General features: G+C 59.8%; 54 protein-coding genes and 1 other annotated feature (2 of these 55 running past the window's edge). Of the genes, 11 read left to right on the top strand and 43 right to left on the bottom strand.

Translation table 11 applies throughout. The features are described 5' to 3' along the window. Positions 1-778 carry the 5' portion of a GPR endopeptidase gene (gene gpr / locus EAV92_RS03485; protein WP_123039780.1) on the bottom strand. It extends 218 nt beyond the left edge of the window, so only the first 778 of its 996 coding nucleotides appear in the window; the start codon lies at positions 776-778; its stop codon lies off the left edge, out of view. A 128-nt stretch (positions 779-906) separates the two neighbouring features. Between gpr and rpsT the strand changes: the two genes are divergently transcribed. After that, complete coding sequence (rpsT, locus tag EAV92_RS03480) at positions 907-1179, top strand: 30S ribosomal protein S20 (RefSeq protein WP_123039779.1); 273 nt, start codon at positions 907-909, stop codon at positions 1177-1179. 145 nt (positions 1180-1324) lie between these two features. On the opposite strand, the gene holA is transcribed toward rpsT, so the two are convergent. The 6 genes from holA to EAV92_RS03450 all read right to left on the bottom strand — a co-directional run bounded on the left by holA (position 1325) and on the right by EAV92_RS03450 (position 8048). Then, positions 1325-2356, bottom strand: coding sequence for a DNA polymerase III subunit delta (holA, locus tag EAV92_RS03475; protein WP_123039778.1), 1032 nt, complete (start codon positions 2354-2356; stop codon positions 1325-1327). A 208-nt stretch (positions 2357-2564) separates the two neighbouring features. Beyond that, positions 2565-3563, bottom strand: coding sequence for an anti-sigma factor family protein (locus EAV92_RS03470; RefSeq protein WP_123039777.1), 999 nt, complete (start codon positions 3561-3563; stop codon positions 2565-2567). Then, positions 3560-4108 (bottom strand): RNA polymerase sigma factor, encoded by a 549-nt coding sequence (locus EAV92_RS03465; protein ID WP_123039776.1) that lies wholly within the window; start codon positions 4106-4108, stop codon positions 3560-3562. The genes EAV92_RS03470 and EAV92_RS03465 overlap by 4 nt, the downstream gene beginning before the upstream one ends. Before the next feature lie 135 nt (positions 4109-4243). Further along, entirely contained in the window at positions 4244-6868 is a 2625-nt protein-coding gene (locus EAV92_RS03460) for a DNA internalization-related competence protein ComEC/Rec2 (RefSeq protein WP_123039775.1), read from the bottom strand. Between the two features lie 77 nt (positions 6869-6945). Further along, positions 6946-7467 (bottom strand): deoxycytidylate deaminase, encoded by a 522-nt coding sequence (locus EAV92_RS03455; protein ID WP_123039774.1) that lies wholly within the window; start codon positions 7465-7467, stop codon positions 6946-6948. Between the two features lie 68 nt (positions 7468-7535). Further along, entirely contained in the window at positions 7536-8048 is a 513-nt protein-coding gene (locus tag EAV92_RS03450; protein WP_123039773.1) for a ComEA family DNA-binding protein, read from the bottom strand. A gap of 103 nt (positions 8049-8151) precedes the next feature. On the opposite strand from EAV92_RS03450, the gene comER reads away from it, so the two are divergent. Next, on the top strand, positions 8152-8973 hold the full coding sequence (gene comER, locus EAV92_RS03445) for a late competence protein ComER (RefSeq protein ID WP_123039772.1): 822 nt from the start codon (positions 8152-8154) through the stop codon (positions 8971-8973). Positions 8974-9020: 47 nt separating this feature from the next. Here the strand turns inward: comER and leuS are convergent, their stop codons facing one another. Continuing rightward, positions 9021-11456, bottom strand: a complete 2436-nt coding sequence (leuS, locus tag EAV92_RS03440) for a leucine--tRNA ligase (protein ID WP_123039771.1) — start codon at positions 11454-11456, stop codon at positions 9021-9023. A gap of 66 nt (positions 11457-11522) precedes the next feature. After that, positions 11523-11758: a binding site (T-box leader), on the bottom strand. A gap of 173 nt (positions 11759-11931) precedes the next feature. Here leuS and EAV92_RS03435 point away from each other — a divergent pair. The 3 genes from EAV92_RS03435 to EAV92_RS03425 all read left to right on the top strand — a co-directional run bounded on the left by EAV92_RS03435 (position 11932) and on the right by EAV92_RS03425 (position 14303). Continuing rightward, positions 11932-12180 carry a hypothetical protein gene (locus EAV92_RS03435; RefSeq protein ID WP_123039770.1) on the top strand — a complete coding sequence of 83 codons (249 nt, stop codon included), beginning with the start codon at positions 11932-11934 and terminating at the stop codon, positions 12178-12180. A gap of 108 nt (positions 12181-12288) precedes the next feature. Continuing rightward, on the top strand, positions 12289-12990 hold the full coding sequence (locus EAV92_RS03430; protein WP_123039769.1) for a response regulator transcription factor: 702 nt from the start codon (positions 12289-12291) through the stop codon (positions 12988-12990). Then, complete coding sequence (locus EAV92_RS03425; protein WP_123039768.1) at positions 12987-14303, top strand: HAMP domain-containing sensor histidine kinase; 1317 nt, start codon at positions 12987-12989, stop codon at positions 14301-14303. Before EAV92_RS03430 ends, EAV92_RS03425 begins: the two co-directional genes overlap by 4 nt. 105 nt (positions 14304-14408) lie before the next feature. Here EAV92_RS03425 and EAV92_RS03420 read toward each other — a convergent pair whose 3' ends face one another. The 16 genes from EAV92_RS03420 to EAV92_RS03345 all read right to left on the bottom strand — a co-directional run bounded on the left by EAV92_RS03420 (position 14409) and on the right by EAV92_RS03345 (position 28494). After that, positions 14409-15200 carry a class I SAM-dependent DNA methyltransferase gene (locus EAV92_RS03420; RefSeq protein ID WP_123039767.1) on the bottom strand — a complete coding sequence of 264 codons (792 nt, stop codon included), beginning with the start codon at positions 15198-15200 and terminating at the stop codon, positions 14409-14411. A gap of 49 nt (positions 15201-15249) precedes the next feature. Further along, a complete protein-coding gene (locus EAV92_RS03415) occupies positions 15250-16194 on the bottom strand; it encodes a CvfB family protein (protein ID WP_123039766.1) in 945 nt (314 codons plus the stop codon). Continuing rightward, a complete protein-coding gene (rsfS, locus tag EAV92_RS03410; protein WP_123039765.1) occupies positions 16191-16535 on the bottom strand; it encodes a ribosome silencing factor in 345 nt (114 codons plus the stop codon). Before rsfS ends, EAV92_RS03415 begins: the two co-directional genes overlap by 4 nt. A 3-nt stretch (positions 16536-16538) precedes the next feature. Then, a complete protein-coding gene (yqeK, locus tag EAV92_RS03405; RefSeq protein WP_123039764.1) occupies positions 16539-17132 on the bottom strand; it encodes a bis(5'-nucleosyl)-tetraphosphatase (symmetrical) YqeK in 594 nt (197 codons plus the stop codon). After that, complete coding sequence (gene nadD, locus EAV92_RS03400) at positions 17122-17709, bottom strand: nicotinate-nucleotide adenylyltransferase (protein ID WP_123039763.1); 588 nt, start codon at positions 17707-17709, stop codon at positions 17122-17124. Before nadD ends, yqeK begins: the two co-directional genes overlap by 11 nt. 20 nt (positions 17710-17729) lie before the next feature. Beyond that, complete coding sequence (gene yhbY / locus EAV92_RS03395) at positions 17730-18029, bottom strand: ribosome assembly RNA-binding protein YhbY (RefSeq protein ID WP_123039762.1); 300 nt, start codon at positions 18027-18029, stop codon at positions 17730-17732. Between the two features lie 9 nt (positions 18030-18038). Then, positions 18039-18890, bottom strand: a complete 852-nt coding sequence (gene aroE, locus EAV92_RS03390) for a shikimate dehydrogenase (RefSeq protein WP_123039761.1) — start codon at positions 18888-18890, stop codon at positions 18039-18041. A 31-nt stretch (positions 18891-18921) separates the two neighbouring features. Beyond that, positions 18922-20043, bottom strand: coding sequence for a ribosome biogenesis GTPase YqeH (gene yqeH, locus EAV92_RS03385; protein WP_123039760.1), 1122 nt, complete (start codon positions 20041-20043; stop codon positions 18922-18924). Next, complete coding sequence (locus EAV92_RS03380) at positions 20040-20570, bottom strand: YqeG family HAD IIIA-type phosphatase (protein ID WP_123039759.1); 531 nt, start codon at positions 20568-20570, stop codon at positions 20040-20042. The genes yqeH and EAV92_RS03380 overlap by 4 nt, the downstream gene beginning before the upstream one ends. A gap of 125 nt (positions 20571-20695) precedes the next feature. After that, a complete protein-coding gene (locus EAV92_RS03375) occupies positions 20696-22942 on the bottom strand; it encodes a transglutaminaseTgpA domain-containing protein (protein ID WP_164472621.1) in 2247 nt (748 codons plus the stop codon). Further along, on the bottom strand, positions 22939-24180 hold the full coding sequence (locus tag EAV92_RS03370) for a DUF58 domain-containing protein (protein ID WP_123039757.1): 1242 nt from the start codon (positions 24178-24180) through the stop codon (positions 22939-22941). The genes EAV92_RS03375 and EAV92_RS03370 overlap by 4 nt, the downstream gene beginning before the upstream one ends. Positions 24181-24182: 2 nt before the next feature. Then, on the bottom strand, positions 24183-25136 hold the full coding sequence (locus EAV92_RS03365) for an AAA family ATPase (protein ID WP_123039756.1): 954 nt from the start codon (positions 25134-25136) through the stop codon (positions 24183-24185). 174 nt (positions 25137-25310) lie between these two features. Further along, positions 25311-25661: a stage V sporulation protein AE gene (gene spoVAE / locus EAV92_RS03360; RefSeq protein ID WP_123043548.1), complete on the bottom strand. Its 351-nt coding sequence runs from the start codon at positions 25659-25661 to the stop codon at positions 25311-25313. Next, complete coding sequence (gene spoVAD / locus EAV92_RS03355; protein WP_420888820.1) at positions 25661-26701, bottom strand: stage V sporulation protein AD; 1041 nt, start codon at positions 26699-26701, stop codon at positions 25661-25663. Before spoVAD ends, spoVAE begins: the two co-directional genes overlap by 1 nt. A gap of 4 nt (positions 26702-26705) precedes the next feature. Beyond that, positions 26706-27200 carry a stage V sporulation protein AC gene (spoVAC, locus tag EAV92_RS03350; protein ID WP_123039754.1) on the bottom strand — a complete coding sequence of 165 codons (495 nt, stop codon included), beginning with the start codon at positions 27198-27200 and terminating at the stop codon, positions 26706-26708. 61 nt (positions 27201-27261) lie between these two features. Continuing rightward, the gene (locus EAV92_RS03345) at positions 27262-28494 is read right to left on the bottom strand and encodes an MFS transporter (protein WP_123039753.1); all 1233 of its coding nucleotides are present in this window, start codon (positions 28492-28494) and stop codon (positions 27262-27264) included. A 202-nt stretch (positions 28495-28696) separates the two neighbouring features. On the opposite strand from EAV92_RS03345, the gene sigK reads away from it, so the two are divergent. Continuing rightward, positions 28697-29398 (top strand): RNA polymerase sporulation sigma factor SigK, encoded by a 702-nt coding sequence (sigK, locus tag EAV92_RS03340; RefSeq protein ID WP_123039752.1) that lies wholly within the window; start codon positions 28697-28699, stop codon positions 29396-29398. Between the two features lie 360 nt (positions 29399-29758). Here sigK and EAV92_RS03335 read toward each other — a convergent pair whose 3' ends face one another. Then, entirely contained in the window at positions 29759-30649 is an 891-nt protein-coding gene (locus EAV92_RS03335; RefSeq protein ID WP_123039751.1) for an AraC family transcriptional regulator, read from the bottom strand. A 132-nt stretch (positions 30650-30781) separates the two neighbouring features. On the opposite strand from EAV92_RS03335, the gene EAV92_RS03330 reads away from it, so the two are divergent. Beyond that, the gene (locus EAV92_RS03330) at positions 30782-31555 is read left to right on the top strand and encodes a phytanoyl-CoA dioxygenase family protein (protein WP_123039750.1); all 774 of its coding nucleotides are present in this window, start codon (positions 30782-30784) and stop codon (positions 31553-31555) included. A gap of 61 nt (positions 31556-31616) precedes the next feature. On the opposite strand, the gene EAV92_RS03325 is transcribed toward EAV92_RS03330, so the two are convergent. The 3 genes from EAV92_RS03325 to EAV92_RS03315 form a co-directional block, all read right to left on the bottom strand. Next, entirely contained in the window at positions 31617-31964 is a 348-nt protein-coding gene (locus EAV92_RS03325) for a hypothetical protein (RefSeq protein WP_123039749.1), read from the bottom strand. 98 nt (positions 31965-32062) lie between these two features. Beyond that, positions 32063-35155 carry an AAA family ATPase gene (locus EAV92_RS03320; protein ID WP_123039748.1) on the bottom strand — a complete coding sequence of 1031 codons (3093 nt, stop codon included), beginning with the start codon at positions 35153-35155 and terminating at the stop codon, positions 32063-32065. Next, entirely contained in the window at positions 35112-36314 is a 1203-nt protein-coding gene (locus tag EAV92_RS03315) for an exonuclease SbcCD subunit D (RefSeq protein WP_123039747.1), read from the bottom strand. Before EAV92_RS03315 ends, EAV92_RS03320 begins: the two co-directional genes overlap by 44 nt. A gap of 179 nt (positions 36315-36493) precedes the next feature. Between EAV92_RS03315 and EAV92_RS03310 the strand changes: the two genes are divergently transcribed. The 3 genes from EAV92_RS03310 to ilvD all read left to right on the top strand — a co-directional run bounded on the left by EAV92_RS03310 (position 36494) and on the right by ilvD (position 39556). Beyond that, entirely contained in the window at positions 36494-36985 is a 492-nt protein-coding gene (locus EAV92_RS03310) for a DUF2269 family protein (RefSeq protein ID WP_164472620.1), read from the top strand. 113 nt (positions 36986-37098) lie between these two features. Continuing rightward, entirely contained in the window at positions 37099-37776 is a 678-nt protein-coding gene (locus tag EAV92_RS03305; protein ID WP_123039745.1) for a 3'-5' exonuclease, read from the top strand. 91 nt (positions 37777-37867) lie between these two features. Further along, the gene (gene ilvD, locus EAV92_RS03300; RefSeq protein ID WP_206424281.1) at positions 37868-39556 is read left to right on the top strand and encodes a dihydroxy-acid dehydratase; all 1689 of its coding nucleotides are present in this window, start codon (positions 37868-37870) and stop codon (positions 39554-39556) included. Positions 39557-39614: 58 nt separating this feature from the next. Here ilvD and EAV92_RS03295 read toward each other — a convergent pair whose 3' ends face one another. Further along, entirely contained in the window at positions 39615-41111 is a 1497-nt protein-coding gene (locus EAV92_RS03295; RefSeq protein WP_241158424.1) for a polysaccharide deacetylase family protein, read from the bottom strand. A gap of 165 nt (positions 41112-41276) precedes the next feature. Between EAV92_RS03295 and EAV92_RS03290 the strand changes: the two genes are divergently transcribed. Beyond that, positions 41277-42437: an AI-2E family transporter gene (locus EAV92_RS03290; protein WP_123039743.1), complete on the top strand. Its 1161-nt coding sequence runs from the start codon at positions 41277-41279 to the stop codon at positions 42435-42437. On the opposite strand, the gene EAV92_RS03285 is transcribed toward EAV92_RS03290, so the two are convergent. The 14 genes from EAV92_RS03285 to EAV92_RS03220 all read right to left on the bottom strand — a co-directional run. Further along, positions 42355-44223 carry a peptidoglycan D,D-transpeptidase FtsI family protein gene (locus tag EAV92_RS03285; RefSeq protein ID WP_123039742.1) on the bottom strand — a complete coding sequence of 623 codons (1869 nt, stop codon included), beginning with the start codon at positions 44221-44223 and terminating at the stop codon, positions 42355-42357. The two genes, EAV92_RS03290 and EAV92_RS03285, sit on opposite strands and share 83 nt — an antisense overlap. Before the next feature lie 118 nt (positions 44224-44341). Further along, positions 44342-46453, bottom strand: coding sequence for a methyl-accepting chemotaxis protein (locus EAV92_RS03280; RefSeq protein WP_241158423.1), 2112 nt, complete (start codon positions 46451-46453; stop codon positions 44342-44344). Positions 46454-46660: 207 nt separating this feature from the next. Continuing rightward, complete coding sequence (locus EAV92_RS03275) at positions 46661-47872, bottom strand: peptidase U32 family protein (RefSeq protein WP_241158422.1); 1212 nt, start codon at positions 47870-47872, stop codon at positions 46661-46663. A gap of 73 nt (positions 47873-47945) precedes the next feature. Next, positions 47946-48884 (bottom strand): peptidase U32 family protein, encoded by a 939-nt coding sequence (locus tag EAV92_RS03270; RefSeq protein ID WP_123039741.1) that lies wholly within the window; start codon positions 48882-48884, stop codon positions 47946-47948. Between the two features lie 113 nt (positions 48885-48997). Beyond that, positions 48998-50047, bottom strand: coding sequence for an endolytic transglycosylase MltG (mltG, locus tag EAV92_RS03265; protein ID WP_206424314.1), 1050 nt, complete (start codon positions 50045-50047; stop codon positions 48998-49000). 326 nt (positions 50048-50373) lie between these two features. After that, positions 50374-50685, bottom strand: a complete 312-nt coding sequence (locus EAV92_RS03260) for a DUF1292 domain-containing protein (RefSeq protein WP_241158421.1) — start codon at positions 50683-50685, stop codon at positions 50374-50376. 24 nt (positions 50686-50709) lie between these two features. Continuing rightward, positions 50710-51030 (bottom strand): DUF1292 domain-containing protein, encoded by a 321-nt coding sequence (locus EAV92_RS03255; protein WP_123039740.1) that lies wholly within the window; start codon positions 51028-51030, stop codon positions 50710-50712. Between the two features lie 9 nt (positions 51031-51039). Further along, complete coding sequence (ruvX, locus tag EAV92_RS03250; RefSeq protein ID WP_123039739.1) at positions 51040-51453, bottom strand: Holliday junction resolvase RuvX; 414 nt, start codon at positions 51451-51453, stop codon at positions 51040-51042. Between the two features lie 3 nt (positions 51454-51456). Further along, the gene (locus tag EAV92_RS03245; protein WP_206424280.1) at positions 51457-51729 is read right to left on the bottom strand and encodes an IreB family regulatory phosphoprotein; all 273 of its coding nucleotides are present in this window, start codon (positions 51727-51729) and stop codon (positions 51457-51459) included. 138 nt (positions 51730-51867) lie between these two features. After that, a complete protein-coding gene (gene alaS / locus EAV92_RS03240; RefSeq protein WP_123043541.1) occupies positions 51868-54501 on the bottom strand; it encodes an alanine--tRNA ligase in 2634 nt (877 codons plus the stop codon). Between the two features lie 351 nt (positions 54502-54852). Further along, the gene (locus EAV92_RS03235; RefSeq protein ID WP_123039738.1) at positions 54853-55923 is read right to left on the bottom strand and encodes an AI-2E family transporter; all 1071 of its coding nucleotides are present in this window, start codon (positions 55921-55923) and stop codon (positions 54853-54855) included. Between the two features lie 139 nt (positions 55924-56062). Continuing rightward, entirely contained in the window at positions 56063-56269 is a 207-nt protein-coding gene (locus EAV92_RS03230) for a hypothetical protein (RefSeq protein WP_123039737.1), read from the bottom strand. Between the two features lie 6 nt (positions 56270-56275). After that, on the bottom strand, positions 56276-56815 hold the full coding sequence (locus EAV92_RS03225; RefSeq protein ID WP_123039736.1) for a PRC-barrel domain-containing protein: 540 nt from the start codon (positions 56813-56815) through the stop codon (positions 56276-56278). Positions 56816-56844: 29 nt separating this feature from the next. Then, on the bottom strand, positions 56845-57078 hold the 3' end of the coding sequence (locus EAV92_RS03220) for a cysteine desulfurase family protein (protein ID WP_123039735.1). 918 nt of this gene lie beyond the right edge of the window; only the last 234 of its 1152 coding nucleotides appear in the window; its start codon lies beyond the right edge, outside the window — the gene reads right to left on this strand; its stop codon occupies positions 56845-56847.

The following is a 57078-nucleotide window of genomic DNA, read 5'->3' as shown; positions in this document are numbered from 1 at the left end:
TGCTGGTTTGCCGCTTCATGTGCTCGAACACCATGTCCATCGTATTGCTCACGATCGTGGAGGCATAGACGACTGTGGGAACGCCGATGGCGATGACGGGCACGCCAAGTATCTCCCGCGTGAGCCCGCGCCTTTTGTTGCCGATGCCGGAGCCGGGGTGGATGCCGGTATCCGCGATTTGGATCGTCGTGTTCACGCGGTCGAGCGATTTGGCGGCCAGGGCGTCGACGGCGATGATGAGATCGGGTTTAGACTTCTCTACGATGCCCGAAATGATGTCGCTCGACTCGATCCCCGTCGTGCCCATCACTCCAGGCGCTATGGCGCTGACGGGACGGTATCCCGGAGAAACGTCTCCTGGCATCAACTCGAAATAGTGGCGGGTCACCATGACGTTTTCCACGACCAGAGGACCGAGCGCGTCCGGCGTCACGTTCCAGTTGCCGAGTCCCGCGATGAGCACGCTCCCGTTCGGTTGCACGCCGACTCGGGTCAGAAACGCCTCGAATTCACGGGCGAACGACGTCGCCACCCGGTCCTGCAATTCGGTATCGCCTTTGCGAAGCTCGGGAACCTCGATCGTCACGTAGTGCCCCGGCATTTTGCCGATCCTCCGCGCGCCTTCGTCCGTCTGGATGTGCATGCGCGTGACCAAGATCCCACCGTCGTTCGTCGACTCGTTCCATACGCCCGGGATTTGGCTGCCGAGCGCCGCCATTTCCTGAGCCTCCAGGGCCAGATCGGTCCGAACTTGATACTTGCTCAAATCGATGGTCATCGGGTACGGAAAGCCCCTTTCGGATGCGGATGGGAGAGGGGAATTCAGCTTGCGTTTTACCCCCTTGCATGATAGAATGTTACAAGTTGTGTGGAGAAATACTCTTGTTTTTTCAGGAGGTGAAAAGAATGCCGAACATTAAATCCGCCATCAAACGGACCAAAACGAGCGAAAAACGCCGCCTGCGCAACGCTTCGCAAAAATCCGCCCTTCGTACGGCCGTTAAGCAAGCAGACGCTGCTGTCGCCGGCACGGACGTAAATGTGGCGAAAGACGCGCTGGTACTGGCTCAGAAGAAATTGGATAAAGCGGTGACCAAAGGCCTCATTCACAAAAATGCAGCTGCCCGCAAAAAGTCCCGCCTTGCCAAGAAGCTGAACGCACTGTCCGCACAAGGCTAATCCGCCGCTAAGGCCGATTCGCCCTCGTGCTTGACGATAAGCTGAAAGCCCAAGAGCAAGACCCGAAAAAAGCCTTCAACCACTTCCGAGCGGTTGGAGGCTTTTTTGGCGTTTGATCGGGCTTAAAGCGGACAAAGATGGCGAATCAGCCGGCACCCGCGGATGCCGTGCGGAGCAGGAACAGCTCCAGGCCGAGCGATTTGTCTACCTGCCCCGTCTTCATCGCGAAATCCAGATCGGCCAGTTCGGACAACAGCTTGGCCAGCCGTTCCGAACTGAATTTCCGCGCTTGCTCGGACGTGATCTTGACCGCGTACGGGTGAAGGCCCAGCTGGCCGGCCATCTGCTGCGGCGAATAGCCTTGCCCGCCCAGTTCTTTGACGAAAAGCATGTTGCGGAACTGCCGCACGAGCAGCGCCATCAGCTTGATCGGCTCCTCCCGCTGCTTCAGCAAATCGTGATACAGCGCGATCACCTTATCGGTCCGCAGCGCGGCCAGCTCTTCCGTCAGCTTGAACACGTTCTGCTCGGAAGCAGCGGGGACCAGTTCGGCGACGGAAACGGCCGTCACGGTTCCGCCCTCGCCCGCATGGAGGCACAATTTATCCGTTTCCGCGGCCAGCACGTGCATGTCCGTGCCGGCTCTCCGCAGCAACTCCTCGACGGCTTCGGAGGCCATCTTCCGGCCTTGCTTCTCCGCCCTTCTGGCGACCCATTGCAGCAGATCTTCCGCGGACATCGGAGCGAAATTCACCGCTGCATCGGCCGCTTTCGCCGATTTTACGAGCTTCTTCCGTTCATCGAGCTTCTCGTGCGGCACAATAAACACGAGAACCGTCGTTTCGAGCGGCTGCGCCAAATAAGCGGCCAGCCTTTCCGGACGGTGTTCGATTTTCGCCGATTCTTTGCCCGATGCGAACAGGACGCTGTCCCGGACGAGCACGATTTTATGAGGCACCAAAAAAGGAAGCGTCTCCGCCTCGTCGATGACCGCGTCCAGCGGCGTCTCGGCCGTGTCGAAACGGACGATCGCCATGTCCCGGTGTTCGGGCTCGGTCAACCGCTCAGTCAGGCGCTCGGCGAACTCGTTCATTAAATAGGTCTCCGTGCCGTAACAGACGTAAAAAGGACGGGTTTTGCCTTCCCTCAGCTCGCGAAACGCTTGTCTTGATTCCATTTCAAAGCCTCCACATCCATCGCTCCTATGTACAAACGACAAAGAGATCACGCCTCTCGGACGCGATCCCTTTGCCCTCGGACATCTATATCAACGTTCGCCGGCCGGCCCATGGAACCGTGCGCGAACGACCGTGACGACGTCCTTCGGACGGCGTCGACACCATCGGTACAGCATACGCATCGCGCATGCAAAACGTGACAATGGGTCAACGCGCCGTTTCTTTCCAATCCGAAATTTGCAAATACATCGGTGTCGTTGTGCCGTCGGCGTCGGTTAAATCGTAGTAAAGGACCTTGCTGTCCTCGCTCCACACCAAGCCGCTTCGTTTGCCCTGGTCGGGTGCGGGTTCGTAAACCGGCGTGCCGTCCGCGGCGTTGAAAAGCTTCAGCGAGCCTTCCATCGTGACGACGGCTTTCAAACGGCCATCGGGGGAGACGGATTCTTCCTTCGCTGCCGGCGCGATTCCCATCGAGATGACGGGCGGCTCGGACGGCGTGTCGGTCGGATTCGCCGTTAACCCTTTATTCACGTTGCCGTTCGCGGGAGAAGAGCTAGCAGACGCAATTTGATCGGAAGTCGCCGATACCTCCGGAGCCGACTCCGGTCCGTCAGCCCCGGCCTTCCCGCCTTCCGTGGGCTCCGACTTACCGGCTCCCGTCGCCAGCTCTTTATTGAACAGACGCGGCTCCGCGGAAGCCGCAGGCGAAGCCTGAGCTGCCGGCGCCGATTGATCCGTTCCGCCAATAGCCAGCGCGTCCGACGTCACGTCTTTTGCCGCTTCGGAACCCGCGGCGGATTTCGGCGCGAACGCCGCATCTTGCTGGCTGCTGCCCATCTTTCCGGAGAACGGCCCGTTCACGAGCAACAGGCCGACGACGACGCCAACGGCGACGACGCCGGATATTCTGGCGATCCAGGCGCTGCGAACCCGAGGCGTCCGCCGTCCTCTCGGCGCAAGCGGCGCGGATTCCGCGGCTGCGGCGTCCCATTGGCCGAGCTGGGGCAATATGGCGTCCACCAGACTGTACGGAGGTACGACTCGGGGCAGCTGTTCCAAGCCTTTCGACAGCGAGACCAGCCGCTCCAGCATGGCTGCGCAATCCGGGCAATGTCCGACATGATCCAGCAGGAGAGACGTTTCCTGCTCGTTCAGGTCTTCATCGACATGACGCTGCATCAGTTCCATCACCTCTTCGCAGTTCATCCGCGGACACCCCCTTTCTGATAATCATGAAGCAGAACCTGCAATTGCTGCCGGGCCCGGAATAAATAGGATTTCACCGTATTGAGCGGAAGACCCAACGAATCGGCGATTTCATTATAGGAAAAGTCTTGAAGATACCGGAGAACGACGACGGACCGATGGTGGTCGGGCAGCTTGCCGATGGCCTCTCGGATTTCTTCGGCCGCGTATGCCGACAGCACTTCTCCTTCCACGTCATCCGCGGAATGGAAAACCAGCTCGTGCTCGTCAATCGACACGGACGGCCGTTTGCGGCGGAACTTGTCTATGCAAATGTTCGTCACGATCCGCTGCACCCAAGTTTTAAATTGGGCTTTCTCCTCGTAGGATCCGATTTTCGTGTAAATCCGAATCAGAGCCTCTTGCGCCGCGTCCAGCGCATCCTGCTCGTGGTTGAGCAAATAATAAGCCGTTCGGTAAACTTGGTGCTCGATCTCGCGGAGCAGCGAAACGAGTGCCTCCCGGTCGCCCGCTTGCGCGGCCTTAATCAGCGCCGGCTCCACCACAGAAGATCCTCTCCTCCCCTGCAACCTCTCAGACGTCGGCGTTTGCCGAAAGGTTGCACCGCACCGGAAAAACCTTTTCCGTTCGTCGCGGAACAATACTCTAAGTCTAGCAAAAACAAAGCTTGGCGCACAGCCCTATGTCCCTTGCCGTATGTTGGTTTCTGCCGACACCCTCTTCACCTGACGCCAAAGAACGCCGCCCGGCGTTACGCGGTAACGGATTTCGCCGTTCCTGTCCGTGCGAAACAAGGCGGAACCCGAAGCCGACAATCGGGCGATGACATCGGCGTTCGGGTGGCCGTACAGGTTTTTTCGGCCGACAGAGATGACGGTTTCCGCCGGCTTCCACCTGGCTACCCACTCCGGCGTCGTGGAAGTCTTGCTTCCATGGTGCCCGGCTTTCATGACGTCAACGGGAGCCAAGGGGTTGGGATTGCCGGATGATTCCCCTCGTAAAATCGCGGCTTCTCCCGGCGCTTCGACATCCCCCGTGAGCAGAAATCTTCTGCCGTACAAGTTCAGCATCAGCACGACGCTGTTTTCGTTTTGTTTGTCGAGAAGGGGCAAAGCGGCCGGAACGGCATCCCCTGCAGCCGAGGCAGAAGGCGAAGGAAACAGCACATTCAAAGAGGCGGACTCATCGAGCGTCCACTCCATGCCGGCGCGGGCCGCGTAAACCGGGATTCCCCGCCGCTCGGCCTCGCGGAACAGCCGTTCCGTGCCCGCGTTCTTTTTCCAAGTCCCGTTCCAAATGAGCGCCCGGACGGGCACTTCCCGCAAGACCGCTTCCGCCCCTCCGATATGGTCCGCGTCGAGATGCGTCAGCACGAGCGCGTCCAGCGTCCTCACCCCGCGCTGCTTCAGCAGCGGAACGAGCAGCTTACGGCCCACTTCGTACGGATCCCGCTTCTCCCTCCATTCGTCTCCGGGCTTGCGGAACACAACCGTGCCTCCCGCGTCGATGAGCAAATGCCGTCCGGCGCCGGTTCTGACCAAAATCCCGTCCCCCTGTCCCACGTCCAGAAACTCCACGTAGGCATTCCGGTCGAGAAACCACGGCTGGTACCCCCATATCAGCCATCCCGCCCATACGAGCAAGACGGCACCCCCAGCCGCCACGCGCCGCCAACGGGGTGGAGCGGAAATCTCCTCGTCTTCTATAAGAAGCGTCGGATCTTCCAGGGGAACCGTCGAATCTTCCTCAGCCCCGCTAAAAGTCTCAGGCTCTCGCCGGACAGCCTCCCGCACACGCATTCGCCAAACCGTCAACCCGATCAATATGTACGCGGCGGCAACCCATATGAGGGACGGCTGCGGCCATACCGTTTTCAGAGATTCGGCACGGTTCAGGTATTCGACGATTCCAAAGGTGATCCGGTTGCCGTAGGAAGCCAATGTCGCCGGCACGGCGCCAAGCGGCAGCCATGCCGCTCCCAGCACGACGGAAGCCATGCCCAGCGGCAGGACGGCGAAGCTGATGAACGGAACGAGAAGAAGATTGGCGGGCAGCGACAGTAGATGCATGCCGTGAAAATAATAGACGGTCAGCGGAAACGAAATCGCTTGGGCCGTGATGCCTACCGCCAAGGCGTCGCGAAGGAACCGGGGACGAACGCCGCCCAGCGCAGTCGATACGGAGGACGTCGCCAGGAGCAGCCCGGCGGTAACCGCGAAGGAAAGCTGGAAGCTCACGTCTTCCACGACGCGGGGGTTCCAAGCCGTCATGAGGATCGCCGCGGCCGCCAGCAAATGCAAGCCGTCCTTCAGACGGTTCCGCCTCGCCAAGGCGAGCGCGATCATCGCCATGAGGCAGGCGCGGACCGCGGATGGAGAAGCTCCCGTCACGAGCATGTAGAAGGGCATGGCGGCGAACGCGATGTCGATCGAACGCTCCCTCGTCAGCCGGCAAACGGCGCCCAGGCGAAGCAGAACGAACACGACCACCGCGACATGAAGTCCGGAAATGGCGAGCACGTGCGTCAGTCCCAGTCTCGAAAAGCTGTCGTACTGCGCCGGGTCGATCTCGTCCGTGATGCCGACGACCAACCCCTTCATGTATCCCGCATCTCGGCCGGGGTAAAGCTCACCCATGAGCCGGCCGATCCGGGCTCGAAGCTCGTCGATCTTCCGCAGCGGGACAGTCGTCCAAGAGACGGTTCCCTCCGCCGTTTGTACGGACTCCGCACCCTGAACCGACCATTGCCAATAAACCCCTTGGCGCTCCAAGTAACGGCGATAGTCGAACGAGCCGATATTGCCGGCGTCGCCCGGCTGCTCGGGCGCCCCAGTCACCCGCACCCGGTCGCCTCGTTTCCAGAGCCCTGCCGTTTCCTGCTCCGGCTTCGCCTTCAATTTGACTCTGACCATCACCGTTTCGTGAATCGCGATGCCAGTGGACTCTCCTTCCTCCAACCTTCGAGCTGCCAGCCGAAACGTCGCCGTATCTCCATCCACCTCGGGCGGCGAAGCGATAGCCCCCTCCAAAGAAGTTTGTTCGGGTACGCCATTCGCCGACCATCGACTCGTAAGCTCCGATTGGGCGGCATGATCCACCCAAGCGCGTTCGCCGAAAGCGAGCAGCATCGCCATGGCGCTCACGCACGCCAATCTGCCGGATAGACGCCCGGAGAACCAACTTCCGCCTAAGAGGAGAGCGGCGGAGCCGCACGCCGCCGTCACCTCAAGCCCTTGCCACAGGGAAGGAACGGAAGCGCCGAACAGCCAGAAGCAAGCGAAAACGACAAGCGGCCTCCGGTTCATGAGATCCCCTCCTCCTTCATACGAAAAAACCTCCCCCGCCGATCCGGCGGAGGAGGTGCTTCCTCTCTCATCTCTTCTTATATGGCATCCTGCACTTCGGTATCCGGCGGCGGCACGTAGCCGTCGATTTGGCGGAACCCGATACCCCGCTGCTTCATGAGCGCGGCCACTTTGTCGTAGTCTTTCGGGTACACGCGGTGAAAGACGATTTCCACGATGCCGCTGTTGGCCAGCATGTTGGCACAGGTCCAGCAAGGCTGGTCGGTCACGTACACGACGGAGCCTTCGCGGTCGATCCTGTCTGTAAACAGGAGCAGGTTCTGCTCCGCATGGATCGTCCGGATGCAGCGCTGCTTCACTTTGATGCCGCCGGGGGATTCCGTGCCGGCAGCCGGCTCGAACTCCTCCACGATCATGCAGCCGTCCTCCGAGCAGTCCGGCACGCCCATCGGAGCGCCGTTATAGGCGGTTCCAAGCAGCTTTTTCCCCTGGACGAGCACCGAGCCGACATGGCGCCGGGGGCATCGGGAGCGTGTTGAAGCCATGAAGGCGATATCCATGAAATAAGTGTCCCAATCTTTGCGCACGGATGCGGGCATGCCGTCTCAACCTCCGGTCTTGTCCTTTTATCAACATTGTCGCATATTTCCGTCGTTTGTAAAGCGCGTCAGCCTCCGCCCGCGGCGCCCGGGGATAGCGTGACAAGAGGACGGATCCGCTCCAGCAGCTTCGCTCCGATTCCTTTGACCTCAAGCAGCTCGTCGACCGACCGAAAACCTTTGCGATCGTCGCGGTACGCGACGATCGCCTTCGCTTTCGCCGGTCCGATGCCGGGAAGGGTGTCCAGCTCCGATTCCGTCGCGCGGTTCAAGTCGAGCGGCGCAGGATTGGCCGGCAGGGGAGAAGGCGCCCCCGACCCCGCCGCCGCGGGTGGAGGTGAAGCCTGCATAGAAGGGGAAACGGCCGGCTCCTCGGTCGGTTTTCTACTGACCTCAACCGGAGCCTCCCCTTCAGCCAGCGTCGCCTGCAAAGCGGTATTCGCCGGCTGCCATCCGGGAATCCCCGATTCCTTATGCGTTCCAAGGGAATACGCCAGCAATGCGATTCCGGAAACGGCCGCAAGCCCGCCGTACAAGCCTTTTCGGCTTTTCCCCGATCCATCCGCGAACCTCGGTGCCATGTCTTTCGCCTCCTTTTGCTCGTCCTGGCCAAAAGCCGTCATGCCGCGCGTTATTTTCACATATAGTGGGATGAAAAAGAGTTGGAAAAAGGAGGGACGGAGGATGAAAGTCGGCTTCATCGGCGCGGGCAGCATGGGAAGCTTGCTGGTCGGGGCTTTTCTGGAGGCCGGAGCGATGCGTCCCGAAAACGTCACCGTCGCGACCCGAACCCGCTCAAAGGCCGAAGCGTTGGCGCAGCGGTTTCCCGGCTTGCGTCCGGCATCCTCGAATGCCGAGGCCGCCATCGGCGCGGATCTGCTGTTCCTCTGCGTGAAACCGTCCGACTTCCGGTCCGTCCTGTCGGATATCGCCCCGGTTTTGCTTCCCGGCCAGATCGCGATCAGCATTACGAGCCCCGTGATGCTGGAGCAGTTGGAAGAACGGCTGCCTTGCAAAGTCGCGAAGATCGTCCCCAGCATCGTGAACGCTACCGGTTCCGGAGCTTCCCTGGTCATGTGGGGTACCCGGCTTACGCCGGAAGACCGGGCCATCGTGACGGAGCTGTTCTCGGCCATCAGCCGGCCGATCGAAATCCGGGAACGCGAGGTCCGCGCCGCGTCGGACCTGTCCAGCTGCGGACCGGCGTTTTTCGCCTATCTGCTGGGCGAGTTCGCCGAGGCGGCCGTCCGGCACGCGGGCATGTCTCCCGAAACCGCGTCTTGCATGGCGGCCGAGATGCTGCTCGGAACCGCCAGGCTGCTGACCGAACACGGCTTCACCACTCAACAGCTGCAGGAGCGCGTGTCCGTGCCCGGAGGCATAACCGCAGCGGCCCTGGAAACGCTCCGAAACGCCACGGCCGGAGCCTTTCCCGCCGTCTTCCAGGTCACGCACGAGAAGTTCCGGGAAGATGCGGAGAAAGTCCGCGAAGCGTTGGAAAATTAAAAGAGGGCGGCCCTCCGTTGACGCGGAGAGGCCGCCCTTCTGGTTGGTTAGTTCGCGACGATGTTGACGAGCTTTCCTTTCACCGCGATGACTTTGCGTACCGTCTTGCCTTCGATCAAGGCTTTCACTTTGTCGAGGGCTAGCGCCGTTTCCTGCATGCCCGCTTCGTCCAAATCGGACGCCACGTTGACGCGGTCGGCGATTTTGCCGTTCACCTGCACCGCGATCTCCACTTCCGCGTCGACGGTCAGCGCCGGGTCGTAAGCCGGCCACGGCACATACGACACCGAGCCTTGGTGGCCGAGCCGCTCCCACAGCTCTTCCGTGATATGCGGAGCGATCGGGGACAGCATTTGCACGAAGTGCTCCATCGCCTGCTTCGGCAGCGTCTCGGTCTTATACGCCTCGTTGACGAAAATCATCAGCTGGCTGATCGCCGTGTTGAAACGGAGCCCCTCGTAGTCTTCCGTCAGCTTCTTGATCGTTTTATGCCAGGTTCTGCGGAACGATTCGTCGCCCGGTACGTCCTGGATCTTCCCGCTCAGCTTGCCGCTGTCGTCCACGAACAGGCGCCAGACGCGCGCGAGGAACCGGTAGACGCCTTCGACGCCGTTCGTGTTCCAAGGCTTCGTCGCCTCCAGCGGGCCCATGAACATCTCGTACATCCGCAGCGTATCCGCGCCGAATTCGTTCACGATGTCGTCCGGATTGATGACGTTGCCGCGCGACTTGGACATTTTCTCATTGTTCGTGCCCAAAATCATGCCCTGGTTGACCAGCTTGTGGAACGGTTCCTTCGTCTGGACGACCCCGATGTCGTACAGCACCTTGTGCCAGAAACGGGCGTACAGCAAGTGAAGGACCGCATGCTCCGCCCCGCCGATGTAGAGGTCGACCGGCAGCCACTCGCGCTGCTTCTCGGGCGAACAAATTTCCTTGTGGTTATGCGGATCGATGAACCGCAGGTAGTACCAGCAGCTGCCGGCCCATTGCGGCATCGTGTTCGTTTCGCGGCGCGCCTTGCGGCCGGTTCGCGGATCGGTCACATACAGCCAGTCTTCGACGTTGGCGAGCGGCGACTCTCCGGTTCCGGAAGGCTCGATCGCGTCCACGTCCGGCAGCAGCAGCGGAAGCTCCTCTTCCGGCACCGTCTCCATCGTGCCGTCCTCGAAGTGAAGAACCGGAATCGGTTCCCCCCAGTAACGCTGGCGGCTGAACAGCCAGTCGCGCAAGCGGTAGGTCACCTTGCCCCGGCCGCTGCCGTCCTTCTCCAGCCATTCGATCATGGCCGCGATCGCGTCAGGCGTCGAAAGCCCGTTCAGGAAATCGGAGTTCACATGCTCTCCGTCTCCCGTGAACGCGGCTTCTTCGACATTGCCGCCCGCCACGACTTCCACGATCGGCAGCCCGAACTTCTTCGCGAACTCCCAGTCGCGCTCGTCGTGGCCCGGCACCGCCATGATGGCTCCCGTTCCGTAGCCGCTGAGCACGTAGTCTGCGATCCAGATCGGCACCTTGGCTCCGCTGACCGGGTTGACCGCGTAAGCGCCCGTGAACACGCCCGTTTTGTCTTTCGCGAGATCGGTCCGCTCCAGATCGCTTTTGCGGGCTGCCAGGTCCACGTAAGCTTCGACGGCCGCCTTCTGGTCCGCGGATACGATGGCGGCGACGAGCTCATGCTCCGGCGCCAGCACGCAGTACGTCGCGCCGAACAGCGTATCCGGCCTCGTCGTGAATACTGTCAGCGATGCGTCATGACCATCGATGGCGAAAGTAACTTCCGCCCCCGTCGACTTGCCGATCCAGTTGCGCTGCATGTCCTTGATGCTCTCGGACCAATCGAGCTCCTCGAGATCGTCCAGCAGGCGTTCGGCGTACTCGGTGATTTTCAGCATCCACTGACGCATCGGCTTCCGAATGACCGGATGGCCGCCGCGTTCGCTGAGGCCGTCGATGACTTCCTCGTTCGCGAGAACCGTGCCGAGAGCCGGACACCAGTTGACCGGCACCTCCGCCACGTAGGCGAGGCCCTTCTTGTACAACTGGATGAAAATCCATTGCGTCCATTTGTAGTAGTCCGGGTCCGTCGTGCTGAACTCGCGGTCCCAGTCATAGGAGAAGCCGAGCGACTTGATCTGGCGGCGGAAGTTGTTGATGTTCTCCACCGTGATGTCGCGCGGATGGCGGCCCGTCTGCAGGGCGTATTGCTCGGCCGGCAAGCCGAATGCGTCCCACCCCATCGGGTGCAGCACGTTGAAGCCCTTCATCCGCTTGTAGCGGCTGACGATGTCGGTCGCGGTGTAGCCTTCCGGGTGTCCGACGTGGAGTCCCGCTCCCGAAGGATACGGAAACATGTCGAGGGCGTAAAACTTCTTTTTGCCCGGATCTTCCGTCGTGCGGAACGTCTTGTTCTCGTCCCAATACTTCTGCCACTTGGGCTCGATCGTCTGCGGTTTGTAGCCTTGCTGGTTTTCTTGGCTCATGCCGGTCGAATCTCCTTTAGTTGAAGTCCGCATGGAAAACAAAAACTCCCGCCCCCAGCGAATGTCGCTAGGGACGGGAGATTAAAATCCCGCGGTACCACCCTAGTTGGCGTCTCCCTGCTTGGGAATCCGCCCCCTTGATCCCCGTAACGAGGGGAAACGCCGCAGTTCTCGGACGGCATCGAGTCCGGTTGGTGCGGAGGCTCCAAGGCGAGTTCGTCTGCACGGTCCGCCGGCTTCCACCAAACCCGGCTCTCTGAGGGACGCGTACAAGGACTACTACTCCTTATCAAAGCCAAACAGATATGCCCTGATTATAGCGATCCGATGCAAAAGATGTCAAGGTTCGCCCTTCCGGCCGGCGGATGTTCCGGCCGCCCGTTATTTCCCATACTTTTTACATAATTGTGAAGCACCTGTCCCAAATTTGCGAGTTACGATTTTCACGTACCCCATTCAGAGAGGAGCACTCCACATGAAGAAAATGTCCAAGAGCCTGATTGCCGCAACGACCGCGGTTCTGCTGATCACGGGTGCAAGCAGCGCCTTCGCCGCTGCCCCCGCGAAGACAACCGCGACCCATACTGCAGCCGTCAAGGTTACCACCAAGTCGGCGCCGACCGGCAAGGTCGTGAAGCATCCGGTGAAAAAAACGAAGAAAACGAAACACAAAATCGTGAAACACGTGAAAAAATCTGTTGCTAAGCCTTCCACCAAGAAGTAACCGCCAAAACGACATACCCGCCCGAAGCGAGAAGACAGCCGTCTCGCTTCGGGTCGTTTGTTTTGCTAGGATGGGAGTACAGCGACTCGCATCACCGGAGGAATGGACATGCCCCATATTACCGTGGTTGACGATGATTTGCCGATTTTGAATTTGATTTCGGAGTACATGCGCAAGGAAGGCTTTCAAGTGTCCTCGTTCGCCGACGGCAATGGACTGACGGAATTCATCCGGCAGCACCATCCGGACGCTTTGGTCCTCGACATTATGATGCCCGGCGCAAACGGGCTCGCCTTATTGACGGAGCTGCGTACTTTCACGGAAATGCCTATCGTCATGATTTCCGCCAAGGGAGCCGAAACCGACCGTATCATCGGACTGGAGCTGGGCTGCAACGATTTTTTGGCCAAGCCTTTTAACCCGCGCGAACTGGTCGGCCGGGTCAAATCCCTCCTCCGGCTCGTTGCGTCCAACCCAACATTCCAATACCCGGAAGAGCCGAGCCCTGCCCTCCGAAGGGGCAACGCAGCCGTGTTTCGGGACTACCGCCGCGTCGAAGTCGCCGGAAGCGAATTATCCTTGACGGCAAGGGAATACGATTTGTTTTCGTATTTGCTGTCGCACCCCGATCGGCCCTTCGGACGTGAGCAGCTCATCCGGCAGGTGTGGCAATACGACTTCGTAGGCGATGTACGCGCGGTGGACGATTTGGTCAGGCGTCTTCGCCGAAAATTGGCCGAAGCAGGCTCGACCGTAACCATCGAGACGGTGTGGAGCTTCGGATACAAAGCCAAGGTAAAAAACGGATGAAAACGATTCGGGGACGCTTATTCCTTTCATTGGCCCTTGTCATGTTTTTTTCCATCGCGGTAACGATTTTCTTATTCTACAGGTCTACAGCGGATCTCCTTCGCGACCAGGCCGTCACCCAGCTCGAACTGCAGATGGAAAAAGCTCTGGAAGTTTTGAACGGCGGACAAATCGCGGACCTGGACGACGCGGCGCTCGATCTGCGTTTCAAAGACCATCTGTTCGCCGCCGAATACGCCGTGCTGGACGCCAAAAATAAAGTCGTCGCCTCCAGCATCCCTTCCTGGATCGGTTCGGTACCCGCCGCCGGCCAGAGCGGAACGACCGGCAAGATCCGCACGGAAGGAGCCGAATGGCTCTATACGGTAGAGGATATCGACAGCCCCAAAACGAGGCTCATGCTCTTTACCCACATCGAGGATCTCAGAGGTTTCAATCGGCAATGGATCGGGGTCACCGCCATCGCTTTGGCTGCGGGTTCCCTGTTCATTTTCATGATCGGGATGCTGTTCGTTTGGAATACGACGCGTCCCCTGCTGAAACTACGGCGGATGGTCGGAGAGTTTCAGCCCTACGGAGATGCAAACGCCATTCCGCCCAGCGAATCGGATTCGGAAATCGGGCAGCTGATTCATACGTTTCGGGCCATGGCCGTCCGGATCCGGAACCATCATGATCAACAGTCCGAATTTTTGCACCGCGTATCCCACGAGCTTCGCACGCCGCTCATGTCCATCCAGGGATACGCGCTGGCGATCCAAGACCAGGTCATTCCGCAGGAGCAAGCCCTTTCCGTTATCCAAAACGAATCTAACCGACTCATCCAAATGGTGGAGAAACTGCTGGAGATGGCCCAGTTAGATCAAGTGAGCGAAGAGTGGCCGGCAACTCCGGTCAATTTGCGGGAGTTGACAGAACGAACGGTGGAAATCATCGCTCCTTACGCTGCCGAAAGAAACGTAACCGTATCTGTCGCAGGTCCGGAAATGCCGGAAATCGATTTGCCTCAAGAACAGGTTTTCCAAGTCATGATCAATCTGCTCCACAACGCCGTTCGCCATGCCCAAAGCCAAGCGAGGGTTACCGTGGAGGACAGGCATGGCGTATGGGCGATCCGTGTGGAGGATGACGGGGAAGGGGTTCCCGAGCCACTAAGAGAAGCCGTTTTTTCTCGATTCTTCAAAGGCCCGGGCGGGGGAACCGGCCTCGGTTTGACGATCTGCAGACAAATCGCGGATCGGATAGGCGGGGTGATCGAATATCGAGATTCGGACTGGGGCGGTGCTTGTTTCACGTTCAGATCGGCGTCCTGACCGGCTGTATTCGTTCGTCAAATTCCCGTACCGCGTTGTTCGCGAAAAGCGGCTCCCCCTGCACGCAGGAGGAACCGCTTTGTTGATTTTACGGATCTATGATCTTCATTTCGGCTTCCTCGCGACGTAAAACAGTCTTTCCGAATCCTCGCTCGGGGCGTCCCACTCGAAATCGGCGCTCCGATGAAGCAGCTCGAAGCCGGCGGCTTTCAGCCGCTCCGCGATCCACTCCGGGTCGTAAGCCCGCTGGGCATGCGACTCGGTAAACCTCCGGTAAAGGCCCGATGCGGCACCTCCCGCCGACTCGTCCCGCACGAAGAAGGTGAGGTCGTGGCGGATGATCCGGTCTTCCGCATCGTATTCCGAAGTCCACAAATACGCGACGTCTTTCTCGTCGTATACGAAGGGCTGTTCCTCGGCGTATTTCTCGAGCGTCCGCGGCGCATGCACGTCGAATACGAACAGTCCGCCCGGCGCGAGTCCGGCGTACGTTTGGCGAAGCGTACTCACGACGTCCTCCGGCTCGGTCAAATAGTTCAAACAGTCGCAGAAGCTGATGACGGCATCGACCGGCCTCGGCAAATCCCAGTCGCGCATGTCTTGCTGCAGCCAGCGAATGGATCCCGCGCCGCCGCCCGTGCCGATGGAGGAGGGCGGCTCGTCCCACTTGCTGCGCGCGATGGCCAGCATGTCGGACGACAGGTCGATGCCGAATACCTCGAAGCCGGATTTGGCCAGCGGAATCGAAATGTTACCCGTCCCGCAGCCGAGATCGACGACCGACTTCGGCATGCCGTACTTTTCGAAGCACCGCCTCGCGAATATGAGCCATTCCGCGTAAGGCATCTCTTCCATCAGCCGGTCATACACGGAAGCGAATTCCCGATAGGAACGCATGCTGTCTCCCCCTTTCCATCTGTCGTTCTCGGATGTTACCGGAGAAACGTCACACGTCCTCCCGATCCGGCTGCCCGGACGGGCTTTCGGCCGCTCCCTCGGGACGGTCCTTCAAATAGGTCCAACTCGCTTTCTGGATCACGAGTCCTTCTTTCATCAGTTTGCCGAGCGCGCGTTTAAAAGCCGACTTGCTTAAGTCGAAACGCTTCTGGATAATGTCCGCGGGCGTCTCGTCGGAATACGGCATGCCACCGCCCGGCCTTTCCTTCAGAAACGCCAAAATCCGGTCGGCGTCCTCCAGCCGGCCCGTTTCTTTCGGCTGCTTCATCGTGAGCGTCACCCGGCCGTCATCCCGCACCTGGGCCACTCTCGCCTTGAATTTCTGGCCGATCCGAAGCGTTCCCGCCATGGCGGATTCATGCACGTACCCGAGCGCTCCGTAACCGATAACGCCGCCTTCCACCAAGGCGAAAGCGCCGTCGCGGAAAACGTCGGTCACCCAGGCTTCCTTCCACTCGTTTTTCCAAACGCCGGGTGCCCGAATGGCCGCGTCCGCGAAATCGTCCACCTTGGCCAAGCGGGCGAGCATGCGGCCTTCCTTGTCGTGCTTCATGACGACGTGCAGCTCGTCTCCCGTTTGCGGCCACGCGTTTTTCCGTTCTTCCGGCAGTTCCTTGAGAGGAAGCAGCAGCTGGCGGCCGATGCCCATTTCGAGGAAGTAGCCGAAGCGGGGGTGAAAGTCGGCCACGGCGAGACGGGCCATTTCGCCCAGTTGAATGAGCGGTTTCCGCTGCGTGGCGGTCAGCCGCCCTTTGTCGTCATGGAACAGGAAGAGCTCCGTCTCGTCGCCCGGCTGGGGACGGCTGACGACCGCTTCTCCGTAAGGAAAAAGAATTTCCGCGCCGCCTTCGTCCCCTTCGCCGACGAACCAGCCGTAGGGAGGCGTCTCCCTGCGGACCTTCAAGCGCTCGGTCGTGCCGGCTTGGAGCGTCATACGGTTTCCACGGCCTTCGCGTCGGACCACAGACGCTCGAGATGATAGTACTCGCGTTCGTCCTTATGGAACACGTGCGCGACGACGTCTCCCATGTCGATCAATACCCAGCGGGCCGTATCCATGCCTTCCAAGCGGACCCGGAAGCCGCCTTCCTCCGCGCGTTTGCGGATTTCCGTCGCGATCGCCAGCACCTGCGTATCGGAATTGCCGTGGCAAATGACGAAATAGTCCGCGACGAGCGAAATGCCTTGCAAATCAAGCGCCACGAGATCGTGGGCTTTCTTATCCTCGGCTCCGGCTACGACCGTTTTGAGCAGTTGTTCCGATTTTCCTGCCATGTCTCAACCTCCATTGCGTTCGGTTCGACCGCGTTGTTTGATTTCTTCGATCAGTCCGTTACGGGCGATTACCGTCAAAGGAAAAATGCGTTTGCCTTTCTCCACCAGCAGGGTAACCGTGGAATCGAACCCTGCGACAAGCCCTTCTTCCAAACTATGCTCCGCCAGACGGCGGATCTTATTCACGCCGGGAAAATCGCGGCCCGGCTCGATGTAATCGGCCAAGCACACGATCTTGTCGAGAAGCGTCATCTTATCGCGACCGGACGTGTGGTACCGGATCGCGTCCAGCACTTCCTCGTCCCGAATGTCGTGTTCTTGCTGGACGGCCCAAGCACCGACATGCGCGTGCCACAGCTCTTTATCGAACGCAAGCAGCTCCTGGGGCAGGCCGTTGTCGCGGATCGCTTGCTCCTGCCGGTCGATCGGCCATGCTTTCGCGTAGTCGTGCAGCAGCGCGGCGAGCTCCGCCTTCGCGGCGTCCCCGCCATACTGTTTCGCCAGCTTTATCGCCGTTTCCACGACGCCGAGGGTATGCTTCCAGCGCTTTTCCGGCATTTGCCGGCTCGTGGCCTCGCGGAGGGCTTCAAGATTCATAGAGACCATTCCTTTGTATCCATTCGTAAACCGGCTCCGGCGTCATGAAACGGAAGGACCGGCCCTCCTTGCGGCGGCGGCGGATATCCGTGGACGACAGCCCCATCGGCGGCATCGAAGCCCGGAGCAGTTTCCTGCGGATATAGGGCGGAAGCTCCGTATCGTCGCACGGCTCCCCCGGCCTTTCGAGCCCGATGAACGTCACGCGCTCCGCGAGTTCTTCCGACTGCCGCCAATTGGGCAGGTCCTTCACCATATCCGAGCCGACGATCCAATAAAACGTCCGGTCCGGATGCCGCTCAAGCAGCGCGTTCACGGTATCGATCGTATACGAGACGCCTTCCCTCGCCAGCTCCAGGTCCTCGACCCGGAACGCCGGGCTGTCCGCCAAAGCCAATTCCAGCAAACGCCGCCTCGTTTCCGAATCGGCTCCCGGCTGGGGCTTGTGGGGCGGAACGAAGGTCGGAATGAACCAGACCTCCTCCAGTTTCGCGGCTTCGCGCGCCGCTTCGGCCGCCAGCAAATGCCCGAAATGAATCGGATCGAACGTACCCCCGAATAAACCGGTCCGCCTCATGGGATCCCGCCCTCCTCGCATTACTTGGGAAGCTCGATGGTGCGGTTTTTCTCCTCTTTCGCCTGTTTGTACAGCACGATCGTTTTGCCGATGACCTGCACCAGCTCGCAGCCGGCCGCTTCCGCGATCTCCGGCGCGATGTCCCGCGCTTCCTCCAGGGAGTTGTTCAATACCGATACTTTGATCAGCTCGCGCGTTTCGATCGCCTCTTCGATATGGCGGATCAAGTGCTCGTTCGTGCCGCCCTTGCCGATCTGAAAAATCGGATCGAGATGGTGGGCGAGCGAACGGAGATGCCGTTTTTGTTTTCCGGTCAGCATATGAAGTTCCTACTTTCCTGTGAATGAGGCCAATACTTCTTCCCGCATGGCCGCCGCGGGGGCCGGGACTCCGGTCCAATATTCGAAGGCGTAAGCGCCTTGGTAAACGAACATGCCGAGACCGCCGTGGATTCGGCAGCCCCTCTCCTGAGCTTGCTGCAAAAACGTCGTCGTCAGCGGATTGTAGATCAGGTCGCTCGCCACCGCGCCCGGGCGGACCCAGGACGGATCGATCGGCGTCTCCTCCACGTGCGGTGCCATGCCGACGGAAGTCGTATTGATGACGATGTCCGCCTCACTGCACGCTTCCTTCAGCTCTTCCCAGCGGACGGCTTGAACGGCCGGCGCCTGGCTTTCCGCCAGACTGTCCGCCAGTTCCCGGGCTTTGTCCCACGTCCGGTTCGCCACCTGCAGAGAAGCCGGACGCTCCCGGTTCAGCGCCCACAGGATGCCCCGGGACGCGCCTCCCGCGCCGAGCACGACGATCCGTTTGCCGGCCAGCTCCGGTTCCGCTTCCTCTTTGAGCGAGCGGACATAGCCGATTCCGTCGGTGTTGCGGCCGATCAGCCGGCCGTTCTCGTTCACGATCGTGTTAACCGCGCCGATTGCGCGCGCGCCTTCGTCGATCTCGTCCAAAAAGGCCATGACGGCCACTTTGTGGGGAATCGTGACGTTCAGCCCCCGAAACCCCATCGCGCGCATGCCGGCGATCGCTTCTCCCAGCCGCTCGGGGGCGACGCGAAACGCGGCGTACGCGCCGTTGACCCCCGTTTCCCGGAAGGCCCGGTTCTGCATGAGCGGGGACTTCGAATGGCCGATGGGGTCCCCGATCACGCCGTACATCATGGTATTGCTGTCCATGCCGTTTGCGTTCTCCTCTCCTGCCGAACGGCTAGATCATCGAATCCCGGAGCATCACTTTGATGCCCCTCGGCGCGAAAACGTCGATCAAGGCGCCCGATTCGGAGTTGGCCTTGATCCAGCCGAGTCCGGATACGAAAACGTCCTGCTTGGCGCCTCGTGCGATGCGCAGCCGGTGGCGCGTCCAAGCCGGCAAAGTCGCCAATCCCTCCGCGTTCGGAGGTGCGAGCATGACGCCCTTGTGGTTTTCGTACAATTCGTCTGCCCGCTCAAGCTTCGTCCGATGGATGGGAATGCCGGAGGACGCGTAAACCGTAAACGACTGATGCTCGCCTTCCACGAAGTCGAAACGAACCAGCGCTCCGAAGAATAGCGTCTGCTTCTCGTCCAGCTGGTACGTGAGCGGCTTCAGCGGCTTGTCCGGAAGCACGGCGCCGAGATCCTCGCGAGGGATGATCTCCGTCAGCCGGGATTCGTATACGATGCCGGGGGTGTCGACAATATGCTTGCCGTCGTCCAGCGGAATGTGCACGGCGTCCAGCGTCGTGCCCGGATAACGGGATACGGTGAGCTCCTGGTGCAGGTCGCTGTAATCCGAGATCAGGCGGTTGATCAGCGTGCTCTTGCCGACGTTCGTCGCGCCGACGACGTAGACGTCGCGGTCGCCCCGCAGCCGGCCGACCGCTTCGACCACCCGGTCGAAACCGGTGCCGCGCTTCGCGCTGCACAGCACGACGTCGACGACGCGCAGGCCGTTCTCCTTCGCCTGTTTCTGCACCCAGTTGCGCAGCCGGTTAAAGTTGGTCACGCGCGGCAGCAGGTCGATTTTGTTCACGACGAGCAGCACTTCGTTATGGCCGACGAATCGCTGCAGGCTGGAAATCATGCTGCCTTCGAAATCGAAGAGGTCGACGATATGGACGACCAAGCTATTGGTCGAGGCAATGCCGCCGAGCAGCTTCAGGAATTCGTCCTGGTCGACCGTGACCGACGAGGCTTCGTTGTAGTTTTTGATCCGGAAGCAGCGCTGGCAAACGGCCGGCTCCCGTTCCTTCGCGGATGAAGGGACGTAGCCCGGCCGATCCTTATGCTCGGTCTGAAGCGGGATTCCGCAGCCGGAACAGCGGAAAACCGCCGAGGAAGACGGGGTCATTTCGTTTTCCCCCCTTGGGTAGGCCACTTTCCGGCGCGCCGGAGCCGGGAAAGCGCGATTTTCTCGATGCGGCGGTTGATCCGCGTCATGAAGCCTTCTTCCCCCAGCGCGATCGGCGTCACCAGGATCGTGTGCAGCCCCATCCGCCGGCCGCCGAGCACGTCGGTCATCATTTGGTCGCCGACCACGACCGCTTGCTCCGGCGCGAGACCCAGCTTATCCAGCGCCTTGCGGAACGCCCTGTGAGCCGGCTTGCGCGCCATCGGCACGTAAGGAATGCCCAGCGGGTCCGCGAATTTGGACACGCGGGTCAGGTTATTGTTGGAAAGGATCACGACTTTCAAGCCGGCATCCTTCACGCCGTCCAGCCACGTCACCAGCTCGGGAGTCGCGAGCGGGGTTTTGGCGCTGACCAGCGTATTATCCAAATCGGTAATGATGCCCCGGACGTTCCGGGCTTTCAATTCGTTCAAATCGATATCGAAAACGGTTTTCACGATTTGATCGGGCAGCAATCGCTCGAACATCCACAAATCTCCTGTCGTCGCCTTGGATTCCTTGAATGATGAACAAAATATACCATACCCCAAAAGGGCTTGCAAAAAAAACGGGAAAGCCCGAGCGGGCTTTCCCGACTGATGGAGCGCTTGCGTTATAACGCTTTGCGCAATCTTTCGACCGCGGCCGCGAAATCCTTGGCGTCCGATTCCGCGCCCGTCTGGTTGCCGTAACGGGCCGTTTCGAACCGGACCAGTATGCCGTCGAAATCCGTTCGCAGCGACGAGAATTTCTCGCCCCAGCGGCGGAAGGACTCGCGCATCGTCTCGTGCTCTTCCCGCTTCAGCCCGCGCCGTTTCAAGAAGCGGAGCAGCCGCTCCATCTCGCGGATGATGCGCTGGTCGGGAGAAGCTCCGGCATAGCGGATCCGGTTCCACAGCTTCCTTGCGCCCTTACGCTTCCGGAAGAGGATGACGGCGGCGGCCAGTATGACGACGGCACCGGCAACGGGAACGGCCCAGCCGAACGATGTCGCCTTCGTTGCCGCGCCATCGGTTTCGTCGGCCGCTGCGGGATCCGTGACCGGCTCCGCTGCGGCGTTGGACGGCACCGGCAGCGGCACGCTGAATCCGGACGTCGGCTCGAACGGAATCCAGCCGTACCCTTCGAAGTATACCTCCGCCCAGGAGTGGGCGTCCGCGTTGCGGACCGTGTAGGTGCCCGGGCCGTCCGGGTCGACCAGCACGCCGCCGAATCTCATGGTGTCCACCTTCGTGGGGTCGACCCCGGAGGCGTAGCCTTTGACCCAGCGGGTCGGAATGCCAAGCGAGCGGGCCATGACGACGAACGCCGTGGAATAGTAATCGCAGTAACCTTCTTTGATTTCGAACAGGAAGGCGTCGGTGATGTCCGCGCTCTTCTGTTTGCTCACGTCCGGCTTATTGTTGTACGGATACGTATTCTTCAAATAGTCTTCCAGCAATGCGGCTTTATCGAATTCGTTCGTCCCGGACGCGGTCACCTCCCGCGCCAAAGCCTTCACCCGATCCGGCAAGCTGTCCGGCAGCTGCAAATACGGGGCGAGGTCGATCGACGCCGTATCCGGGGACGGTGCGGCAGCCGCGCGCAAGGCGGTCTTATCCAGCATCGTCACCTCGGATTCGAGCGTGTAGGTTTGCACGCGCGCGGGCCGGCGGAAGCGAAGCTCCTCTTCTTCCGCGTTGGCGAGAATCGTGCCGTTGGCGTCGCTTTCGAGCACGGCGACGCGGCTCGCCTGGCCGGCCGAGAACAGGACGGGCAGCCGGTCCTTCCGCAGCATCGTGACCGTCTGGGTGATTTTCTCGGTTTGCGCGCCGTCGGCCTTGCCGGGAATCGAAAAGTGGGTCAATCCGCCCTCGGCCAACGGCGCGGTTTGGATCCCGCGTCTGTCTCCCCACCCTTTGCCGGTGTAGACGGCTTTCGTTTCCCCGCGCCAATAGCTTCTGCGGTTCGTTTGCACCGTCATCACGGGGGAGTAGTCGAAATCGAAGCCGCCGCCGATGTTGCGGTCGTCCCGGCCGTATCCCGAAGAAGCGGAGCCGCTGCTGACGTTTACGCTGGAGCTGCTGCTGCCGAGAATGCCGCCTTCCCCGGCCAGGGAAGGCACTTCGCGGCCCTGGGCTTCCGACCAGATCGTATAAGGATCCTCCAGCAGCGCGGGAGCCCTTGGCATGTAAATACCGGAGAGCAGCAGCAGGGCGATGACGATGACCGCCGGCAGCGCAAGCTCGATCGGCCTTTCGGCCAGCGCCGCCCAGCTGTCGGGATGGCGTGCGCGCAGCTCGCGGAGATGCAGGACGACGAGCCAGCCGAGTCCCGCGGCGACGATCCAGGCGATGTTGTGCCACAACTCGAAAGGGAAGAACGAGTCGAACGCGGCCATGACGCCGACGGACGTCATGAGGATGACGAGCATGAGCCTCCTGCTCCGGCCGATCCAGGACAGGACATGGACGGCCAGCACCGCGCCGATCGCCAGTTCGACGAATGGATGCAGGGAAGCGACGTGAGACTCGTAAAACAAGTTCCATTCCGTTTGGGACTTCCAATGCTCCGGCCAGCCGGTCCACTCGAAGAGCGGAGAATACGAAGCGGCCAGGACGACGGCGGCGACCGCTTCCAGCGCCAGCCTGATTCCGTAACGGCGCGCGAACGCAAGCTCGCAAACCGCGGTCACCGCCAAAATCCCGTACAGAACCGAATACGTTTCGTCCCACCAGTAATCCTGGAAGCACTGGATCAGCTGCAGCAGGATAATGACGGCGAACAGGCGATGGAACCGGTCGAGGAACAGGGAACCCCAAAACTCGATGCCCCATCGGGACTTGGATTTGGTCTGTAATCCGGCGTAACTCCCGTTCATGCCGATGCCACCCCCAGCGCCGCGGGCAAGTCTTCCAAGCGGGAAACCGAGCTGCAGTCCCATTGCTTGGCTTTGCTAAGCTGCTCCCATTGCCGGTATTTCCGTTTCTGCTCTTCGCTCGAAACCGCTTCCGAAACATGGAGCAGCGACGGAATCATTCTCTTGGCCTCCAGCGCGGTGAAAGCCGCGGAAACCTGTTCGTCGGCCGTCGGGCTGATGACGACGACCTGCACGCCGGGCTCGAACCGTTCCGCCGTTTGGGCGATCCAATGGCTGAGCGGCAAGTTCCCGTCCGCCTCGACGTCGACCAGATGGCGAAGCACTTCGTCGCGGGTCACCGGCTCGCGGCCGGCTCCGAACCAGGCCGGTTTGCGGCCCGTCGAAACGAAACCGACCGGCATGCCCCGCTGTACCACCAATTCCAGCAAGGAAGCCGCGACCGAGACCGCCAGCTCGAACTGCTCCGAGGAACGGTACGACGTAGCGGCGCGATCCAGCAGGAAAACGATCCGGGGCAACGCTTCGCGCTCGAATTCCTTGGACTTCCACTGTCCGGTGCGGGCCGTCGCGTTCCAGTGGATCCTGGACAGGCGGTCGCCTTGGGCATATTCCCGCACCCCGTCGAACTGGGTCGTTTCCTTCGCCCATTTGGAAGTGAACGTATGCTGGAACACGCCTCTCTGCGAGCGTCTCAGCATGACCCAGTCTTTCAGCGCGATCATCCGGGGATACACTTGCAGGTCCAGCGGTTCGGTGAACTTGCCTTGATGCTCGAACAAGCCGAAAATGTCCCGCGTCGAGCATTCCGTCGTCATGAAACGGTACCGGCCGCGACGCAGCGGCGCCGTCTCATAGACGACCTCCCCCCGTCTCCGGTAATCCGGCACGAAGGACAATTCGTAAATTTGGGAATCGTCGGCCAGCGGGCGTACGAGCTGGTCGCGCACGATGACGTAAGGGACCGGCCAGAAGCCGGGGATTTGCATTTTTAACCGAATTTGCACCCGCATGCCGGCCGTGAGATAACCGGACTCCGCGGCGCTGCCCACGATCGACCTCGTGCCTTGCACGCCGCCGATGCCGCTCCAGCGTCCGAGCAGCAAATAAACGATGAGCGCGTTCAGCATCACGAAAAGCATGAGCGACGTTTTGCCGCCCTGAAACAGCACGTAAAAAGCCGAGCATGCGTACAGCAGCGCTCCGGGCAGCCACACGCGCGATACGGACAGGCGGTTCATGATCAGCGCTCCAAGCCGACCGGAACCGGCAGACGCCCGAGAATGTCCTGCAGCACGCCGAGCGTCGAATTCCCCTGCATCCGGGCTTCGGAGCGAAGATGCAAGCGATGGCCGAGAACGAGCGGCGCCATCGCCTTCACGTCGTCCGGCAGGACGAACGCGCGGTGTTGCAGGAACGCATAAGCTTTCGCCGCGGAGGCAAGCGCGACCGCGGCACGCGGGCTGGCACCGAGCAGGACGGAAGGGTGGGTTCTCGTCCCGCGAACGAGGGCGATCAAATAATCGGCGACGACGTTTTCCAGATGGATTTCCTCCGCCATCTTCTGCATGCGGGCCACGTCATCGACCGTCGCGCACTGATTCAGCGATTCGGCCGCCCGGCCCGCGGAAGACTCCAGTACGAGCCTTTTCTCGGAGGCTTCGTCGGGATAGCCGAGCTTGATTTTCATCAGGAAGCGGTCGAGCTGCGCCTCCGGCAGGCTGTAGGTTCCCTCGAAATCGATCGGGTTCTGCGTCGCGAACAGGATGAAAGGATGCGGCAGCGGATAGGTCTGGCCGTCGACGGAAATCCTCCGTTCCTCCATCGCTTCCAGCAGCGCGGATTGGGTTTTGGTCGTCGCCCGGTTGATTTCGTCCGTCAGCAGCATGTTGGCCATGATGGGTCCGGGGCGGAACACGAATTCTTCTTGTTTCGGGTGATAGATGGAAACGCCGGTAATATCGGTAGGAAGCAAGTCAGGGTTGCATTGGATCCGATGGAACAGTCCGCCGACGGACATGGCCAGGGCTTTCACCATCTGGGTTTTGCCGGTTCCCGGCACGTCCTCGATCAGCACGTGGCCTCCGGCCAGCAAAGCGGTCAGCATCCAGGCGATCTCGTCTTTTTTGCCGTAAATGCAAGATTCCATATTCAATCGAATTTGATCCAATAATTGCGCCGCTTCGCGATGATCCATGCCGCTTTCCTCCTATGGAATCACTATGGGAAAAAAAGTATTCTCTGTTATTATACCGAAATAAAGTTACTACCGTAAATTTTAGAATCCTACAAAAAACAATAGCAAAAAAGCCAAACCGGTTGTACCGGTTTGGCCGTTTCTTTAGCGGTTTTTTATAAATGCGCACGCGGCTCAGCCTTTGGGCCGGACCGCCAGCGCGGCAAGGAACGAGAAAATGATCGCGGCCGATATGCCCGCGCTCGTCACCTCGAATATGCCGGTGATCACGCCGATCCAACCGTCCCGCTGGAGCTCCGTGAGCGCCCCGTGCACGAGCGCGTTCCCGAAGCTGGTAATCGGAACCGTGGCGCCGGCGCCGGCGAATTTGATGAGGGGATCGTACCAGCCGAGGCCGTCCACGACCGCGCCGAGCACGACGAGCAGCGACATCGTGTGCGCAGGCGTCAGCTTCGCGACGTCGAAGAGAAGCTGCCCGATCACGCAAATGCCTCCCCCGATCAAAAACGCCCAAAGGTATTGCATCATGAGATCGTTCCTCCTTGTCCGGCGGCTTGCGCCCCCGCTTCGATGGCCACCGCGTGCGCGATGCATGGAATGGATTCGCCCTGCTGGTAAGAGAGCGGACTGAGCAGCGCGCCCGTCGCCACCACGAGAATCCGCTTGAGCTCTCCCCGGGCCATCCGCTTCAGCAAATGCCCGTAGGCGACTGTCGCCGAGCACGCGCAGCCGCTTCCTCCCGCCTGTACCTTCTGCTTCGCGACATCGTAAACCATGAGCCCGCAATCCTGAAACCGCGTTTCGTCCATCGGAACCCCGTTCCGGCGGAGCAGCTCGGACGCGATCGGATGCCCGACGCCCGCAAGATCTCCCGTGACGATCAGGTCGTAGTAGCCGGGCGTTCTGCCCGTATCCTGAAAATGGCCTTGTATCGTATCCACTGCGGCCGGGGCCATCGCCGCCCCCATGTTGAACGGATCCTTGATGCCGAGATCGACGATTTTGCCGATCGTCGCCGCCGTGACGACGGGTCCGCTTCCTTCCCGGGCAACGACGGCCGCCCCCGCTCCCGTTACCGTATATTGCGCGGTCGGCGGCTTCTGAGAGCCGTATTCGGTCGGATAGCGGAATTGTTTTTCCGCCGTGCAGTTATGGCTGCTCGTTCCCGCGAGCGCCCGATCGGCCGCTCCGGAGGCGACCAGCAGCGAAGCCAGCGCCAAAGATTCCATGGAGGTCGAGCAGGCGCCGAACACCCCCAGGTACGGGATACCCAGCGTCCGCGCAGCGAACGAGTTGCTGATGATTTGGTTCAGCAGGTCCCCGCCCAAAAAAAATTGAACGTCGTCTTTGCTCGTTTTCGCGTGCTGGATCGCGATGTCGGCTGCCTGCTCGAGAAGCGCCCTTTCGGATTTCTCCCAGCTGGGCTGCCCGATCTCGAGATCCGGGTGCACGAGATCGAAATCCTGGGCCAGCGGACCTTCGCCCTCGTCGGGTCCGACGACCGTCCCGGTTCCGATAATGACGGGCGGCTCCGGAAACAGCCAAGTTCTTGCGCCCTGGCGGATCATGTCAGCCTCCCGCCCCGGCGAGCCAGTGGATGATGCCGATGATGAAAGCGGCGACCGTGCCGAAGACGATGACGGAGCCGGCCAGCTTGAACATGTTGGCGCCGACGCCCAGCACCAGCCCTTCGCTGCGGTGCTCGATGGCCGCGGACGCCATCGAATTCGCGAAGCCGGTGACCGGCACGGCCGTTCCCGCTCCGGCCCACTGCGCAATTTTATCATAGACCCCCAGGCACGTCAGGATAACCGACAGCAGGATCAGGACGGCGACGGTCGGGCTTCCCGCCTCGCGGGACGTCATGTCGAAGGCCGCCATGAAAAACCGCTGGATCCCTTGGCCGATCAGGCAAATCAGGCCGCCTACCAGAAACGCCCGAACCGCGTTCGCAAAGACGGAACGGGAAGGTTCCCTCGCTTTGGCGAACGCTTGGTATTCCTTCGCGGACATGGACAGCGGCTTATACGATCCGGTGCCGCCCGGTGAGGACTTCACGGCCATGGTTAAACGCCCCCTCTGCAGCATTGGTTTACCCAATCATTATCTGCCGAGGAAACGCGGACTATGTACGGCGGGCGGCTTCCCTGCGTACCAGGATCGGTTCCATCGTCCGCAAATACAGAACGTAGCCGAGCACGAACGCGATACCGGCCAGCAGGAACGGCAGCCGGTAATCGGACGCCGCCAGAATCCATCCCGTCGCGTATGACGCGAGCGCATTGCCGGCGCTCCGGGCGATCGTCCGCCAACCGGCGAACAGGTTGCGGTCCTCCTCCCGGACGGCGGACATCGCCTCGCTGTCGAGCAAATTGCTGAGCATCGAGAACAGGCCGCCGCGCAGCAGAAGAAGGACGGAAAAGACCGGAGCCGGAACCGCGAGCGCGAGGAGGAAAGCGAAAAGCGCGTTGGCGGCGAACAACAGGACGAACGACTTCCGGATCCCCGCCTTTTCCAGCATGGAAGGAACGAGCAGGGAACCCGCGAACAGAAAGAACCCGGACAGCGTCAGCAAAATCGAGATCGCTTCGTCGTGCCAGCCGAACCGGTATTTCACGATGACGTTCAAATACGGATTAAGCAAGCCGAACAATACGCCCGACAGGAAAATGACGGCGCAGAGCACGAGGATGGGACCGTATTTGGCGCGGCGGCCGCTTGGCTGCTCCGGGATGACTTTCGCTGCGGCAGCCGGGGCTTTCCCGGAAGGAGGCAAAAGCAGGCCGCGCAGCCCTCCTCCCAACGCGTAGCAGGCAGCCGCCGCGAAAAAGGTATATTGATAAGCCGTCGTATAGCCGCCGAGCCAGGACGGCAGCACGCCCCCGAGAAGCGTCCCCACGCCTACGAAAAACGTAAACATGCCGAACAGAAGGGCATACGCCCTCCTCTCCTCTTTTTTATCCGGGCAATATTCGAAAATCAATTGGATTTCCGAGGTCACGATTCCGGTCAAGCCTACCGAATAGACGAACTGGCATGCCGCGACGGCGGCAGGCGAAGTGGCCAGACCGAAGCCGGCGATACCGGCGCCCGTCAGCAGCATGCCGATGACCAGCATCGCCTTGCGCCCGACGAAGCGGATCAACAGCCCCGCCGGAACGCTCAGAAGTCCGGTCACGATCGCCCCGAGCGAAGTGATTTGCCCGATTTGCTCTTCATTCATCCCCAATTCCAGCAAATGAAGATTCAAAATAAGCGCCAGAATGCCCGCCCCGATGCCGAAAAGGCTCTCCGTGGCGATAAACCGCCTGACGCCGGGAGACAGATCTCCCGCCCAATTCCTCCAGTACTCCCGCATGCCGTTCGAAAGCCCCTTTTTCGGATATCGATCCTCTTGAAAAGAACAATCATATCTTGCTTCCCGTTACTTGTCTACGGGTCGCAAAACGAAAAGGGGAACAGCCTTCGGGCAATTTCATGGCACGCATGGGCCGATATCCTCATAGAATGATAATGCTTCGCCTCGCAACATCGATCTGACTGCCGGAGGTGGCTTTCACGTGCCCGGTTTCATCGCTTCGGTTGCGCTGTTCCTGAAACAGCTGTCGCTGCTCGTGTCCTACGTGAAGAACAATGCGTTCCCCCAGCCCCTGACCGACGAGGAAGAGGCGCTGCACCTGCAACGAATGGGCGCAGGCGACCCTCACTCCCGCAATTTGTTGATCGAGCACAATCTCAGGCTTGTCGCCCATATCGTCAAGAAGTTCGACAATACCGGCGAAGATTTGGAGGACCTCATCTCCATCGGCACGATCGGCCTGATCAAGGCCATCGAAAGCTTCCAGGTCGGCAAGGGCACCAAGCTCGCGACCTTCGCGGCCCGCTGCATCGAGAACGAGATCCTCATGCATTTGCGCTCCCTCAAGAAAACCCGCAAGGACGTTTCCCTGCACGATCCGATCGGAACGGATAAGGAAGGCAACGAAATCACTTTGCAGGATATCCTCGGCACCGAGACGGACGAGGTCGTGGATAAAGTGCAGCTCAAAATCGAGAAAAGCAAGATCTACCGCAACCTGGACATTCTCGACGAACGGGAACAGGAGGTCATCCGGGGAAGGTTCGGCCTGGATGGCGGCGGAGACGAGCGGACGCAGCGTGAAATCGCGCGCGAGCTCGGCATTTCGCGGAGTTACGTGTCCCGCATCGAGAAGCGGGCGCTGATGAAGCTTTATCACGAGTTTTATAAGGCGAAGCGGTGAGGCTCGTAGGGTACGTGAACTGTATAAGCTGCAGTTTAATTTCCCCCACCCACTCGTTCGAGCTCATCCTACTGTAAACCATACAGTCTATGTACAAATCTGAGACTAGCACGCATGAAACCTGCTGAATAAACTGTAGGTTTTCCCGTTCACGCGGCCTCAGCATCATGAAAGACAGAATAACCTGTAAGTTTTACAGTTCGTCACCTGCAAAGGAAAAGACTCGGCCCGAGGCCGAGTCTTTTTCGATAGCTGGTTCCGGTAACCGAAATTAGTGTTCAAACGCAATAACTTACCCGACTCAATCTGCTTGGTCACGTTAACCCGCCAACAAAGAGATCCACTACCGGTTCGGTTCCGTCAGGGCCGATTGTCGAAGCTCTGCAGGTGTTTTTTCCGATACGCCGCGGGCGGCTCCCCGTACCAGGCAGTGAACACGCGGGTGAAATAATGCACGGACTGGAATCCCGTCTCCTCCGCGATTTGCTTGATCGACCGAACTGTCGTTTTCAGGCTTTTCTCCGCCTCCGCCATCCGTTCCCGTGCCAAGCAATCGCTGAACGTAACGTTGCCGTGCTTACGAAACATGCGGGACAGATGCCGATCGGATACGTGCAGAGCGGACGCGGCGTCCTCCAGCTTCAGGGGCCGGGACAGGTTGTCGCGGATAAACCGTTTGGCCAGCTCGATCAGCTGGGAAGAAGAGCGGGCATATGCTTTTTCCCCGCTTTCCGGCTTGGCCCGAGGACCGAAAACGGTCTCGAAGGAGGAGAGCAGCATGCCGGCCAGCCGGCAAAGGCGCTCGTCGGAATCGTTTTCCGATTGGCGGAACAACGCCCTCCACAGCAAAGCCGCAACGTTCTCCGGATCCTCCGCCGTCGGAACGCCGCTATGGCTCAGCGCCGTCTCGTAACGGATGCGAGACGAGGGGTCCGACTCCCTCTCCGCGATCTCGTATGCGACGAAAAACAGCCGCAGCCCCTCCCGGCTGCGAATCTGATGCCAATGTCCGGGCAAGGACAGAAATTGGCTGCCGGCCCGAAGCGCGAACGTCTCCCCTTCGTCCTCGTATTCCCCCGAGCCGGCCAGGACGTAACAGGCTTCATAAAAGGAGTGCCGGTGAACGGGATTGTCGAAGTGCCGCCACACCATGCCCCAGTACAGGATACGGAACGAGAGACGGCCGTCCGAGCACGTTGCGGCCGTCTCGTTCAACCTGCGTTGGGCGAAGGCGAATTCGGATTCCAGCATGCCTATTCCCCCCTTGGCGCGATTTTGCAATAAATCGTTACGGTCCTGCAAATACGCCTGCCGCTTTGAAAATCTACAATTGAAGCGAAAAGTAAGGATTCTAAGTTCATTCGAAGCGGGAGGCTGGCGTTCATGATTAAACCAGAAGACGTGGAATTTTACAAGGAAAACGGATATTTGCTCGTTCGGGGAGTTTTCTCGCAAGAGGAAGTGGAAGAGATGCGCGCTGCGGTCGACGGAATCATCGACCGCGCCGCCCGGACGAAATTTGACCGGAACGCGGCTTGGGCAGGCGATTATTTGCCGCCGGACGAAATGAAGAAGCTTGTGCTCAAGGGCTTCCACGACGTGCATTACCACGATGCGGCGTTCACCCGCGCCGCCGTCCATCCGAACATGGCCGCTGTTCTGTCGCAGATCGTCGGCCCCAACGTGCAACTGCACCACAGCAAAATGCTCGTGAAGCCGCCGGAGAAAGGCGCCGCCTTCCCGATGCACCAGGACGCGCCCTATTTCCCGCACGCCGAGCACACGATGGTGGCGGGCAGCGTGCATCTCGACGACTCCGATATGGAGAACGGATGTCTGTGCGTCATTCCCGGTTCCCACAAGGAAGGCATGCTGCCCCATGTCGGCAAATACTACCTGGACCACCGGGAATACCCGTTGTCCCTGGGCACCCCTTGCCCGGCCCGTGCCGGAGACGTGCTGTTCTTCAACTATTTGACCATTCACGGCTCCGACGTCAATCGCAGCACCCGGAACCGTCGCAACGTATTATTCCAATACCGCGATCCCTCCGACCCGCCGACCGAAAACGTTCATGTCAATTGGGGGCAAGGGCTGATGGTGTGCGGGAAAAACCCGGTTTATAAAGAGTACAAAGCCGACTACCAGATGGTCTGACGAAAACGACAACAAAAAAAGAGATCCGCCGCGGTACCGTCAGGGCGAATCTCTTTCGGCCTTACTTCCGCTCCACCTGCAGCAGCGAGATACTCTTCGTCGTATAAGTATCCCGCAAAATCTCTTCGTTGATGACGTTCAGCTTCACCAGCCCGGCGATCTTGGCCGGATCCGCCCGGGAGAGCAGCCGCCACACCTCCGGATCCGGCAGCGCACCGTACAGTTTCGCGTCGTCGTACTCCCTGCGTTCTTGCGCGACGATTTTCACGCGGTAGCTGCCGGCCTCCGTTTCGGTCACGCCCTGCTCCGTGCAATGCGCCAAAATGTGCCCGCGAAGATCCGTCAGCTCCTGCTCGATTTCTTTCTGCTTCTGCTTGAGTTCATAATACCGCCGTACCGTCTTGTCCACCTTTTTCACGCTCCCTTGCTCTATGTATATGAGAGCGCGCAAAAATAGAACCCCAAGGCGCCGATGCGCCCTGGGGTTCTGCTCGTCATCACGCTTCGTCAGCTCACCCGAAACCGGGTATAGCTGTGTCCTTCGGAGGCTTTCTTGACCTCCAAAATGGCGGGGATCGCCTGCTTGAGCTCCTGCACGTGCGAGATGATGCCGATCATGCGTCCCGTCTGCTGCAATTGGATCAAAGTGTCGATCGCCTTGTTCAGCGACTCCTCGTCCAGCGATCCGAAGCCTTCGTCGATAAACATCGTCTCCAGCGAAATCCCGCCTTCGTATGCCTGGATCACGTCGGCCATGCCTAGAGCAAGGCACAGCGAAGCGTTGAATTTCTCGCCGCCGGACAGCGTCTTCACGTCCCGGAACTGCTCCGTGTACGTGTCGTATACATCGAGGCCGAGGCCGCTTTGCCTGCCGTGTTTCTCCTGCCTTCGGCTTCTCGCCAGGTAAAATTGCCCGCCGGAAATCGTCTGCAGCCGAAGATTCGCCGCCTGGAGGATGCGGTCCAGAAACTCGACCAGCAGGAACCGTTCGAACGATATCTTAAACCGATTTTCCCCGCGGACGACGTCGTACAGATCCTTCACGAGTTGGAAGTCTTTTTCGGCCTCTTTCCACCGTTGCTCGGCGGACAGGATCTTCTCCTTGCCTTCCGTCGCTTTGTCGTAATGGTCCTGCGCTTGCGCGAGCGAGTGGCGCGTCAGCTCCACCTGCCGGTCGAGCCGCTCCATTTCGGCCGCCAAAGCGGCGAGATCCGCCCGCTCTTTGCCTTGGAGCATCGCTTCCAGTTCCTCGACCTGCTTCCGCACGGTCGCCAGCTCGGCATGGAAGCGGTCGATGTCCCGCTTCATTTCCGCCCGTGCGTCATCCGGCATTTTCGCTTGCTGGTACGCTTCCGCCGTCTCGAAACCCGCGCGCGCGATCTCGCCGCGGAACTCATCCTCGGCTTGAGCCAACCGGGCGCGCGCTTCTTCCAGCTGCTTCTCGGCGGCGGCCCGGCCCGCTTGGGTTGCGGCCAGCTTGGCTCCCGCTTGCTGGAACCGTTCCTGGGCCAGCCGCCAAGCCGTTTCCGCTCTTTGCTTCTCCGCCTCGGTCTCTTTCAACCGCCGTTGCAGCGTCTCCAAGGAACGAAGCTCCTCCGGCACGCTGTTCAGCGCCTGCTCGTAAAGTGCCTTATCCGTTAAGTATGCCGTGCGGCGTTCTTGATGAAAGGCCGCTCTCCGTTCCTTATCGGCCGACTCGGTTTCCAGCTGCTTTTCCGTTTGATCCAGCGTCTGTTTGCATTCATCCAAAACCGCCTGATCCGCTTGCATCTGTTTGACTCCGGCGCTGATGCTTTTGCCTGTTTCCACCAGGGTGAGGTACGAGCTCTCGAGATCGTCGGCGGCGTAGCCCAGCGCGGCGGCTTCGGCTGTTTTGGCTTGCAGTTGCGCCTCCAGATGCTCGCGTTTTGTCTTTCCGGCCAAATAGACGGACTCAAGCTCGGCTTTGCGGTTCCGCTGCTGTTCCAGCTCCTCCCGCGAAGGCATATCCGCGGACACGGCCGCTTTCCGCGGGTGCTCGGCGCTGCCGCACACGGGGCAAGGCGCCCCGTCGTGCAGATGGCCGGCCAGCAAGCCGGCCTGCCCTTCCAGCCAGCGGCCTTCCAGCTGCGCATACTCCCTTGCGCTCCGGTCGTGAAGCTCCTTCTGCTTGCGCTCTTCCGAACGCAGGTTGTCCAGCTCCTTGGCCCATTGGACGCAATCGCGCAGCAGGGTCGCTTCCGAACGCATGCGCTCCAGCCTCTGATTCATTTCCGGCAGCGGCCGCACGCTTTCTTCCAGCTTTCGGATGCGCTCCGTCAGCGCCTTCTTTTCCTCCATCCGGGAGGACGCCCGGACATCCGCAGCCCTCAGGTCCTCTTCGGCTTGAGCCGCCTCTTTCTCCAGCCGGCAGACGCGCGTTTTGTGGGATTCGAGGGCTTGGACCGTCGGCAAATCCCGTCCCAGCCGTTCCAACTCCCGGACGAGCTGCTCCCGCCGTCCTTCTTGCTTCTCCTCCAGCCGGTAAGCTTCTTCCGTAAGACGGAACCCCTCCTCCGCCAAACGGAGCTCTTCCCGAGAAGACGCCATCGACCGTTCTTTCGCGACGACATCCTCCCGGGCGCCGACGACGTGTCTCTCCTGCACTTGCAGCGGAAGCGTCTTTTCGGCCCACGCCAAACGCTGCCGCTTCTGTTCGAACTCGGGAATTCGGCTCTCCAGGTTGATCTTTTCCGTCGTCTTCCGGCTCAGGATATCGAATTGTTCATTTAAGCCCGCCGCTTGATGGTACTTTTCCGTGAGCTCTCGCTGCAGCTTGATTTCGGCCTCCAGCTTCGTCCGGCGGCTTTCTTTCGCCGCGGCGTAAAAACCGATTTCCGCCTCCAGCGCCTCGAGAACCTGATGGGTGTTGTAAAGTTCCCCGCCCAGCACCCGGTGAAGCTCGGAATCCTCCCGCTGGGATATCGCCAGCTTCAGGTTCATCGTTTGCGCGTCGAGGTCGCGCTTCGCCAGGTCGCAATCGTTTTGCGCGGTTTTCCGTTTCTCATTGAGATACTCGGTGACGTATTTATACAGATGCGTGCGGAAAATCCGCCGCAAAATTTCCTCTTTATTTTCCGTATCCGACGTCAGCAGCTTGCGAAACTCCCCTTGGGGAAGCATCACGATCTGGCCGAACTGGTCTTTGGTGAGACCGACCAGGCTTTGCACCCTCTCGTTGATCTGGCGGACCATATAGCGGTCGACCATCATCGTTTCCCGGCCGCCGGTCGTTTCCACGAACTCGTATTTCTCGCCCGTCGCGCTTTTGTTGCCCTGCTTCACGTGAGACAGCTGCCTCAATATGCGGTACGTGCGCCTTTTGATCTCGAACTCGAATTCAACGGCCGTATAGACGTCGTCGGAAGCGAATTGGCTGCGCAGCATGCGGACGTCGTTCCGGTCTTCTCCGCTCGCTTCCCCGTACAGCGAGAAGCAGATGGCATCGAAAATGGACGTTTTGCCGGCTCCCGTATTGCCCGAAACGAGAAACAAGCGGTGTTCCTTGAGTTCCGTGAAGTCGATGACTTCTATGTCCTTATACGGACCGAACGCCGTCATGGTGAGTTTGATCGGTTTCATGGCGCTCCCCCTCCTCCCGGTCGATTTCCCGCAGCACTTGCCTGAACAGTTCTTCCGTTTCCGGGGAAGCCTCCGTGCCTTTCGCTTCATGGTAGAACGACCGGAACAGCGTCATCATGTCCATGCCGGATTTGTCGCCCGCGGCGGCGGTCTCCGCCTGGCCGTTCAACTCCAGCAAGGCCGCTTTCCGTTCCACGTGCATCGCGTTCGGATAGACGGCCCGGACCCGTTCCATGGGAGACAACACCGGATGCTCGTCCAGCAGGCGAACGAATATGTAATCTTCGCTTCTATCGTGGCGCTCGATCTGCTCCATGAATCCTTCGACGGTCCTCATGTCGCGCCGGGGCAGCAGAAATCGCTTCTCCACCGTCACGCAGCCGTGCTCATCCATTTTCACCGCCAAGTAACCTTTCTTGTGGCGCTCTTCGGAAATGGAATATTTGAGCGGTGAACCGGCGTATTGTATTTTGTCGCTGCGTACGCTGTGGGCTTGATGCAAGTGGCCCAGCGCCGTGTAATGGAACGCATCGAAATGCGAGGCGCTAACGTGCTCCGCTCCTCCGATGGACAATGGGCGTTCCGAATCGCTCGTGTTCGGCTCCGCTTCCCCGTGGGGGGTGACGAATGCATGTCCGACGAAAACATGCCTCGCCTCCGGCACCAGGGATTCCCGGATTTTGCCGACGACCGCCCGCATGGCGTCATCGTAGGATCCGATTCCGTCGTCCTGAAGCACCTGCCGGACGGTGGCGGGATCCGCGAAAGGAACCAGATGAAAACAAACGGGACCGTGCTCATCGCGAAGAACGACCGGCATCATCGGTGACGAAAATTCGCCGACGATATGAAAGCCGGAAGCTTTCATGATGCTGCTTCCGAAGTTGAGCCGGCTCGGACTGTCATGGTTGCCGGAAACGGCCAGCACCGGCGTCTTCAAATCCAGCACGATCGTTTTCAGCACTTTGTCCAACAGTTGAACCGCATCGGTCGGCGGCACGGCGCGATCGTACAAATCTCCTGCGATAATGACGGCGTCCGGCTTCTCCGATTCTATGTCGAGAAGAAATTGATCCAATATGTATTGCTGGTCTTCCGTCATATAAACGTTCTGTACCAGCTTCCCCAAATGCCAGTCGGCGGTATGAAAAAACTTCATCCACGGGCACCTTCCTATCGGTGATTTCCTCTATTATATCAGGATCTGACAACGAGAAAGCAGGCAGGAAACATTTACAGGCATTTTCGCGAAAATCAAGAAAATATTGTCGAAATTAAGGGGCCATGTTACGATCTTCGTGGGTTGCGGATACCCAAATCATGGAAGGAGCGTATTGCATGTCTATCAATGGTTACGGGGTACCGGAAGAGTGGCTGAACATCCTGGTCTTCATCCACGTCGTCGCGGCGATCGTTGGGATCGGCCCTACTTATTTCGGCCACGTCCTGCTCAGACAGGGACAAACTTGGGGACAGCTCAAAAGCTCGCTCGTTTATACGAAAACGCTGGAGAAATTCCCGAAAATCCTCGGCTCGCTCGCGGTGTTAAGCGGTTTGCTGCTCGCTTGGCTGGGCGATTACGGTTTCGACCAACTCTGGATTTACGGCGCGATCGCCATCTATGTCATCATCCAAATCGTCGTCATCGGCTTCATGGCGCCTGCCGGCCAGAAACTCGCCGACACGGTATTCGCTTCGGCCGAACCGGCCGACCGTCCGGTACCGCACGACATCGCCGCGAGACTCTCCAAAGTCAACAAAATCAACTGGATCGCCACCACGCTGGGCATCGTCCTGTTTTTGCTCATGTTTTTCAAGCCAACGCTGTGATCCTCTCGGCAGAACCCCTCCCGGGGTTCTTTTTTTGCCCTGACAAATCCCGAACTGGGGACTATAATACATAGGTACGTAATTTTCTGCGGACGAATCTCGAGGTGTTTGCCGTGACCTATATCGTATACGATCTGGAAATGACGGTGCGGCGCAAACGCGGCCAAGTGGCGGAAATCATCGAAATCGGAGCGGTCAAAATCGCAGCCGAAGACGGAGTCCCCCGCGTCGAGTCCACCTACCAATCTTTCGTGAAACCCGTCATCGTCCCGCTTCTCACGCCCGATACGACAACTTTCACGGGGATTACGCAGCAGGACGTGAGCGGGGCCGGCACGCTCGCCGAAGTGGTCCGCTCCTTCGTGGAATGGATGGGTCCCGAAGAATATTTCCTTTGCGCCTGGGGACCGGACGACCAGCGGCAGCTCGTTCAGGAGTGCCGCCAGCATGGGATTCCGACCGATTGGATCGTGAATCACAACAACCTGCAAAAAATGCTGTCCAAGACGTTCAAGCTGGAAAAGCATCAGCAAATGGGTCTCAAAAACGCGCTCGAAATGTTGGAAATTCCTTTTTCGGGCTCCCACCACCGGGCGCTCGACGACGCGCGGAATACGGCCGAAATCATGCTGAAGCTGTTCGACCGGCTGCAATTCAAAAAGAACAAAATTAGCGAGGAAGCGAAAATCGAGACCGAGGTCGTCTATAAAACGGCCCATTTCGAAAACCTGCCCTTCGCCGGTTTGGCCGGGTTGTTCCCTTCCCAGGAAGGCCCTGCGGAAGAGAACTGAGATGCCGGGTGCATCTGTGCATCCGGCCGTAAATGTGATAGACTCAAAGGAATGACAATCCGTATGGAATAAGGGAAAGCGAGGAATCGAGATGGCCGCACCGAAGAAAATGAGATCGGACATGATCAAAAAAGGTTTCGACCGTGCCCCCCACCGCAGCCTGCTCCGCGCAGCCGGCGTCAAGGAAGAGGATTTCGGTAAACCGTTCATCGCCGTATGCAACTCCTACATCGACATCGTTCCCGGACATGTCCATTTGCAGGAATTCGGCAAAATCGTCAAGGAAGCGATCCGCGAAGCGGGCGGCGTACCGTTCGAATTCAACACGATCGGCGTAGACGACGGCATCGCCATGGGCCATATCGGCATGCGTTACTCGCTGGCGAGCCGCGAAATCATCGCCGACTCCGTGGAAACCGTCGTGAACGCGCATTGGTTCGACGGCATGATTTGCATCCCGAACTGCGATAAAATCACGCCCGGCATGCTGATGGCGGCCCTCCGCATCAACATCCCGACGATCGTCGTCAGCGGCGGCCCGATGAAAGCCGGCCGGACAAGCGACGGCCGCGCGATCTCGCTGACCTCGGTTTTCGAAGGCGTCGGCGCCTATATGTCCGGCAAAATCGACGAGAAAAGCCTGACCGAGCTCGAGCAGTACGGCTGCCCGACCTGCGGATCCTGCTCCGGCATGTTCACGGCCAACTCCATGAACTGCTTGTCCGAAGGACTCGGACTGGCCCTGCCCGGCAACGGAACGATCCTCGCGGTCGATCCGGAGCGCCGCGAATTCGTCAAGCGCTCCGCGCGCCAGCTGATGGAGCTCATCAAGCTGGACCTAAAACCGCGCGACATCGTGACCAAGGATTCGATCGACAACGCCTTCGCGCTCGACATGGCAATGGGCGGTTCGACGAATACCGTGCTGCATACGCTGGCCCTCGCGCACGAAGCGGACATCGAATATCCGATCGAGCGCATCAACGAAGTGGCCAAACGCGTTCCCTATCTTTCCAAACTCGCGCCGGCTTCCGACCACCACATCGAAGACCTGCATAACGCAGGCGGCGTAAGCGCCATTATCCATGAGCTGCTTAAAAAAGAAGACGCCCTGAACGGCGATGTCATGACCGTCTCCGGCAAAACGCTGCGCGAGAACGTGGAAGGCTGCGAGATCCTGGACACGAACGTCATCCGTCCGCTGGACAATCCGCACAGCAAAGAAGGCGGCCTGTCCGTCCTGTTCGGCAACCTGGCGCCGGGCGGCTCCATCATCAAGGTCGGCGCCGTGGACAAGTCCGTCGGCGGCTACCACCGCGGACCGGCAATCTGCTTCGACTCTCAGGATGAGGCGCTGGCCGGCATCGCGAACGGCAAAGTCAAGGAAGGCCATGTCGTCATCATTCGCTACGAAGGCCCCAAAGGCGGCCCCGGCATGCCGGAGATGCTCGCCCCGACCTCGCAGATCGTCGGCATGGGACTCGGCACCAAAGTCGGCCTCGTGACCGACGGCCGGTTTTCCGGCGCGTCCCGCGGCATCTCGATCGGACACGTCTCTCCGGAAGCGGCCGAAGGCGGCCCGATCGCGTTCATCCACGACGGCGACATGATCGAGCTGGACATGAACAACCGCACGATCACGCTCGAAGTGAGCGACGAAGAGCTGGCGAAACGCCGCGCGGAATGGAAAGGCTTCGAGCCGAAAATCAAACGCGGCTATCTGGCCCGTTACTCCGCGATGGTCACTAACGCAAGCAGCGGCGGTGTCATGAAAATCTAAAGTGTCGAACGGCAACAAAAAACCGAAGCCCGTTATAAGGGCTTCGGTTTTTTGCTTGTTACATCGTGCTTCCGATATGGTCTCCTCCGATCGCCGGGTCCACCGCAAGAGGCGTCGGCGCGGCCTCCGAACGGGACGCCCGCGAGGGGCGCTGTTTGCCCGTCCGTTCCTTCCAGGCCAGCAAATCTTCCCGCTCCATGATAATCTGTCTCGGCGTCAGGCGCTCTCCATGCTCCCGAAGCCGTTTGCCGCCTTCGGGGTTGATGACCGACAGCATGAATCGCAAGTACAAATGGGTCATCCACGAGAATACGCCTTTCGGCAGCTCGAACGTCTGGAATCCGAGACCCTCCGAACCGCGGTGAATGATCGAGATCCCGTACAGCGCGACGACCTTATCCCCGTGCCGGGCCGTGTCCAGCGCCCTCGCCAAATCCGGAAGCCCTCTCTCCACCTCGCGCACGAGGCGAATCGCGGTATGGACCGACGAACGCGAGTTCATGCCCATGTCGTACAGCATTTTGTTCTCGAAATGCATTTCCATCACGTAGTCGCCCGACCGCAGCCGCTTTCCGTCGCGCATCTCGACCGTCGGCCCGCTGTATTTGCGCACCCGGTAGTTAAACGAGGTCCCGTCCCCTACCGGCTGCAGGTGAAACGTGACGTGGAACAGCTTTTCCCACAGCATCCAAACGGCGACGGCCGCTTTCTTCAGCGGACCGACCTTGCGGGCCGATCTCGCCGCCTTTGAGGCCGTTTCGTTGCCTTCGGCAGTCACTCGGCTTTCACCACCCGTTGCGGATTGAGACGTCAGCGAAGCTTGGGGCAGGGAACGGCTCGCTTGGGCGTTGCGCTCGGTCAAAGCGATCATTTCATCGATGCCCACGAACCGGTAACCTTCATCGAAGCCGTCCCGCAGAATCCGTTCGAGCGCCTCGATCGTCTGGGCCGGCGCGTTCTCGTCGGCTCCGAACGTGCGCCCGCAGTCGTGCAGCACGAACACCTCGCCCGGCTTCAATTTCCGCCTCATTCTTTTATAAAGCTTCTCCGCTCCCACGCGAATCTTCCAGTCCCCGAAAATCGATGTCCACAGGACGATCTGGAGATGGCCGAGACGCCGGTAATCGAACAGGTTGACGATCCCCCACGGGGGCCGGTAATAATCCGGACGGCTTCCGGTAATTCGTTTGATGATATCGGAAGTCTTTAGAATCTGCTTTCTTACCGTCTTCGGACGCATCAGCCAGTTGGAATGGTGAACGTAGTTGTGGATTCCGATCACATGTCCTTCGGCATGGATGCGCGCGACGATGTCCGGATATTGCTCGGCATGGGAACCGACCAGGAAAAAGGTGCCCTTCGCCCCGTACCGCTTCAACAAATCCAGCAGCTGCGGCGTGTACAGCGGGTCCGGACCGTCGTCGAACGTCAAGGCGATTTCACGATCCGTCTTGCCCCGCATGAAGACGCGAAAACCGAAAATCCGGCTGATGAGAGCCGGAAGCAAAGCGTAAAACGTCATGAAATAAAAACCGATCCAAAGAATGTATTCCAATGCCTTCCCCACCATCTTGTAGACAATGTATGCGCGAGCGGTTCGTGCCTAAGTCCTATTTTATCATACCTCCCGCCGATTGGGACGCAGGGCCCGCCATCTTTTTTATTGCGAGCAAAACTGGTATCATTTTCTTGATCTCTACATGGACAAGGAGAATGGCTCATGCTTCCGTTATACAAGAAATATTGGCGGACCGCGTTCGATCTCGCCGTCATCGCGTTTACGGTGTGGATCACGATGTTCGCCTTCAGCTACTTGTACAAAATCGCCACGCCCGTTTTCCTATCCTTCCTCATCTTCCTGTGCATCGAACCGCTCGCCAAACGGCTGAACCGGTGGGGACTCAAAAAATCGATTGCGACGGGGATCAGCATGCTGCTGTTCATGCTCGTCGTATTGAGCATCTTGGCCGGATTGGGCTATATTTTCTATTCCGAAATCAAACAATTGGCAGCATCCCTGCCGGATTATCAGAAGCTGCTCACGCAGCATGCGGGCGACATCACGGCCGAATGGCAGGCCAAGTTCAACTCGCTTCCTCCCGATTGGGTGAAGCAGATCAGCGCCGCTTTCTCCAAAGTGACGGAATGGGGCAGCAAACTGGCCAAGTTCCTGCTCGATTGGCTGATCAACTCGACCATGTCGATCTCCACGTTCGTCTTCAATTTTTCCATCGCCCTGATTTTGGCTTACTTCCTGAGTCTCGAAATCGAAACCTGGAAAAGGCTCGGCGGCGAGCGTTCGCCGAAAACGCTGAAGGCGGCGTTCGCTTTCCTCCGCGAGCACGTGTTCAGGGGCATCGGGGCCTACCTCAAATCGCAAGGCATTCTGATCAGCATTACGTTCGCGGTCATTTTCATCGCATTGCTCGCGCTTCAGGTGCCCAACGCGTTCGCCGTGGCGCTTCTCGCCGGCATTTTCGACATCCTGCCGCTGCTCGGCGTCCAGACGCTGTTCATCCCTTGGATCATTTATCTGTTCATCGTCGGCGACAATTCGCTCGCGCTGTGGCTGACGGGATTGCTCGTCGTCGTCAATACGACCCGGCAAATTCTCGAGCCCCGCATCACCGGCCAGACGGTCGGCGTCTCCGCCTTCACGATGCTCGCCTTCGCGATGGTGTCGATGTCCTTGTTCGGCGTCGCGGGTTTGATTTTGGCCCCGATTCTGATGATTTTGCTGAAAGCCTTGTATGACGAAGGCTATTTCCACCGCTGGATCCGGCTGCCGCGGGAGGAGTTCACCGTGCACCCGTTCGAGCCGCATTCGGACGACCCGCAGGAGGGCCGGCCGGAAGATCCGAACGCCGCAGCCGCTCCATAATATCGCCGAACACGGCGGCCGCACGGTTTCTGAGCCCGGAAGGCTGGTTTTCGATCAATACGGCGACCGCGTAACGCGGTGCGCCCGTCGCAGGCCCGTAACCCACGAACCAGTGGTCGTTACGGGCTTTCGCTTTTCCCGCGAGCTCCGCCGTCCCGGATTTGCCCGCGAGCGGCCATCCGGACTCCGCCAGCGCTGCCCGTGCCGTTCCTTCGGTCACGACGGCCCGCATGGCTTTCAGGACGGCCGCCGCCGTTTCGGGCCGGATCGCGCCGTACTTGGACGGCGAGGATTGCGGAGCCAGCTTGGCCATCGCCCCCCCGTCCGCGTACCGGATTTCCGATACGAGGCGAGGGGCGGAGACGCGGCCGCCGTGCAGCAGCGTGACGACGAGGTTGGCCGCCTGCAGCGGCGTCACGCGCACGTCCCGCTGCCCGATTCCGGTGCCGGTGCGAACGCCTCCGTCTTGCGCGGCCTGCTTGCTCGGAAAGATCGTGCCCGCCTCTTCCTCCTCCAGCAGGCGCAGCGGGCCGCCGTCGACGAACGCGTCCGCGTGCCAGCCGACCCTCCGTCCCAGACCGAGCCGTTCCCCGGTAATCTGGATCCAAGCCGGATCCATCGTTTCCGCCAACTCCGCGAACGCAACGTTGCAGGACTCGGCAAAGGCCTCCTCCAGCGTCAGCTTTCCGTGACCCTCATGCCGCCAGCACTTCAGTCCGTAACGCCCATACGTTCCGTTGCAATGGAATTCCGAATCCATGTCCGCCGTCCCCGACTCCAGCGCAGCCGCCAGCGTCACGGCCTTGAAAACGGAACCGGGAGGAAACGCCGTGATCGCGTGATTGCGTTCATCCGTCCCGGGAGTGCCGATAAGATACGGATCTATTAGCGGACGCGAGACCATCGCGAGCACGTCGGCGTTTCGCGCGTCCAGCACGACCGCCGCGCCTTCCTTGACTCCGGCGGCGGATAAGGCGTCCTCCGCCGCCCGCTGAATCTCCAGATCGAGCGTTGTCGTCACCTGCAGCGGAAAATGCGGGTTGCTCGGCGCGTTCGTCCGCAGACCCAGTCCGGCAAGGGGGCGCCTGCCGGCGTCGGTGATTTGGCTCACGACGGTCGCTCCTACGCCATGGAGGAAGCGGTCGAGCGATTTCTCCAAGCCGGAGCCGCCAAGGGGCTCCGTGTTTTTCCATTCGCGCGATTCCAGCTTGCCGGCGTAGAGAGCCGTCAGCCTGGAAGGGTCCTGGGAGAGGAATCCCAAGGCATGGAGAGAAGGCCGGTCGCCCGGGTAACGGACACGGACGGGAAGCACGGAGACGCCCAGGAGGCCGGAACGCCGGACGGCGGCGGCTTGCCGATCCGATAGGGCCGCGACCCGCCCGGATTGCGGCGTTCGCCAGGCTTCCGGTTCCTTCAGCTGCCTGAGCCAGCTTTCCAACCGTTCACGGGTCGTACCTAGCGTTTCCGCCACCGTTCGAAGCGATTCCTCGGAACCGCGGGGCATTCCGTAGTCCGGAAAAGCGACGAGACCGTTCACGGGCACGCCGGTCAGCGGCCGGCCATGGCGATCCCGGAACTGCCCCCTCCCCGGATCCACGATAAAGGATTGCGATCGCTGGGACACCGATTGCCGGGCAACGGCGGGAATGTCCGTTTGGCGGACTCCCTTCCCCGATCCGGCACCCCATCCTGCCTGCATCCAGGCCAAGCGCACGGCGATCAGGCAGAAGCCCGCCGTCAGCAGCAGCAGGATATGGATCATTCTCCGTTTTCCTTGTTCGTTCAACGCATATCCCTCCGAGTAGACCCTCTCTTCCTATTGTTTCCTTCTTCTCCATCGCGCTAACCGCGCACGAAAAAGCCGCTCCGGAAAACCGGAGCGGCCGTTAATTTAGGGGGATGGATTAAGCCACCGTAAATCTCGAAAGCGAGTCGCGGAGCTGGTTGGACACCGTCTCCAAACGGTTCGACAGCTGCACGAGGCCGTCGCTGATGCCGAGCTGCTCGTTGCTGAGCGACGCGACTTCTTCGGACGTCGCCGAAGCTTGCTGCGCGACCGCGCTGACGTTGGTCATCGCGAGCGTCAGCGTCGATTGCGCTTCCTCGAGGTGGCGTACGGATTCGGTCGCCGAATCCAGGCGGTTGACGAAGCCGTTCATGTTCTCCTGAACCGTCACGAAAATTTGGTTTGCTTCGCGGACGGAATCGATCTGCTCTTGGAAAATCGGGTACGCCTCTGACAGGACGGACACCGTTTCGTCGATTTCGCGCTGGATCGTTTCCACGATCTCTCCTACGACGCCGATCGACTGGCGGGACTGGTCGGCCAGCTTGCGGATTTCGTCCGCGACGACCATGAAGCCTTTGCCTGCCGTACCTGCGCGAGCCGCTTCGATCGTGGCGTTGAGCGACAGAATGTTCGTCTGCTTGGACACGTTGCCGAGCACGTCGAGGATTTTGCGAATGGAACGGGTGCTGTCCTTCAGCTTGTCGACCTTCTCTACCATGGAGCGGGTCATTTCCTCGGTTTGGCCGGTTTTCCGGATCAGCGTGCCCATATAGTCGGAGCCTTTGCGGCTCGCTTCCTCGACTTCGCCGGCGGCTTGTCCCATCTCCGAGTTCGAATGGATGACGGACTGCACCTGCTCGCCGATCTGCGAAGTCAGGTCGCTTCCCTTCTCCGATTCGACGGCAAGGTTCGTCGCCCCGCTCGCGATCTCTTCCGTGGCGACCGCGATTTCCTTCGCGGCCCCCGCCGTTTTGCGGGAGGCTTCCGTCAGCGAGGAAGCCGTCTCCAGCACCTCCAGAGCCGACTGGTTCGTCTTCCGCACCAGGCCGGTGATCTCTTCCATCATGCGGTTAAAGCTGACGGCTACTTGGCCGATTTCATCCTTTTGTCGGATGCTGGAGCGAACGGTCAGGTTGCCCTTCTCGCCTTCGTTCATCAGCGTGCGGAGCTGCGCAAGCGGACGGCCGACGGTCAGCATGACGAGCAAGCCGATAGCCGCAGCGATGATGATCGCCACCACCGACATGATCAAAGTCAGATTGCGGATTTGCTTCGCGTCTTTCACCAGCTCGGATACCGGGATGTTGCCGATCAAGAGCCAGCCGTTCGTCGCGATCGTGCCCTTGGAGGACAGGGTGCTTACGCCTCCGATGTTGAGCGTTTCCGAGCCATCCGGGATTTTGCTTTCGTACTTCGTGCCCACTTTGCGGTCATCCGGGCCGTACGCGATCGTGCCGTCCGGGGAAAGAACGTAGGCGGAGCCTCCTTCGCCGAACTTCACGCTCTTCATCTCTTCGGCGAGGGCTTTGCTCTTGATCTCGAGCAGCAGGATATGCGGCTTACCTTGGTTCAAATACCGGCCGACGGCAAAAGTAGGAGAGATATGGGAGCCGTCCATCCCTTTGGGAAGCATCGGAACCCAGACCGCTTTTCCGTTGCCCTTCTTGATATCTTCAAGATACTTGTTCTGCAGGAGCGCTTCTTTATTCAGCGAGCTGCCGCTCGTGATCAGCTGTTCTTGCGGATCGTCGGCGGCGATGAGGGAGACGGAGTCCAGCGTGGAATCGGACATCGCCACCCGGCTCAGCTTTTCGGACAACTGGCGCGCGGTGTCGAACTTCTCGAAATCGTCCGTGCTGACGCCAAGCGTGTTGAGAAGGCTCATGAATTCGTTGTCCGTGATGAAGGAGAGAGACTCCCGTTCGTAACCGGCCAGCATCAGGCTCATCTTGCCCGCGGTCTGCTCGGCGGTCTGGGCGCTGGCGTCCGCGACTTTGGACTTGATGATGGAGCTGGATTTGTTATACGAGAACAACCCGAGCAGCAGGACGCAGACGAGGATGCTGCTGATGATCAGCAGGAACAGCTTCATGCCCACGGAACGGATCGGATTTTCGATCTTCGTTTCCTTCAACTGCTCCCCGACTTTGTGGCCCAAGCCGCTGACAGCTTTGATTCCTTTCCTCCATTGAAACGCTTCCAACATGTCACGCCACGTTTTTTTCATTGGCTGTATACCCCTCCGGCTTAAAATGTGACGAAGAAACTCGGTAAAGACAAAAAAACTGCCGATTTACCGATAATCTCACGATGCCGTTACGGCTTCTGTGGTGACTATCAGTGTAAATTCGACAGTTTATCTTAAAATCCTTTAATGTTGAATGTATTTTTTTCCGATCTCGGAATTTAAATCCTGAGCCTGATCCGGCGCGTTTTAACCGGTGCGTTTGCGCATCAGGTCAAGGGGCGATACCGGCTCGTTCACGCGCAGCTTGATCGTTTGCAGCGGGTGACGGGCAACGTCCAGACGGTTTCCTTCCGCGTCCGTCATATCTCCGATTTCCTGCTTGAAGTGCCGGCCACCCGGCCCGATGAACTCCACTTGCATGCCGGGACGGAAAGGGCTCCGCTGCTGCACCGTGGCGATGCCGGAAGCGGCGTCGTAATCCGTCACGACCGCGGCGAAGTCGTAAGGAGCGGGTTTCTCCTCCGGCTCGTAGATGTGCTCTGTCGCCCCGGGAGTGCCGTAGAAGAACCCGGTGTTGAGCGGCCGGTTGGCGGCTTTGCCGATCTCCTCCACCCACTCCTTGCGAAGCGTATAGCCGTCAGGATCGGCGAAGTAGGCGTCGATCGCCTGACGGTACGCGTTGACGACGGAAGCGACGTAGTGGACGCTCTTCATCCGTCCTTCGATTTTAAAGCTGTCCACGCCCGCTTCGATCAGGTCGGGCAGATGCTCGATCATGCACAGGTCCTTCGAGCTCATCGTGAACAGGTTTTGTCCCGGTTCGGACACGGACTGATCGTCCGCGTGAAGGTCGTATTTCCACCGGCAGGATTGGCAGCAGCCCCCGCGGTTCGAGTCCCGGTCCGTAAAATGGTTGGAAAGCACGCATCGGCCCGACACCGAGGAGCACATCGCTCCGTGGATGAACACTTCAAGCTCGATGTCGACGCGCGATTTCATTTCGCGGATTTCGGCCATCGTCGCTTCGCGGGCCAGCACGACGCGGGGAAGCCCTTCTTGCTTCCAAAATTGCACCGCCTGCCAGTTCATCGTGGATTGCTGCGTGCTCAAGTGGACTTCAAGGCGCGGCGCGACTTTTTGGGCGGTCTCCACGATCGCCGGATCGGCCGTAATGATGGCGGCGATCCCGGCGTCCTCGATCTCGCGCAGGTAGTCCGCGATGCCCGGGAGATCTTCCTGGTGGGCGAAAATGTTGGTCGCCACGAATACTTTCGCGCCGTAGCGGGAAGCGAACTCCACGCCTTGGCGCATCTGGTCGATGCTGAAGTTGTCCGCATTCGAACGCAGACCGTATTTCTGGCCTCCGATATATACGGCATCCGCCCCGTAGTGGACGGCGAATTTCAGCTTTTCCAGGCTGCCTGCCGGCGCCAGAAGCTCCGGCTTGGCCAACCTCACTCTATGGCCTCCTTGAAGAGGCGCTTGCTGCAATAGGGTCAATTTCGGTCCCTCCTTGAACTTGCTTAGTTGCTCAATAAACTTGTTCCTTGTACATGAAGCCGAATCCGAGTTCACGCTCGGGATCCTGCAACTCCCGGATGGCGTCGAGCCATGCCGGATCCTCCGAGTAGCCGGCCGGATCCGCAGCCCAACGGTCCAATGCGGCGCGGTAGCTCTTCAACACGGTGACGTTGTAGGCTTCGGACTTGAGAAGAGGCTCGACGTAAAGACTGTGCACGCCGGCTTCGAACAGCTCGGGCAGCGCCTCGAGCAGGCATATGTCGTCCGGGCTCATGACATGGGTGCCCGATTCGTCCTCGTACACGGGAAAACGCTCGTTCGGACGCTCGGTTTCCACGAGATACAGCCCTTTATCCGGCCCCCGGTCAAGCAAAGAAGCTTCGCGGCCCAGATGCTCCATGTAGCTTTGGAGCAAGTTGCGATGCGAATGGTAGATGTTCGTCATCCCGTGCACCTGCACCTGGATTTCGAGCTCCGTTTCGCGTTTGAATGCGGCGATTTCTTCCCCGTTCAGCTCGCGCGCCAGCACGGCGCGGACCGCTCCCCTGCGGCCCCAATAGTTGGCGGCCGCCGAGTTCGTGCCGGTCATCTCCGCGTTCCAGTGCAAGGGTAAGCCGGGGGCGTGCTCCCGGACGTTCAGGAGTACCGCCGGGTCTCCGAAAACGATCGCATCCGCTTGGGCCGCGGCGACCGTGCGGATATAATCGGGCAGAGCCGCAAGCTCGTCATTGCGGAACAATTTGTTCATGTTGACGTAAGCCTTGGCCCCGAGCGCATTCACGCGGGCGACGGCATCCGCCAGCTCCCCGGCGGGAATGGTTCCCGGCTGCCGCATGCCGAATCTCGGTTCCCCGATCAGCACCGCGTCGGCTCCGGCTTGAATATAACGTTCCGCTTGCGCGGCCGACCCGGCCGCGATGAGCAGCTCGGATTTGGCGACGGAAGACATGGTCTGGCACCTCCGATAAATCCGCGACCCGGCACCCGCCCGCCGGCCCGGCGAAGCAGGCGGCAGGCAGCGGTGGTGCCGGGTCGGGGCGCGCCTCTGGGCGCGCTGACTGGTTACTTTTTGACGTTGCGGTTGCTAAGCTCGATGTTCTTCTGATGCTGCTTGTACGTGACGGCGAACAAATGCCCGTTCGTTCCGTCCTTCTTGGTCACGTAGTAATAGTAATCGGTTTGGTCCGGGTAAAGCGCGGCTTCGATCGACTTCAGGCTCGGATTGGCGATCGGTCCAGGAGGCAGCCCCGGGTGCAAATACGTATTGTAAGGACTGTCGACTTTCAGGTCCTCTTCCGTCAGCTTTTCCTTTTGCTTGTCCAGCAAGTACTGGATGGTGGCGTCGATCTGAAGCGGCATCTTCTTCTTCAGCCGGTTCGCGATAACGCTGGAAACGATCGGGCGCTCCTTGTCGACGACGACTTCCCGTTCGATGAGGGAAGCGATCGTCAGCAGCTGGTGCAGCGTCAATCCGCGATCCTGCATCGTCGTCTGCCAATCTTCCGGCAGCTGGTTGAGCTTCTTGTCCAGCTCGGACAGCATCCGGTTGATGACGTCGGCTTCCGTGCTGCCCGACCGCATCTCGTACGTCTCCGGGAAGAGGTATCCTTCCAGCGGATAACGGAGGTTCCCGTCGGACGGAATTTGCGCGGCCCAGGTCGAGCCCGTCCAAACCGATGGATTGGCGGCCGCCTGCAGGAACGCGTCTTTCTTGACTTGCCCCGCCTGCGAGAGCCGATCGGCCATCTGCTGGATCGTGAAGCCTTCGGGAATGGTAAACCGGAACGTCGCCGCCGCCACGATCTCTCCGTTGTTCAGCTTGGCGACGATTTCGTCGCGCGACATGCCCGGTGTCAGCTCGTACACGCCGGCCTGAAACCTCGCGCCTTCGCCTTTCAGCTTCAGCCAGCCTCCGAAGAGCTTGGCGTTGCGGATGAGTCCGTTGGCTTCGAGCACCTCCGCCACTTTCTGCGCCCGCATCCCCTTATCGATCGTTACGCGGACGGGAGCCGCGGACGCGGGCGGGCGCAAGCCGTTCCACACATACAGAAGGGCTCCCCCTGCGACGATCAGGACCAAGCCGAGCGCGATCAAAAAAGACCATAATAACACGCGGGGTTTGCGCCGCGGCGCGTAATGGGCGTTGTGCGGTTCTTCCGGCTGCGGTCCGGTCCCGGCCGCGGCGGAACGTGCCGAACGGCCGCCCGTTATTTCCGAAGGTCCCGGGCTTTTATCGAGCTCCGACGAAGAGGTTCCCGCCTCGTCTTCGGCGTTCGTGCGATTGTCTAGGGAATCTTCGCCGTAGAAGGATTTCCATCCTTGCGGCTTCGATCCGTCTTCTCTTTCCACGTCTTTTCCCCCTACGGATGGATCCGGACGATTCCGGATGGATGAGAACGTTCAAAAAGAGCGGTTGCCCGCTCTTCATTGTACACGATTCAGGGACGTTCGTCGCTGCCGAACTGCAAATCGTCATAGGCTTCGGCGGCAAGCTCCCATTCTTCATCGTCCTCTACCGTCTCCAGCACGGGGTTTCCTTCCCCGTCCGAGACGACCCGAAACACCTCGATCTCGCCTTCCTTGCGCATGGACTCCGATTGGAGCACCGCGTACCGGCGGCCCCCCACGTCCAGCTCGGCGAGAATCCGGTAGGCTTCCGCCCCGCCTCCGCCGCCTTCCAGTTCCACGAAGTTCCCGAAGGCTTGCTTCAGCGACGGCGGAGCGGTCCGTCCGTTACCTTCCTGCGTCAATGCCGTCCTACCTCCTGGTCCGGATCAGCCTTTGCCGTTCGCGTCTTCCTCGGCGGCTCCGAATTCGCTCATCAACGTGTTGAACGTTTCTTCGACGATCTCCCATTCTTCCTGCTCTTCGATGGGATACAGCTTGATCTCTTCGTTTTCTTCCTCGTAGCGGAAAGCGAACACTTCCTGCTCTTCGTCCGCGTCCTCTTCCGCCGGCACGACCATCAGGTATTTGCGGTCCGTGCCATCATCCAATTCGAAACGCATGATGACCTCGAAGGCTTCTTCGTTGCCTTCGTCGTCCGGAATGTAGATGATTTCCGCCTCTTCTTGCCCGTTTATTTCGTCAGCCATCTCGATCCCTCATTTCCCTCGAAAGTCCAAATAATTTTGCAGCAGCAGGGCCGCCGCCATTTTGTCCACTACCTGCTTTCGCTTGCGGCGGCTGACGTCGGCTTCCAGCAGCGTTCGCGTCGCCGCGACCGTCGTCAACCGTTCATCCCAAAGATGGACAGGCAAGGATAAGTTTTGCCTTAATTCCTCCGCGAATGCCATGCAAATTTCGCCACGCGGACCGACGGTTCCGTTCATGTTCTTCGGGAGGCCGACCACGATCGACTCTACCTCGTGTTCCTTCACCAGCTCGGCGATGCGCTTGAAGTCGTCGCCTTCCTTCTTGCGCTCGATCATCTCTAGGCCTTGCGCCGTCCACCCGAACGCGTCGCTCAGCGCCACCCCGATGCGCCTGTCGCCGTAATCCAAACCGAGAATTCGCATGCCTTACCGGTGCTGGAGGTAGAAACGGACGAGTTCCTCGATCAGTTCGTCCCGTTCTTTTTTCCGGATCAGGCTTCTCGCGTTGTTATGGCGGGGAATGTAGGCCGGATCCCCGGAGAGAAGGTAACCGACGATTTGGTTGATGGGGTGGTATTCCTTCTCCACTAAGGCATCGTGCACCTGAAGCAGGATGTCCCGGGAGGACAATTCCTGCGGATCGGCGACGACATCGAACTGAACCGTCTTGTCCATATGGTTTTTGTCCGCCATGCTCATCTCCGGCACCTCGCTTTCGAAATCCTGCCAATCTGTCTATTCAACATCATAACACATTCGATCGCGGACAGGAAATTCGTGGCGGAGCGAAACTTTTGGCGAACGCGGGGAAGTTTCGTCGAAACCTCCCCCGTCCGGTTATTTGCCCAGTTGGGCGAGAACGAGCCGTTCCGCGGCTTCCAGCGCTTCGCCGAGCTTGGCGGGGTCCTTGCCTCCGGCTTGCGCGAGCTCCGGCTTGCCGCCGCCGCCCCCACCGCAAATCGCCGAGATCTCTTTGACCAGCTTGCCGGCATGCAGCCCTTGGGCCGTCAAATCCGGCGTCACCGCGGCGACCAGGTTCACCTTGTCGCCGTCGACGGAACCGAGCGCGAGCACCGCGGAACCGAGCTTCGCCTTCAATTCGTCGGCGACGTTGCGCAGGGCGTCCATGCCGGCCGCGTTGACGCGGGCCGCGAGCAGGGTGACGCCGCCGACCGTTTTGGCTTTGCCGGCCAAGTCGGCGGCTTCGAGCCGGCCGAGCTTGCCTTGCAGCGATTCCACCTCGCGCTGCAGCTGGCGGACTTCCGCCTGCACGCCTTCCACGCGTTTCGGCACGTCCGCGGCATGGCTCTTCAGGAGCGCGGCCGCCTGCTTCAGCGTGCCGAACTGTTCGTCCAGATACGCGTAAGCGTGGCGTCCGGTCAGCGCTTCGATCCGGCGGACGCCGGAGCCGATGCCGCTCTCGCTGACGAGCTTGAACAGCCCGATCTGCGCCGTGTTCCGGACGTGGCAGCCGCCGCAAAGCTCAAGGGAGTAATCGCCGACGCGAACGACGCGCACGATGTCCCCATACTTCTCGCCGAACAGCGCCATCGCGCCCATTTCTTTCGCTTCCGCGATCGGACGCAGGCTGATGTCGACGTCCGTGCCGAGCCAAATTTGCTCGTTCACGCGGCGTTCGACGTCCGCCAGCTCCTCCGGCGTGATCGCGCCGAAATGGCTGAAGTCGAAGCGCAGGCGTTCCGGCTCCACGAGCGAACCGGCTTGGTTGACGTGTTCGCCGAGCACCTCTTTGAGCGCTTTATGCAGCAGGTGGGTCGCGGTATGGTTGCGGATGATGTCCGCGCGCTCCGCCGCTTCCACAGCGGCGGTAACCGCATCGCCGACCTTCAGGGACCCGGCCGTCACGACGACGTGATGCACGTGCTGTCCGCGGGGCGCTTTACTCATGCCGACGACGTTCGCGGTAAACCCGCTGCCTGTCAGCGTGCCGCGGTCGCTGACTTGTCCGCCGCTTTCCGCGTAGAACGGCGTGCGGTCCAGTACGACGAGAACCGTCTCGTCGTCACCGGCCGCGTCGACGAACTTGTCATCCGCGACGATGGCGAGGACGCGCGCATCCGCGGTCAGCGTCTCGTAACCGACGAATTCGCTCGCCTCCGCATAATCGGACAGGGCGCCGCCCTGGACTTTCATGCTTTCCGTCTCTTGGCGGGCGGAACGGGCGCGCACCCGCTGCTCTTCCATGGCCGCATCGAAGCCTTCGCGGTCGACGGCGAGGCCATGCTCCGTCGCGTAGTCTTCGGTCAGGTCGAGCGGGAAGCCGTACGTGTCGTACAGCTTGAAGGCGGCCTCTCCCGCGATGACGGTTTCGCCGCGTTCTTTGGCGCCTTCCACCAAGCCCGATAGAATCTCCAGACCCGCGCTGAGCGTTTTATGGAACTGCTCTTCCTCGTTGCGGATGACTTTCTCGATGAACTCGCGCTTCTCGACGACTTCCTTATAGTAGCTGCCCATGATCTCTCCGACGGTCGCGACGAGCTCCCACAGGAACGGACGGTCGATGCCGAGCACCTTGCCGTAGCGAACCGCGCGGCGCAGCAAGCGCCGGATGACGTAACCGCGTCCTTCGTTGGACGGAAGCACGCCGTCGCCGACTGCGAACGTGACGGTGCGGATGTGGTCGGCGATGACCTTCAGCGCCACGTCGGTCGTTTCGCTGTTCTTGTACTTCACGCCCGCCATGGCCGACGTTTTCTCGATGATCGGCAGGAACAGGTCGGTGTCGAAGTTGGAGTCGACGTCCTGCAAAATCGATGCGAAACGTTCGAGCCCCGCGCCCGTATCGATGTTTTTGTTCGGAAGGGGCGTATAGCTGCCGTCCTTGTTATGGTTGAACTGCGAGAACACGTTGTTCCAAACTTCCAGGAACCGCTCGTTCTCCCCGCCCGGCCAGCATTCCGGATCGTTCAGGTCGCCGTACTTGTCCCCGCGGTCGTAGAAAATTTCGGTGCAGGGACCGCAAGGGCCCTCGCCGATATCCCAGAAGTTGTCGTCGCCCAGCTTATAGATCCGTTCGGCCGGGAGGCCGATTTTCTCGTTCCACAGCTTGAAGGCTTCTTCGTCGTCTTTGTGCACGGTGACCGAAATGCGGTCCGGCTCGAACCCGATCCATTGCGGGCTCGTCAGGAATTCCCAAGCCCAGGTGATCGCTTCTTCTTTGAAGTAATCGCCGATGCTGAAGTTGCCGAGCATCTCGAAAAACGTATGGTGGCGGCGCGTTTTGCCCACGTTTTCGATGTCGTTCGTGCGGATGCACTTCTGCGAGTTGGCGATTCTCGGGTTTTCCGGCTTCACGCGTCCGTCGAAGTACGGCTTCAGCGGCGCCATGCCCGCGTTGATCCACAGCAGGGACGGATCGTTGTGCGGAACGAGCGAAGCGCTCGGTTCGATGTGATGCCCTTTGCTTGCGAAAAATTCGAGCCATTTGGAACGGATTTCGGCGGATTTCATCGGTTTCATCAATCAGGTCCTCCTTCAATTGGGGGCAAAAAAATAAAAAACGCCCCTGACGTATCAGGGACGAATGTCTTCGCGGTACCACCCTGGTTATCGAGCCGCAAGCGGAACTTGGGCGCAATCTCCTTGTGCGGGCGATAACGGGCCCTGCCGGCGGCTTTGCGGCCGCGCTCCGAAACCGGCTTCCCCCGTCCTTCGCGCCGAAGGTTCTCACAGCCGCGCGCCCCTCTGCGGAGCGACGCGGAACCTTCTCTCTGATTCGCGGTCTACGGCGTACTCATGTTTCGTCGACGCTTTATGCATGTACAATTCAAAAATGATTATAGCGATCCGATTTCCCCGCTGTCAAACGGTTTTTCGCTTGATGTAGTAGGCGAAAACGTGTTGGGCGATCACCTTCAGGGCCGCATAGACGGGCACGGCGAGAATAAGCCCCACCACCCCTGCCAATTCTCCGCCCACGAGCAGCACGAAAATAATGGTCAGCGGGTGCATGTGCATCGTCCGTCCGACCACCTGCGGGCTGATGACGTTGCTTTCCATCGTTTGGCACACCGTATTGACGATCACCACGAGAAGCACCATTTTCCAAGAAATCGTAGAAGCGACGATCAACGCCGGGAACGCGCCCAGGAACGGGCCCAAATACGGTATGATGTCGAACAGCGCGACGAACCCGGCCATCAGGAGCGGATAGGGCAGGCCGATGAGCAAATATCCGATGTAGGCCAGTATCCCGATGCAGAAGGAGACGATGAATTGGCCCCGGATGTAGCTGCCGAGTGCCGCGTCGATCTCCTTCATGAGCCGGATCGCGTGCTTGCGGCTGTTCCGCGGTACGAATTCAAGCGCCGCTTTTTCGAACAGATCCATGTCCTTCATCATGTAAAACGCCAGGAAAGGCACGATCATCGCGAGGAACACGGCGTTGACGACGGCGCCCAAATTGCCCAAGAAATCGGAAACGGCGTCGGAGAGCCGCTTCTCGAACCCGGACACGGCGCCGTTAATCCCGTCCCGGATGCTGTCCGGCATAACGACGTGACGGTTCCAATGGTCCGCCAGCGACTCGGCGCGCATGGACAACTCGGGCATATGCTCGTTCAATTCCTCGACCTGGTCGATGAACATCGGAATGACGTTAACGAGAACGACGGCCGCGCAGGCGACGAAGACCGCATAGATCAACAGAACCGCCGCCGTCCGCGGCACCTTCCGGTCATGCAGCAGATTGACGATCGGATTCAGGACGTAAGAGATCACCAAAGCGATCAGGAAAGGCGTCAGTACGGCTTTGAAAAAACCGTACACCGACCACAGCATCGGCCGGACAAGAACCAGCAAATATAACGCGGTCAAGCCCAGGATGACGTAAACCATTGCGGCGAATAGGCGACTTTGGGCAAACCGGTTCATCTCCCCCACCCCCGGGACAAGCGCTCTTTTCCAGTATATGTACTTGAGGCCTCCCTTAACCCCCTAACCCCCCGCAACGAAAACAACCCGGCTCCTCTCTTTCGAGAAAAGCCGGGTCTCTCAGTAAAGCTGAGTCCATTTACATTCCGTTCATTTGAATGCTTTCGGGAACTGGCTCGTTAAAGAACAGATCGTCCAGCGAGCTGAGCGTTCCGTCTTCTTCGACTTGGTAAACCGACATTTTTTCGCCGTTCACCGTCAGTTCGATAAAGCAGCTCCAGCAATAGAATTGATGGGAACCGATTTTACCGATGTCCTTGGAATTGCAATTCGGGCATCTCATCATCCGTCTTCACCTGTCACTTTCCGCGTTCCGCGTTTGGTCTCTCGTAAACACTCGTTCATAGGACGCCGGTACCAATACGGCATCCTTCCCTAACGTGATTTGCTCGGGCCCATCCGGCAGCAGGAGCCGCCGCCGCCCTTCCAGCACATCGGTTAAAAAACCGTCCGTCAGTTCACAGCCTATTAAAGGTGTACCCACGGACTCCTTAAAGTAAACATCGGATATTCGACCTAATTGCCGACCGGTCACCGTGATGACCGGCATGTCCTTCAACCGGACGACTCCGCCCAGGAAAGACCTCAGCAACAGGGATTTGTCCATCTTCGTGACGGAACGCCCTTCTTTCAGGATGAGGGCGTCTTCCCCGCAGGTTTCGATATCCGGCCAGCGGATGCCTCTGAAAGCTTTCCGCAGCCGCACCCGGCTGTCGAGCACGATTCCCGCCATGCTCCAAAATTCGTCGAGCCAAACGTCCTTCACTTTGCCCGCCTTCGCGCCGTTACTTGTCAGCACGGGCAGGCCGATCATGGATTGGGCCTGGAGCACAGCCGGCACCTCTTTCTTGCAGGCGCTTGCTAACTAATACGTAAGCGCGCCGAAATGGTTGCAATAATTTTCGCCGTTTTTTCCGCTTCTTCTCTAGTATTGCCGAATCCGAAGCTGAAACGCACGGCGGATTGCACCCTTTCGCGCGAAAGATTCATGGCGGTCAGCACGTGGGAGGGCTGTAGGGAGCCCGATGTGCAGGCGGAACCGCCGGAGGCCGCAACGCCGGCCAAATCCAAATTCATGAGCAGCGTTTCCGACGA

This window comes from Cohnella candidum (assembly GCF_003713065.1).
Taxonomy (GTDB): domain Bacteria; phylum Bacillota; class Bacilli; order Paenibacillales; family Paenibacillaceae; genus Cohnella; species Cohnella candidum.
The sequence above is the reverse complement of the archived record's forward strand: the minus strand, read 5'-3'. Positions and strand labels throughout refer to the sequence as shown.

Bases quoted from the DNA above. Each gene is read 5' to 3' on its own strand.
- rpsT (WP_123039779.1), top strand. From the start codon at position 907: ATGCCGAACATTAAATCCGCCATCAAACGGACCAAAACGAGCGAAAAA.
- holA (WP_123039778.1), bottom strand. From the start codon at position 2,356: ATGGAATCAAGACAAGCGTTTCGCGAGCTGAGGGAAGGCAAAACCCGT.
- EAV92_RS03470 (WP_123039777.1), bottom strand. From the start codon at position 3,563: ATGAACTGCGAAGAGGTGATGGAACTGATGCAGCGTCATGTCGATGAA.
- EAV92_RS03460 (WP_123039775.1), bottom strand. From the start codon at position 6,868: ATGAACCGGAGGCCGCTTGTCGTTTTCGCTTGCTTCTGGCTGTTCGGC.
- EAV92_RS03455 (WP_123039774.1), bottom strand. From the start codon at position 7,467: ATGCCCGCATCCGTGCGCAAAGATTGGGACACTTATTTCATGGATATC.
- EAV92_RS03450 (WP_123039773.1), bottom strand. From the start codon at position 8,048: ATGGCACCGAGGTTCGCGGATGGATCGGGGAAAAGCCGAAAAGGCTTG.
- comER (WP_123039772.1), top strand. From the start codon at position 8,152: ATGAAAGTCGGCTTCATCGGCGCGGGCAGCATGGGAAGCTTGCTGGTC.
- leuS (WP_123039771.1), bottom strand. From the start codon at position 11,456: ATGAGCCAAGAAAACCAGCAAGGCTACAAACCGCAGACGATCGAGCCC.
- EAV92_RS03435 (WP_123039770.1), top strand. From the start codon at position 11,932: ATGAAGAAAATGTCCAAGAGCCTGATTGCCGCAACGACCGCGGTTCTG.
- EAV92_RS03430 (WP_123039769.1), top strand. From the start codon at position 12,289: ATGCCCCATATTACCGTGGTTGACGATGATTTGCCGATTTTGAATTTG.
- EAV92_RS03425 (WP_123039768.1), top strand. From the start codon at position 12,987: ATGAAAACGATTCGGGGACGCTTATTCCTTTCATTGGCCCTTGTCATG.
- EAV92_RS03420 (WP_123039767.1), bottom strand. From the start codon at position 15,200: ATGCGTTCCTATCGGGAATTCGCTTCCGTGTATGACCGGCTGATGGAA.
- EAV92_RS03415 (WP_123039766.1), bottom strand. From the start codon at position 16,194: ATGACGCTCCAAGCCGGCACGACCGAGCGCTTGAAGGTCCGCAGGGAG.
- rsfS (WP_123039765.1), bottom strand. From the start codon at position 16,535: ATGGCAGGAAAATCGGAACAACTGCTCAAAACGGTCGTAGCCGGAGCC.
- yqeK (WP_123039764.1), bottom strand. From the start codon at position 17,132: ATGAATCTTGAAGCCCTCCGCGAGGCCACGAGCCGGCAAATGCCGGAA.
- nadD (WP_123039763.1), bottom strand. From the start codon at position 17,709: ATGAGGCGGACCGGTTTATTCGGGGGTACGTTCGATCCGATTCATTTC.
- yhbY (WP_123039762.1), bottom strand. From the start codon at position 18,029: ATGCTGACCGGAAAACAAAAACGGCATCTCCGTTCGCTCGCCCACCAT.
- aroE (WP_123039761.1), bottom strand. From the start codon at position 18,890: ATGGACAGCAATACCATGATGTACGGCGTGATCGGGGACCCCATCGGC.
- yqeH (WP_123039760.1), bottom strand. From the start codon at position 20,043: ATGACCCCGTCTTCCTCGGCGGTTTTCCGCTGTTCCGGCTGCGGAATC.
- EAV92_RS03380 (WP_123039759.1), bottom strand. From the start codon at position 20,570: ATGTTCGAGCGATTGCTGCCCGATCAAATCGTGAAAACCGTTTTCGAT.
- EAV92_RS03375 (WP_164472621.1), bottom strand. From the start codon at position 22,942: ATGAACGGGAGTTACGCCGGATTACAGACCAAATCCAAGTCCCGATGG.
- EAV92_RS03370 (WP_123039757.1), bottom strand. From the start codon at position 24,180: ATGAACCGCCTGTCCGTATCGCGCGTGTGGCTGCCCGGAGCGCTGCTG.
- EAV92_RS03365 (WP_123039756.1), bottom strand. From the start codon at position 25,136: ATGGATCATCGCGAAGCGGCGCAATTATTGGATCAAATTCGATTGAAT.
- spoVAE (WP_123043548.1), bottom strand. From the start codon at position 25,661: ATGCAATACCTTTGGGCGTTTTTGATCGGGGGAGGCATTTGCGTGATC.
- spoVAC (WP_123039754.1), bottom strand. From the start codon at position 27,200: ATGGCCGTGAAGTCCTCACCGGGCGGCACCGGATCGTATAAGCCGCTG.
- EAV92_RS03345 (WP_123039753.1), bottom strand. From the start codon at position 28,494: ATGCGGGAGTACTGGAGGAATTGGGCGGGAGATCTGTCTCCCGGCGTC.
- EAV92_RS03335 (WP_123039751.1), bottom strand. From the start codon at position 30,649: ATGCTGGAATCCGAATTCGCCTTCGCCCAACGCAGGTTGAACGAGACG.
- EAV92_RS03330 (WP_123039750.1), top strand. From the start codon at position 30,782: ATGATTAAACCAGAAGACGTGGAATTTTACAAGGAAAACGGATATTTG.
- EAV92_RS03320 (WP_123039748.1), bottom strand. From the start codon at position 35,155: ATGAAACCGATCAAACTCACCATGACGGCGTTCGGTCCGTATAAGGAC.
- EAV92_RS03315 (WP_123039747.1), bottom strand. From the start codon at position 36,314: ATGAAGTTTTTTCATACCGCCGACTGGCATTTGGGGAAGCTGGTACAG.
- EAV92_RS03310 (WP_164472620.1), top strand. From the start codon at position 36,494: ATGTCTATCAATGGTTACGGGGTACCGGAAGAGTGGCTGAACATCCTG.
- ilvD (WP_206424281.1), top strand. From the start codon at position 37,868: ATGGCCGCACCGAAGAAAATGAGATCGGACATGATCAAAAAAGGTTTC.
- EAV92_RS03290 (WP_123039743.1), top strand. From the start codon at position 41,277: ATGCTTCCGTTATACAAGAAATATTGGCGGACCGCGTTCGATCTCGCC.
- EAV92_RS03280 (WP_241158423.1), bottom strand. From the start codon at position 46,453: ATGAAAAAAACGTGGCGTGACATGTTGGAAGCGTTTCAATGGAGGAAA.
- EAV92_RS03270 (WP_123039741.1), bottom strand. From the start codon at position 48,884: ATGTCTTCCGTCGCCAAATCCGAGCTGCTCATCGCGGCCGGGTCGGCC.
- EAV92_RS03255 (WP_123039740.1), bottom strand. From the start codon at position 51,030: ATGGCTGACGAAATAAACGGGCAAGAAGAGGCGGAAATCATCTACATT.
- ruvX (WP_123039739.1), bottom strand. From the start codon at position 51,453: ATGCGAATTCTCGGTTTGGATTACGGCGACAGGCGCATCGGGGTGGCG.
- EAV92_RS03245 (WP_206424280.1), bottom strand. From the start codon at position 51,729: ATGAGCATGGCGGACAAAAACCATATGGACAAGACGGTTCAGTTCGAT.
- alaS (WP_123043541.1), bottom strand. From the start codon at position 54,501: ATGAAATCCGCCGAAATCCGTTCCAAATGGCTCGAATTTTTCGCAAGC.
- EAV92_RS03235 (WP_123039738.1), bottom strand. From the start codon at position 55,923: ATGAACCGGTTTGCCCAAAGTCGCCTATTCGCCGCAATGGTTTACGTC.
- EAV92_RS03230 (WP_123039737.1), bottom strand. From the start codon at position 56,269: ATGATGAGATGCCCGAATTGCAATTCCAAGGACATCGGTAAAATCGGT.